This window comes from Leptospira kobayashii (assembly GCF_003114835.2).
GTDB classification, from domain to species: domain Bacteria; phylum Spirochaetota; class Leptospiria; order Leptospirales; family Leptospiraceae; genus Leptospira_A; species Leptospira_A kobayashii.
The window spans coordinates 1-57,671 of sequence record NZ_AP025029.1 but is presented as its reverse complement, the minus strand read 5'-3'; the positions used below and the strand labels follow the sequence as shown (position 1 = coordinate 57,671).

The 57,671-nt window shown below is 41.0% G+C and carries 50 protein-coding genes and 2 pseudogenes (1 of these 52 running past the window's edge); 29 read left to right on the top strand and 23 right to left on the bottom strand.

The genetic code is table 11. The annotated features are described in order from the left end of the window. The 5 genes in view from DI077_RS18525 to omp85 are tightly spaced (at most 37 nt apart) and all read left to right on the top strand, a layout consistent with a single transcriptional unit that may run on beyond the window. Positions 1–1,418: the 3' portion of a hypothetical protein gene (locus tag DI077_RS18525; RefSeq protein WP_174705674.1), read on the top strand. It extends 121 nt beyond the left edge of the window; only the last 1,418 of its 1,539 coding nucleotides appear in the window; its start codon lies off the left edge, out of view; its stop codon occupies positions 1,416–1,418. 37 nt (positions 1,419–1,455) lie between these two features. Next, the gene (gene asd, locus DI077_RS18520; RefSeq protein ID WP_109022453.1) at positions 1,456–2,508 is read left to right on the top strand and encodes an aspartate-semialdehyde dehydrogenase; all 1,053 of its coding nucleotides are present in this window, start codon (positions 1,456–1,458) and stop codon (positions 2,506–2,508) included. 13 nt (positions 2,509–2,521) lie between these two features. Beyond that, complete coding sequence (locus DI077_RS18515) at positions 2,522–4,492, top strand: hypothetical protein (RefSeq protein ID WP_109022454.1); 1,971 nt, start codon at positions 2,522–2,524, stop codon at positions 4,490–4,492. Positions 4,493–4,498: 6 nt separating this feature from the next. Beyond that, positions 4,499–5,932 (top strand): pyruvate kinase, encoded by a 1,434-nt coding sequence (gene pyk / locus DI077_RS18510; RefSeq protein WP_109022455.1) that lies wholly within the window; start codon positions 4,499–4,501, stop codon positions 5,930–5,932. A gap of 20 nt (positions 5,933–5,952) precedes the next feature. Continuing rightward, entirely contained in the window at positions 5,953–7,413 is a 1,461-nt protein-coding gene (omp85, locus tag DI077_RS18505) for an Omp85 family outer membrane protein (protein ID WP_242935461.1), read from the top strand. Between the two features lie 195 nt (positions 7,414–7,608). On the opposite strand, the gene DI077_RS18500 is transcribed toward omp85, so the two are convergent. Next, the gene (locus tag DI077_RS18500) at positions 7,609–8,316 is read right to left on the bottom strand and encodes a pirin family protein (RefSeq protein WP_109022456.1); all 708 of its coding nucleotides are present in this window, start codon (positions 8,314–8,316) and stop codon (positions 7,609–7,611) included. Between the two features lie 208 nt (positions 8,317–8,524). On the opposite strand from DI077_RS18500, the gene DI077_RS18495 reads away from it, so the two are divergent. The 4 genes from DI077_RS18495 to DI077_RS18480 all read left to right on the top strand — a co-directional run bounded on the left by DI077_RS18495 (position 8,525) and on the right by DI077_RS18480 (position 14,126). Further along, positions 8,525–10,093 carry a methyl-accepting chemotaxis protein gene (locus DI077_RS18495; protein WP_109022457.1) on the top strand — a complete coding sequence of 523 codons (1,569 nt, stop codon included), beginning with the start codon at positions 8,525–8,527 and terminating at the stop codon, positions 10,091–10,093. A gap of 9 nt (positions 10,094–10,102) precedes the next feature. Continuing rightward, positions 10,103–10,789, top strand: a complete 687-nt coding sequence (locus tag DI077_RS18490; protein WP_242935460.1) for a hypothetical protein — start codon at positions 10,103–10,105, stop codon at positions 10,787–10,789. Between the two features lie 11 nt (positions 10,790–10,800). Further along, on the top strand, positions 10,801–13,458 hold the full coding sequence (locus DI077_RS18485) for a TonB-dependent receptor (RefSeq protein ID WP_242935459.1): 2,658 nt from the start codon (positions 10,801–10,803) through the stop codon (positions 13,456–13,458). 191 nt (positions 13,459–13,649) lie between these two features. Next, positions 13,650–14,126, top strand: coding sequence for a hypothetical protein (locus DI077_RS18480; RefSeq protein ID WP_167837226.1), 477 nt, complete (start codon positions 13,650–13,652; stop codon positions 14,124–14,126). Positions 14,127–14,289: 163 nt separating this feature from the next. Here the strand turns inward: DI077_RS18480 and DI077_RS18475 are convergent, their stop codons facing one another. Genes DI077_RS18475 through DI077_RS18445 form a run of 7 tightly spaced genes read right to left on the bottom strand, consistent with a single transcriptional unit; the run spans position 14,290 to position 21,561 of the window. Continuing rightward, a complete protein-coding gene (locus DI077_RS18475; protein WP_109022226.1) occupies positions 14,290–14,646 on the bottom strand; it encodes a nucleotide pyrophosphohydrolase in 357 nt (118 codons plus the stop codon). After that, a complete protein-coding gene (locus DI077_RS18470; RefSeq protein ID WP_109022227.1) occupies positions 14,633–15,778 on the bottom strand; it encodes a hypothetical protein in 1,146 nt (381 codons plus the stop codon). The genes DI077_RS18475 and DI077_RS18470 overlap by 14 nt, the downstream gene beginning before the upstream one ends. A gap of 5 nt (positions 15,779–15,783) precedes the next feature. After that, on the bottom strand, positions 15,784–17,280 hold the full coding sequence (locus DI077_RS18465) for an MBOAT family O-acyltransferase (RefSeq protein ID WP_109022228.1): 1,497 nt from the start codon (positions 17,278–17,280) through the stop codon (positions 15,784–15,786). A gap of 6 nt (positions 17,281–17,286) precedes the next feature. Further along, a complete protein-coding gene (locus tag DI077_RS18460; protein WP_109022229.1) occupies positions 17,287–18,573 on the bottom strand; it encodes a hypothetical protein in 1,287 nt (428 codons plus the stop codon). 36 nt (positions 18,574–18,609) lie between these two features. After that, the gene (locus DI077_RS18455) at positions 18,610–19,203 is read right to left on the bottom strand and encodes an LIMLP_18675 family protein (protein WP_109022230.1); all 594 of its coding nucleotides are present in this window, start codon (positions 19,201–19,203) and stop codon (positions 18,610–18,612) included. Continuing rightward, positions 19,200–20,288: a glycosyltransferase family 4 protein gene (locus DI077_RS18450; protein ID WP_109022231.1), complete on the bottom strand. Its 1,089-nt coding sequence runs from the start codon at positions 20,286–20,288 to the stop codon at positions 19,200–19,202. Before DI077_RS18450 ends, DI077_RS18455 begins: the two co-directional genes overlap by 4 nt. Then, on the bottom strand, positions 20,272–21,561 hold the full coding sequence (locus DI077_RS18445) for a glycosyltransferase family 87 protein (protein WP_109022232.1): 1,290 nt from the start codon (positions 21,559–21,561) through the stop codon (positions 20,272–20,274). The genes DI077_RS18450 and DI077_RS18445 overlap by 17 nt, the downstream gene beginning before the upstream one ends. A gap of 61 nt (positions 21,562–21,622) precedes the next feature. Here DI077_RS18445 and queA point away from each other — a divergent pair, with 61 nt between their 5' ends. From queA to DI077_RS18415, 6 genes are all read left to right on the top strand, one after another. Beyond that, the gene (gene queA / locus DI077_RS18440; protein ID WP_109022233.1) at positions 21,623–22,666 is read left to right on the top strand and encodes a tRNA preQ1(34) S-adenosylmethionine ribosyltransferase-isomerase QueA; all 1,044 of its coding nucleotides are present in this window, start codon (positions 21,623–21,625) and stop codon (positions 22,664–22,666) included. A 62-nt stretch (positions 22,667–22,728) separates the two neighbouring features. Next, on the top strand, positions 22,729–24,051 hold the full coding sequence (locus tag DI077_RS18435; protein WP_109022234.1) for a hypothetical protein: 1,323 nt from the start codon (positions 22,729–22,731) through the stop codon (positions 24,049–24,051). After that, complete coding sequence (locus DI077_RS18430; RefSeq protein ID WP_109022235.1) at positions 24,041–24,532, top strand: FlgO family outer membrane protein; 492 nt, start codon at positions 24,041–24,043, stop codon at positions 24,530–24,532. The genes DI077_RS18435 and DI077_RS18430 overlap by 11 nt, the downstream gene beginning before the upstream one ends. Positions 24,533–24,632: 100 nt before the next feature. After that, the gene (locus DI077_RS18425) at positions 24,633–26,888 is read left to right on the top strand and encodes an aconitate hydratase (RefSeq protein WP_109022236.1); all 2,256 of its coding nucleotides are present in this window, start codon (positions 24,633–24,635) and stop codon (positions 26,886–26,888) included. Positions 26,889–27,079: 191 nt separating this feature from the next. Further along, entirely contained in the window at positions 27,080–28,684 is a 1,605-nt protein-coding gene (locus DI077_RS18420) for a lactonase family protein (RefSeq protein WP_109022237.1), read from the top strand. Between the two features lie 46 nt (positions 28,685–28,730). Then, positions 28,731–30,197: a hypothetical protein gene (locus tag DI077_RS18415; protein WP_135354935.1), complete on the top strand. Its 1,467-nt coding sequence runs from the start codon at positions 28,731–28,733 to the stop codon at positions 30,195–30,197. On the opposite strand, the gene DI077_RS18410 is transcribed toward DI077_RS18415, so the two are convergent. Then, on the bottom strand, positions 30,080–32,179 hold the full coding sequence (locus DI077_RS18410) for a hypothetical protein (protein WP_135354936.1): 2,100 nt from the start codon (positions 32,177–32,179) through the stop codon (positions 30,080–30,082). The two genes, DI077_RS18415 and DI077_RS18410, sit on opposite strands and share 118 nt — an antisense overlap. Before the next feature lie 147 nt (positions 32,180–32,326). Between DI077_RS18410 and DI077_RS18405 the strand changes: the two genes are divergently transcribed. The 4 genes from DI077_RS18405 (at position 32,327) to pnuC (ending at position 39,199) form a co-directional block, all read left to right on the top strand. Then, on the top strand, positions 32,327–33,004 hold the full coding sequence (locus DI077_RS18405; RefSeq protein ID WP_109022240.1) for a class I SAM-dependent methyltransferase: 678 nt from the start codon (positions 32,327–32,329) through the stop codon (positions 33,002–33,004). A 217-nt stretch (positions 33,005–33,221) separates the two neighbouring features. Continuing rightward, positions 33,222–36,902 (top strand): LamG-like jellyroll fold domain-containing protein, encoded by a 3,681-nt coding sequence (locus DI077_RS18400; RefSeq protein WP_109022241.1) that lies wholly within the window; start codon positions 33,222–33,224, stop codon positions 36,900–36,902. 413 nt (positions 36,903–37,315) lie between these two features. Beyond that, entirely contained in the window at positions 37,316–38,512 is a 1,197-nt protein-coding gene (locus tag DI077_RS18395; protein WP_109022243.1) for a metallophosphoesterase, read from the top strand. Positions 38,513–38,536: 24 nt separating this feature from the next. Beyond that, on the top strand, positions 38,537–39,199 hold the full coding sequence (gene pnuC / locus DI077_RS18390; protein ID WP_109022244.1) for a nicotinamide riboside transporter PnuC: 663 nt from the start codon (positions 38,537–38,539) through the stop codon (positions 39,197–39,199). A gap of 24 nt (positions 39,200–39,223) precedes the next feature. Here the strand turns inward: pnuC and cutA are convergent, their stop codons facing one another. The 7 genes from cutA to DI077_RS18355 form a co-directional block, all read right to left on the bottom strand. Next, positions 39,224–39,556, bottom strand: coding sequence for a divalent-cation tolerance protein CutA (cutA, locus tag DI077_RS18385; RefSeq protein WP_109022245.1), 333 nt, complete (start codon positions 39,554–39,556; stop codon positions 39,224–39,226). Positions 39,557–39,584: 28 nt separating this feature from the next. Continuing rightward, positions 39,585–42,092 carry a C1 family peptidase gene (locus DI077_RS18380; RefSeq protein ID WP_109022246.1) on the bottom strand — a complete coding sequence of 836 codons (2,508 nt, stop codon included), beginning with the start codon at positions 42,090–42,092 and terminating at the stop codon, positions 39,585–39,587. Beyond that, positions 42,089–42,640: a hypothetical protein gene (locus tag DI077_RS18375; RefSeq protein ID WP_109022247.1), complete on the bottom strand. Its 552-nt coding sequence runs from the start codon at positions 42,638–42,640 to the stop codon at positions 42,089–42,091. Before DI077_RS18375 ends, DI077_RS18380 begins: the two co-directional genes overlap by 4 nt. 96 nt (positions 42,641–42,736) lie before the next feature. Continuing rightward, positions 42,737–42,988 carry a hypothetical protein gene (locus DI077_RS18370; protein ID WP_109022248.1) on the bottom strand — a complete coding sequence of 84 codons (252 nt, stop codon included), beginning with the start codon at positions 42,986–42,988 and terminating at the stop codon, positions 42,737–42,739. A 12-nt stretch (positions 42,989–43,000) separates the two neighbouring features. Then, positions 43,001–43,363: an LBF_4227 family protein gene (locus DI077_RS18365; protein WP_109022249.1), complete on the bottom strand. Its 363-nt coding sequence runs from the start codon at positions 43,361–43,363 to the stop codon at positions 43,001–43,003. Between the two features lie 3 nt (positions 43,364–43,366). After that, entirely contained in the window at positions 43,367–43,651 is a 285-nt protein-coding gene (locus DI077_RS18360; protein ID WP_109022250.1) for a DUF883 domain-containing protein, read from the bottom strand. A gap of 2 nt (positions 43,652–43,653) precedes the next feature. Continuing rightward, positions 43,654–44,379 (bottom strand): response regulator transcription factor, encoded by a 726-nt coding sequence (locus tag DI077_RS18355; RefSeq protein WP_109022251.1) that lies wholly within the window; start codon positions 44,377–44,379, stop codon positions 43,654–43,656. 63 nt (positions 44,380–44,442) lie between these two features. On the opposite strand from DI077_RS18355, the gene DI077_RS18350 reads away from it, so the two are divergent. After that, entirely contained in the window at positions 44,443–44,856 is a 414-nt protein-coding gene (locus tag DI077_RS18350; protein ID WP_109022252.1) for a DUF4279 domain-containing protein, read from the top strand. Here the strand turns inward: DI077_RS18350 and DI077_RS18345 are convergent. Beyond that, a complete protein-coding gene (locus DI077_RS18345; protein ID WP_109022253.1) occupies positions 44,810–45,193 on the bottom strand; it encodes an STAS domain-containing protein in 384 nt (127 codons plus the stop codon). The two genes, DI077_RS18350 and DI077_RS18345, sit on opposite strands and share 47 nt — an antisense overlap. Positions 45,194–45,567: 374 nt before the next feature. On the opposite strand from DI077_RS18345, the gene DI077_RS18340 reads away from it, so the two are divergent. Next, on the top strand, positions 45,568–46,536 hold the full coding sequence (locus tag DI077_RS18340) for an amino acid--tRNA ligase-related protein (RefSeq protein ID WP_109022254.1): 969 nt from the start codon (positions 45,568–45,570) through the stop codon (positions 46,534–46,536). Positions 46,537–46,623: 87 nt separating this feature from the next. Here the strand turns inward: DI077_RS18340 and DI077_RS18335 are convergent, their stop codons facing one another. Continuing rightward, complete coding sequence (locus tag DI077_RS18335; RefSeq protein ID WP_109022255.1) at positions 46,624–47,064, bottom strand: OsmC family protein; 441 nt, start codon at positions 47,062–47,064, stop codon at positions 46,624–46,626. A gap of 313 nt (positions 47,065–47,377) precedes the next feature. Next, positions 47,378–48,019, bottom strand: coding sequence for a hypothetical protein (locus DI077_RS18330; RefSeq protein ID WP_135354937.1), 642 nt, complete (start codon positions 48,017–48,019; stop codon positions 47,378–47,380). Between the two features lie 101 nt (positions 48,020–48,120). Here DI077_RS18330 and DI077_RS18325 point away from each other — a divergent pair, with 101 nt between their 5' ends. The 3 genes from DI077_RS18325 (at position 48,121) to DI077_RS18315 (ending at position 50,089) form a co-directional block, all read left to right on the top strand. After that, on the top strand, positions 48,121–48,708 hold the full coding sequence (locus tag DI077_RS18325; protein WP_109022460.1) for a DUF6935 domain-containing protein: 588 nt from the start codon (positions 48,121–48,123) through the stop codon (positions 48,706–48,708). Between the two features lie 2 nt (positions 48,709–48,710). Beyond that, positions 48,711–49,652: a hypothetical protein gene (locus DI077_RS18320; RefSeq protein WP_109022258.1), complete on the top strand. Its 942-nt coding sequence runs from the start codon at positions 48,711–48,713 to the stop codon at positions 49,650–49,652. Between the two features lie 161 nt (positions 49,653–49,813). Beyond that, positions 49,814–50,089, top strand: a complete 276-nt coding sequence (locus tag DI077_RS18315) for a hypothetical protein (protein ID WP_109022259.1) — start codon at positions 49,814–49,816, stop codon at positions 50,087–50,089. Positions 50,090–50,143: 54 nt separating this feature from the next. Here DI077_RS18315 and DI077_RS18310 read toward each other — a convergent pair whose 3' ends face one another. Next, entirely contained in the window at positions 50,144–51,175 is a 1,032-nt protein-coding gene (locus DI077_RS18310) for a zinc-dependent alcohol dehydrogenase family protein (protein ID WP_109022260.1), read from the bottom strand. A gap of 87 nt (positions 51,176–51,262) precedes the next feature. Here DI077_RS18310 and DI077_RS18305 point away from each other — a divergent pair, with 87 nt between their 5' ends. The 3 genes and pseudogenes from DI077_RS18305 to DI077_RS18295 all read left to right on the top strand — a co-directional run bounded on the left by DI077_RS18305 (position 51,263) and on the right by DI077_RS18295 (position 53,939). Beyond that, positions 51,263–52,063 (top strand): SDR family NAD(P)-dependent oxidoreductase, encoded by an 801-nt coding sequence (locus DI077_RS18305; RefSeq protein WP_109022261.1) that lies wholly within the window; start codon positions 51,263–51,265, stop codon positions 52,061–52,063. A gap of 88 nt (positions 52,064–52,151) precedes the next feature. Beyond that, positions 52,152–52,904, top strand: a pseudogene (locus DI077_RS18300) (DUF1295 domain-containing protein); the annotation flags it as partial. 12 nt (positions 52,905–52,916) lie between these two features. Further along, on the top strand, positions 52,917–53,939 hold the full coding sequence (locus DI077_RS18295) for an SAM-dependent methyltransferase (RefSeq protein WP_242935467.1): 1,023 nt from the start codon (positions 52,917–52,919) through the stop codon (positions 53,937–53,939). On the opposite strand, the gene DI077_RS18290 is transcribed toward DI077_RS18295, so the two are convergent. After that, positions 53,918–55,450, bottom strand: a complete 1,533-nt coding sequence (locus DI077_RS18290) for a DEAD/DEAH box helicase (RefSeq protein WP_109022263.1) — start codon at positions 55,448–55,450, stop codon at positions 53,918–53,920. The two genes, DI077_RS18295 and DI077_RS18290, sit on opposite strands and share 22 nt — an antisense overlap. An 83-nt stretch (positions 55,451–55,533) precedes the next feature. Between DI077_RS18290 and msrA the strand changes: the two are divergent. Together msrA and msrB are read left to right on the top strand one after the other, a co-directional pair. Beyond that, positions 55,534–56,136 (top strand): annotated as a pseudogene (gene msrA / locus DI077_RS19925) (peptide-methionine (S)-S-oxide reductase MsrA); the annotation flags it as partial. A gap of 81 nt (positions 56,137–56,217) precedes the next feature. After that, positions 56,218–56,628: a peptide-methionine (R)-S-oxide reductase MsrB gene (msrB, locus tag DI077_RS19920; RefSeq protein WP_242935466.1), complete on the top strand. Its 411-nt coding sequence runs from the start codon at positions 56,218–56,220 to the stop codon at positions 56,626–56,628. A gap of 44 nt (positions 56,629–56,672) precedes the next feature. Here the strand turns inward: msrB and DI077_RS18275 are convergent, their stop codons facing one another. Then, positions 56,673–57,458: a hypothetical protein gene (locus DI077_RS18275; RefSeq protein ID WP_109022265.1), complete on the bottom strand. Its 786-nt coding sequence runs from the start codon at positions 57,456–57,458 to the stop codon at positions 56,673–56,675. A gap of 6 nt (positions 57,459–57,464) precedes the next feature. Next, entirely contained in the window at positions 57,465–57,671 is a 207-nt protein-coding gene (locus tag DI077_RS18270) for a hypothetical protein (protein ID WP_109022266.1), read from the bottom strand.

Here is a 57,671-nt window from a genome sequence, read left to right as displayed (position 1 = left end):
CGAATCATTTTTTTAATTTTCTATATGAATACAATCGAGTGGCAAACGAGCCGAAGACAAAACCTAGGATTCTTATTTTAGGAAGTTCGATCGCTTATTATTCTTTCGATGCGGAGCTGCTTTCCAAAGAACTTTTGAAAAAAACGGGAAAGGAATATGAGGTGGTCTATCTTGCTTACGCAGGAAACAGCCCGCTTTATGTTTATTTGCTTTTGGATTGGCTTTTTCCTTTGCAGCCGGATTTGGTTGTTTACCCGATCAATTTTATCGACTTGCGCCTTCATCGAACGTATGTTATGTTCCCGGACGGTTCGAATGAGACTGTAGACGAAGGGGAATTGATCCGGGATGCACTTACATTCGAGGAGGCACCTCAATCCTTATGGGTATTTCCCAAAGAAACATTGCGTGAAGTCGGATCATCCATGTCTTATGAAAAGAGGGCGAAATACCTGATCTCCTATGTATTCGGGTTTTATCGTTACCAAGACATTTACCTGAATAATCTGAACAATCTTTACCAACATAGGTTCGGGAGAAATACAAGTTATCATGCTTATGCAGGAGTGCCCATTCCGGAAGGAATTAATACTCTCGGATGGACCAAAGAATCTTTTTCGTTTCTGCCCATAGACAAAATGAAAAAAGAGAAAGACGGATTTTGGATCGAGGTGACCGAATTTTTATTGGAAAACGGTCCTGTTTCCCTACATATCCGAAACTCCCTAGGGAAATCCCAAACGGTGGTTTTGGATCATACAGGTTGGGTGAAGATCGGACTATCTTCGGATTTTTATTCTCCCCTCCTGCCTGTGACTGCAAAACTTTCTCGTGTTTGGTATGCGAACAAGGCAAGAGGCGCCTATCTGGATTATCATTATGATCCCATGGGGGTTCGTCTTCAGCAAACATTCGGTTTGGAATCTCCCCGCCAAGGAATGCAATACAAAAGGGAACCTAGGAGCGAGGATGATCGTTACGTTCACATGGAAGATAAGGAGTACGAATCGTATTTTTATTACCGGCTGCTAGAAGGTTTGGACCAACGTCCGGGGATTGGCTACTTAGTTGCTTTGGAAAGAGCCAAGAAGAGGATTGCGAAGGAGAAATTTAAGCCGATCTTTCATCTGAATTATTTAAAAAAAATTGCAAATCGGTTTCAAGAGAGTGGCATTCCCATCCTAATTATCAATAATCCTGAAAATCCTATCTCCCTGGATTGGTACGAATCCTCAGAATGGTATAACGATTATTTGGCTTACTTGAAATCTCTTTCTTCCCCGAATGTTTTCTTTAGGGATATGAGACGCGAACTTCCCATGCAGGGATTTTCTGACTTTCATCATTTTACTTATTTAGGAATGGAGCAAATGAATCCGATTTATGTGAGAGAGATCGGAAATATCTTTTCTAAATAGGGTCAATCCCAGACCTTACGAATAGGTAAGGAAATTTATGGAAAAAATTAAGGTAGGGGTTCTGGGAGCAACTGGCTCCGTGGGACAAAGATTCATTCAATTATTGGAGAATCACCCTTTTTTCACCGTGACTCATCTTGCAGCTTCAGAGAAGAGCGCAGGAAAGACTTACGGTGAGGTGATGAAGTCGCGTTGGAAAATTTCAAGCGATATACCGGCGTATGCAAAGGACATCGTTATCACCTTACCAAAACCGACGGATACTAAGGGCGTGCAACTCGTGTTTAGCGGTCTTGACTCGTCTATCGCAGGTGAGGTGGAAACCGAATATGCAGAAAGCGGTGTGATCGTAATTTCCAATTCAAAAAACCATAGAATGGATCCCCATGTCCCGCTTATGTCGGCAGAGGTGAATTCGGAACATTTGGAAGTTTTAAAATCACAAAAAACATCCGGCAAGATCATTACAAATTCCAATTGTACGATTATGGGTGTGACCATTTCTCTTAAACCTTTGCATGATAAATACGGAATCGAATCCGTGATGTTATTTTCCATGCAGGCGATTTCCGGTGCAGGTTATCCGGGAGTTCCTACTATGGACATACTTGGAAACGTAGTTCCATACATCAGCGGGGAAGAAGACAAGGCGGAAATAGAACCGCAAAAATGTTTGGGAACCGTAGAGAACGGACAAATCAAATCAGCATCCTTTGCAATTTCGGCTCATTGCAATCGCGTTCCTGTTTTCGACGGGCATACTGTTTGTGTGTCCGTTAAGTTTAAGAAAAAACCATCCAAAGAAGATATATTGAAAACCTGGAAGGAATTTTCAGGAGAACCGCAGAAACTAGATCTTCCTTTGGCACCAAAACAACCGATCGTCTACCGGGAAGAAGCGGATAGGCCGCAACCGAGATTGGATTTGGACACAGGGCGAGGAATGGCAACGGTCGTTGGACGACTTCGGGAAGATAGTATCCTGGATTGGAAATGGGTTGTTCTCTCGCATAACACCATCCGTGGAGCTGCCGGAGCTGCGCTTTTAAATGCGGAACTCCTTTATAAAAAAGGATTAATTTCGTCATAAAGACAAGTAAACTATGTTAGATCCGAATCTCCCCGAACTAAGAGTATTTGATTACACTGCCTGCCTTCAGAAAGTGCAGGCGATGGATTCCCGGGGAGATTTTTCTTTTAAGGGGATTTACAAGGTTCTGCTTGTGATCTTCGAATGGACTGATAAATTTCTTCAAAATAAAGTTTTGCCGAATACCGAACAGATTGAACGGGATAGTTCCGTGGATCGGGACAGGATCGAAGCATATGTAAACGATCTTTGTTTCAAACAAAACCCTCCTATTTTGAAAAAATTGAATGTATTGGAATTTCATCCCAATGAGCCGGGTGATCCTGAAAATGCACGTACATACCTGAAGCATAATACCGTGTTTGCTAGACCTACAACGGCAGACGGGGGAACCGCCTTTCGTTATGCATTAGGTTTGAACGAACATTCCGTAGTAGCGATCAAATCCTGGTTTGAAGAAAAAAGAAAATATTCCGGCAAAGAGAAAATGAAGAAAGTGATCAAGGCGGCAGTGGATGCAAACCGCCTCTTTGATACCTATGCTGCAACCGAAATAGGAAACTTATTTCAGTGTCCTTATGATAAGACAAAGCCTCAAAAAGATGCTACGATTGTGATCCATTTGAAGCCTGTCTTGAAACAATTGGTGGATGATAAGATTCTTTTCTTTTTCAGAAATGATGCGGCAAGCAGACCCGGAAATAAATCCGTTTTCATTTATAATAAACCGAACGAGATTGCCGATAGATATGATGCTTATGTGGATTACGTGAAAAACACGATTTACCCCGCATTGCAGAAGTTAGGCGTCATGGGGAATCTTTCGGAAGAAGTGTGGAATTCGCCGAGAGCCACTCTCACTGAGATTTTGGGTTATATGAATGACTCTTACGGCGACCAAAAAACCCTGATTGAAGAAACTCTTGTTCTAAACGAGATTATAGAGAAAGACAGGGAAAAAGAAGAAAAACAAAAAAGAAAACAGCAAGTGGAAGACTTGATGCTCTTTTTGGAGCAGGCAGGTCGGATTGTGGAGTTGAATCAACTTCGAGTCAGTGGCGAGCCGCTCAGTGATGAGTTTCGCGCTATCCTCATGTCGCAGAATGATTTGTTGTACGCGGAATATGCGGATCGCAAAATTTATAACGAATTTATCTTACATAAAGGTTGCGTACAACAAGCGATCGAATCTGCAAAACGCAGTTTCGCAACCAAACGGAATGATTTGGAAATCAGGGTATTAAACGTGATGAATGTAACCGTTCATTTGATGGAAGAAGGACCTAAGAGAATATTCGAAGAAATCGAAGCACAAAGTCTGTTCCAGTTTTTGCCTTTTTTAACCAAACTCTGGAGAATGATGATCGGCTCCAATACGGTTCATAAACACGAAATCCCCGCGATCAAAGCCAGGCTGCAACAGCAATTGAACAAGGATTTGGTGGCACAAAAGAATATTAAAATCGCGCAGGAAAAAGAAAGGATCGTAAGAGCGAGACTCAAGGAAAAGGAAGTTCAGGAAAAAGAGGGCGAAAAACAAACAAAATCTTCTTCGGATAACGATTCCGATTCGGAACCGGTAAAACAAGGTACACCGGAAGAAGAAAAAAAATGGAAGGAATCCATGGAGTCTATTGTCCGTATTTTGGATGAGGCTTGGGATTTCGGAATCTATCCTGATAGGGAATACGTCTTAACAAAGTTAAGTGGTGCTTATACCGAGGAAAATCTGATTTTTTTCCTTAAAAAGTTCGGAGGGAAGGAAATCTATTCTTTTCCGGTTCGTAACCAAAGGGAAAAATTTCCATGGCCCATCCTGGTATCCGCTTCTTATTTGAAACGCCAGGGGAAACGCCTTTTGGAGAAAGTAAGCGAAGAGAGCAATCGTCAAAGAAATGAAAAATTCCCAAACCAAGAAAAGTTTGACATTGCTGAATCTTTGTTAGAATTTTTAAATAGAATATTACCTCGTCTTAAACCGTAACAAAAAATGCCCGCAATAGAAAATCTCAGAGCTAGAAAAACAAAAATCATATGTACGATCGGTCCCGCTTCTTCTTCAAAAGATGTGATTCGCCAACTTGCCGAAGCAGGAATGAATATCGCAAGAATCAACATGTCTCATGGGGATATTGAAGGTCATAGAAAAGTCATTCGTACCATTAAATCTCTCAATAAAGACGAACTACACAAACATCCTATTTCCATATTATTGGATACGCAAGGGCCTGAGATCCGAACAGGAGATGTAAAAAACGACTTACATTTGAAAGTCGGTGAAACTTTTACATTTCATATCATTCCCGGAATGGAAGCGGAGGCACAAAGTGTATTTGTAAATTACCGGGATATTGTAAAGGATTTGAAGGTAGGGGATAAGGTTACGGTTGATAACGGACTTATCAATTTAGCAGTCCAGGAAATTAGAGAAAACGAACTCGTTTGTACTGTGTTAGATGGCGGGAAGTTGGGTTCCCGTAAACATATCAACCTGCCTGGGATTCGGGTAAACCTACCTTCCATTACTCCGAAGGATTTGAAAGATATTCTATTCGGATTGGAAGAAGATATCGATTTTGTAGCTTTATCTTTCGTACGTTCTCCCGAAGACGTAAGACAACTTCGCGGAATTATCGAAGAAAAAAATCATCACGCGCAGATTATATCCAAGATAGAAGATCAGGAAGGACTTCGTAATTTGGATGAGATCATCCGCGAATCCGACGGGATCATGGTTGCTCGCGGAGATTTGGGTGTTGAAATTGAGATCGAAGAACTACCGATCGTTCAAAGAAGGATCATCAAACGTTGCCAGGAAGAGGGTAAACGAGTGATTGTTGCCACCCACTTACTTGAATCTATGATTCAAAACCCTTCTCCTACCCGGGCGGAAGTGACTGATGTTGCCAATGCAGTTTATGAAGAAGCGGATGCGATTATGTTATCCGGAGAATCTGCAGTCGGAAAATATCCTATTCGCTGTGTCGAGATGATGGATAAGATCGCCCGTAGGATGGAAGCTTCGATTAACTTAGGTATGGCGGCAAACAGAAAGCCTAAAGACAAAAAAGAAGAAATGGCAAAATCAGCATCCAATCTTGCCGATTCTTTACAATCGCCTGCGATTATCGTGATTACTAGAAGAGGGATTACCGCAAATAACGTCGCTTCCTTTCACCCGAAACATTCCATTATTCATGCATTTACCAATATGACATCTGTTCGCCGGAAGCTTTGGATGACTCGTGGAGTAATTCCTTATCGGGTGGATTTTTCATCTGATCCGGAAAAAACGATTAAACTTGCTATCCAAACTTTGGAGAATAACGGTTTTCTAAGACCCGGTGAAAAAGTTGTCATTCTCTCCGATATCATTGCCGGGGAAGATAGGGTAGAAACCATTCAAGTTCGCGAAGCCAAATAAATACGTGAAGGTATAGTCTTTTGCAAAGATTCAAATTGCTTAAGCCTTGCCTGATCTTATCAATATATTATTTCCTCAGTGTCGGCCTTTTTGCTCAAACCCAGGACTTGGATAAACCGCAAGATAAACCTAAAATCCAAGAACCGATCCCATCTTGGATCGGCGACTTTAAGAAACTGGATGCAAAGGAACTTGCAGGTAAAAGAGAAGGCTGGTATGCGACAGGCCTTCCTTTAATTGGAAATGATGCCGTTTCCGGAAAAGGAGGGGGGCTGATCGCCAATCTTTTTTATAACGGCAAAAAGGATTCTCCTTCTTTTCAATACACACCTTACGAGTATTCGATTTCTACCGGTGCTTATAATAGTACGCGAGGCACTCAGAATTACTTTGTATCCTTGGATGCTCCTTATTTTTTAGATTCCCCTTATCGTTTGAAGACTTTTGTCGGTCACGATACCAATTTACACAATCAATACTTCGGCTTGGGTAGTTCTTCTCTTGCACCGTTAAAATATTCCGACAGGAACCAACCGGACGGAGAGATGCATCGGAATGCGAGTTATACAGACTTTGAATCGGCTAATTCTTATTATACGTCCAAAGGAGTAGGTCGGGAAGCTGTTTCTACACAAAGAAAAAATGAGTATCGTTTTGAGACTACGTACGCGCAATTTTTTTTAGATAAGACGATACATAAAATATTCAGGCTTTGGGGCGGGGCTGAATTCTCTAAAAACATAGTTAGGCGTTATGATGGTGAATGGACGAAGGCGAAAGATCCTTATTTTGGGGTGGATGTTCCCGTTCAGGAAGATATTTCCGATATTTCCAGAGATGCCAGTCGAGGGAAATTAATCGGAGAAAAAGGTGGAAATCTAAATTATCTTCGGGGAGGAATTGCGTATGATACTCGTGATTATGAACCGGACCCGGATAGCGGATGGTTGATTGAGTATAATTTTAATCGGGCGGAAAGGATGATAGGTTCCGATTTTTCCTATCTAAGGCATATGGTGCAAGCCAAGAATTTTTGGCAACCTTTCCCACATTACTTTGAAGAGTTGGTGATCGCCCAACGTGTTGCTTTGACAAGAATCGATGGTAATGTACCTTTTTTTGAATATAGATATTTATACTCGATTGACGGTCCTATGGGAGCCTTAGGTGGTCAGAATACTCTTAGAGGTTACAGACAGGAAAGATTTTACGGGCCTGTTATGGGATTTTATAATTTCGAACTTAGGTGGAGATTTGCCAGTTTTGAATTATGGGACCAGAATTTTCAAGTGAGCCTTGTGCCTTTTTATGATATAGGTCAAGTTTGGGATAGAATGCGTGAAATCTCTACGCAAGGTTACAAACATTCACGAGGTATGGGTATGCGCATCATTTGGGACCAAGCAACTGTTATATTGATGGATATGGCTTTTTCAAAGGAAGATTCTCTTTTTTATTTGGATATGGGTCATACGTTTTAAAGGTTCGCCTTTTGTTTTGGCAAAAAGGCGAACTTTTGTTAAGAAAATTTTTTTAAGATGCGAATGAAGATGGAGGGAATGAGCGGGATGCGATAGGGGTTGTTTTGCGAGCCCACGAGCCACACCCCCCAACCCGATTCAGGGTGGGGGCTTTAATGATTCCCGCGCGGTTTAATTATGTATCTTGAGAGTTTCTTAGTTCATGGGAACTTCTATCACTAAGAACTCGCTTTCTTTTTCCGCTTTGAAGTGAACTTGCTCTGTCTCCCAGATTCCCACTGCATCCCTTCTTTCCAAAGGTTGGTCTTCTGCATTGAGTTTTCCGTTGATCAGAAAAACATAAAGTCCGTGATTCGGATTTTTCAATTTGTAATCCAACTCTTTGCCTTCTTCCAGAAGCGAGAGTGAGAAATACGCATCTTGGTTGATCCAAACAGCATTAGGCTCATTCGGGGAAACAACCGTTTGAAAGGAGTTTAATTTTCCTTCTTTGGCAAATGCCTTTTGTTCATAACGGGGAGAAATGTTTCTTTCTTTCGGAAGAATCCATATTTGTAAAAAATTTACCTTATCCTTCAGACTATGATTGAACTCTGAATGTCGGATCCCGCTTCCTGCGGACATGATTTGAACTTCACCTGTTTGGATGACTCCGTTTGTCCCCGTACTATCCTTATGGGCCAATTCCCCGGAAAGAGGGATAGAGATAATCTCCATATTGTCATGAGGGTGGGTTCCGAACCCCATGCCGGCCTCTACGGAATCGTCATTTAGGACACGCAAAGCTCCGAATTGGATTTTTTCCGGGTGGAAGTAGTTTCCAAAGCTGAAGGAATGATGGCTGTCCAGCCAGCCAAAGTTAGCATGCCCCCTTTCTTTTCCTAAATGTAATACTTTTTTCATATTTTTTGTCCTCAAATAGTTAGACATTAAATAATTTAATATTTAACTAAATTTTGTCAAGTAATTCATTAAAATTTATTTCGGAAATTCTGCATTTGATTCGAATTAAGGTTAGCGGATGTTAAGTTTTGATTTGAATTTGAACAATTAATAAATTGACTTCTTACTGTGATACGATGGATTACTCTTAGAGACAGCTTTGCCAATAATGAAAGAAAAACAAAAACAGAAGATAAAAGATTGGTCGTTACTCGGCCCGGTTTATGTAAATCGCGTACGGTTTTCACTTGCATCTTTCTATATAATTGCAGTGATCGGATCTTATCAGACGGCTACCGCCTTACAAAATATCAGTTATTCGGTTGGAATTACTGCCATGTTTATTTACGGATCCATTCAGGCTTCCTTGTTCAATAAAGGAAAACTGAATAAAATTTTTCCTCGTATATTTTTGTTTTTAGATATCTCCGTTTTATTTGCGGTGACAGCTTCCGGACTCTACAGTGGGAGAGATAGTGCTGCGGATTTGATCAAGTCTCCTACTTTGTACGCTCTTTATTATTTCTATATAACTTACTCCGCTTTTTTATTCTCCAGAAAAACTCTACTAGCTTGTACATATTATTCCGCGCTTTGCCTGGTTGCTTTACTTTCGATTAGTTTTTCTTTAGGCGTTGAATTTAAGGAAGCGATCGGAGTACAAAGTATGAAGGGAACAGTTGCTATTTCGAACGAAATATTCAAAATTCTATTTCTAATCGCATTTGGTTATTTGGCAGGCACTGTTCTGGATTTATTAAATCGTATGAGGGAAGAAGCTGATGTAAAAACCCATGAATCGAATCGCCAAAGAGTGACGATGGAAAATAAAAATACCATTCTGAAATCCGTCGGCGAGATGCTTGCAGGATCGGTTTCCGTTATCAATAATGTCGTTCAGAATTTTAACACTCAAATTTCAAATCAGGCATTGAGTATCAAGGAAATGTCCGAGCTTATGTTGTCTTTTTCCGATAGCATTCAAACCTCCGTTGGAAATATAAACAACCAAGACGACCAGATTAAAACTGCAAATGCAAATTCGGATTCCTTAAAAGCAAATTTAATCTCTGTTAGTGATTCTTGTTCCACTTTATTTAATAAGATGAGTGATTTCAGAATCTTAGGTGACTCCTTGTCGGAATCCGTAAGGGATTTGGACCAAAGGTTGGTGTCCGTCAGCGAATCTCAAAAGCAAGTCAGTGAAGTGAATCAAATCATGGCTGAAATCGCCGATCGTACGAATTTGCTTGCATTGAACGCTTCCATTGAAGCCGCAAGAGCCGGGGAACATGGTCGCGGGTTTGCGGTTGTTGCACAAGAGGTTGCCAAACTTGCGGACAATTCCAATGAGAACGCCACAAAAATCAAAAACATCATTCAGAAATCCAACAAATTCATCCAAGAAGGCGTTGAACTAGCATTAAAGTCCAGAAATCAATCCAGTGAGCTCCAAAAAGGATACCATGAATTATCATCCGTTCTTTCCAACCTAAAGGATAAGATTGAGATTCAGAAAAATACCAATTTGGAAATGTTAAGTTCTCTCACAAACATCAGTGAACTTTCGAAAAGAATCGCGGAAGAGGCCAAATTGCTTTCCAACGACAAAGATGAAATGTTAGGTGTTGTTGCAAATATGGAAGCGAGTGTCGCTGAAGTTGTTAAAAATGCCGATATCATCCGTGAAAATATTCATAAATTGGAAAAACAGGCAAATAACCTAGCAGAGGATTGAGTTTGCCGAATGCCTGTTCGTGATGGAAAACCTTATGGAAGTTTTCGTAAGATGCTTGTTCCCAGAGAGGACTTGCCGAAGGAAGCTTTCCGTTTAAAAGAGAAATTAGAAAGTCTTCGTGCTGCATTTGAAAATCGTACGTCTCCTCATTCGGAGCTCTTGATACGGTTTGTTCTGATGTACATGGAAGAACGAAAAGGAAGACTTTCTTTTTTAAAAACAGGAAGACCGCTGCCTGATAGATCGGACTTGAATTCTTTTCTTACCGAGGTTCGGTTTTACGGCATGCCGGATACGGTCAGACAAACTTTACTAAATTGGAATCTGGGGAATTGGGACTTACGTTTGATAGATAGACTTCCTTCTTCTTATGAGATGCTGACTTCTCAAGCGGAGGGTTACCGGTTTGTTACTATCGATTGGGATAGAGCCATGCAAGGGGAGATGATAGAAGACGTTCGGGATGCCTGGGAACATGTTTTGCATGATTTAGCTCACGCTTTTATGTTTTTTCGCGAAGAGTATGAACATGAAGGTCAGGTTGTTTTTTTCAAGGAAGTGTTATCCGATTATTCCATTTACGAAGAGAGAACTAAACGAGACGAAGTTTTTCGTTCTAAATTCGAATATTGTATTTCCGATATGAATTCCCATCCGGCACATTTGCGCTTGTATCTGAGAGCTATCTTGCGTTAGTAATATACAGCATGAAAAAGAGCGAACTCATTCTTACTTTGTTGTTTGTCTTTTTCGGCTTTAAAGAAATTCATGCGGAAAAACAGATAGATGTAAAATTTCATCTGGTTCGATCTTCTTCTGGACGTCCGGTTGCAAATGCAACGGTAGTCGCAAAATATGCAAAAGCCAGCGGGATCACGGATGCGGAAGGAACTGCGGTACTTTTATTTCCCGGTCCGGGTTATTATGAAATTAAAATTGTTGCAGGTGATCGGATTGAGACTTCTACAAAGGAAATCAGATATTCGGGCCAGGTTATTCTAGTTTCCATTCGGGATCAGGAATCTGGTGGAATCATTGTTAGTGGGGAAAGGGACAAAACTCCTCTTTCCAGATACGGTTTGCAACAGGACGAGATCAAACGGATTCCGGGAGTTGCAGGAGATTCCCTAAAAGCACTCCAAACTATCCCGGGTGTCGTAATCGGAGTTCCGGTAGGAGTACTTCCTACCGCTTTTACCAATGTGGGTGCGAATGCAGTATCAGGGGTTCCTTATTCGAATAGTGAAAGAGGAGATCTTTCTTTAAGAGGCGGTGGCACAAGACAGAATCAGTATTTTTTCGACGGATTTCCGTTGTCGTATCCTTTTCATTTAGGCAATCAGTCTTCCGTATTGAATAATAATTTAATCCGGTCTTTTGATGTTTATACGGGGGCATTTCCATCTAAATACGGTTTTGCGACTGGCGGTATCATCTCGGTTGAAGGGACCGATCGGGTAGAGCAGAATAAAACGGTTGTTAATATGAATTTTTTTCTTACAGATGCTTATAATCAGACAAAGTTATCTCCCTCTTTATCCATGATTACTTCCGGTAGAAAAAATTATCCGAATTTTGTTTTATTGAGAACTTATCCCGACGCGATCCCTCAAGATGCTAAGTTTGCAGAATATCATGATTTTCAATGGAAAATGATTTGGGATATCAGTAACGAACAAAGATTGTCAATCCAAACCTTCGGAGGACGGGATAGACAGGCATATACAAAACAGCAGGCAAGTTATGAAAGAGATGGCGCCGATCCGAGGCCACCGACGGGACTTGATCGATTGTTTCGAACGGACGGGATTCGCCATATTTGGAAGGGAAAAAGTTTCAGAAATACATTGTCCTATTCGAGAACCGAGTTTCGCGAATTCTTTGAGTTAAGAATAACGAATCCGGCTACAGCGGAAAATATTTTCGGACTCCAAAATAGAACCAGTGATTATCTTACTTTTGCGGAAGAACGTTTGGAATTGGATGTTCTTGAAGATTATGTGAAGTTTGAAGGAGGATTGCAATTTCGCTCCAAAGAAACAAACCTGAAAGGCGAAAATATAACATCGACTAATCGATTGTTCAGTCAAATTTTTGACAATCTAATCAATTCAAGTCCGCAGTTCCGATCCATTATAGACGGAGATAGGATTCGTTACCATGAAGTTGCAGGGTTTGCCGAATTCCAGGGGAAATGGCATGGCTTTCGATTGACACCTGGAGGAAGAGTTGATTCCTATAGTGGCAGCGGAGAGGTAAATCTTTCACCAAGGATTAGCGGTGGTTATGTGTTTGAGTCGACAAAAACTTCGATTTTGGCCGGACATGGTATTCATTATAATTCGCCCGTTTCCGTAGAACAACTTTCCAAACGTGCAGGCAATCCGAATTTATTTATGGAGAGATCAGAGCATAACTCCATAGGGATTACCCAAGAGCTGCCAAAAGGGTGGAGCTTAAAACTAGAAGCATTTCATAATATATTTCAGAATATAATTGTCGCGGATTCTTATGCGACCGATCCTTATTCTCTCAATAATGATCTACGTCTTTTTGTGCGCGACCCTTCGAACGCGATCAATTCTCCTTTAACACCGCGTAATTTAAATTACTCAAATTCGGGTTACGGATTCTCCGAGGGAGTGGAGTTTTTTGTGAAAAAGACAAAAGATCCTAGAGAAGAATCGGGAGCTTTCGGTTGGGTCTCTTATACGAACTCACTTACTAAGCGGAACAATAACCAAGCTCGTTTATCATCCGATGAACAAAGAGATAGGACGCTCGAAAATAGTCAAAGGACGATTCTTGCTCAAACAAAGATCGGAACAAATTATCTTAACTACTATGATAATAATACAACCGAATTTATTTTCAATAACGATAGGATGGAACTCTATGATTTGCATAGATCTCATATTCTGAACATTGTGTTCGGGTATAAGTTCAATCCGGAATGGCAGATTGGAGGAAGGTATCGTTATTTTTCCGGTTCTCCTTTTACTCCTATTACAGGTGCAAATCGATTGAACCAAGCGGCCACTTTCGGGGCGAATTTGTACATTCCGGAATATTCAAAAGCATACAATAGTGACGCGTATGCTCCTTTTCATCAATTTGATTTAAGAATCGATAAATTCGACAATTACAGTTGGGGTTATATCAATGTTTATCTTGAATTTGTGAATTTCTACGGAAGGAGAAATCAATCAGGGCAGAATTTTGATAACCTAAAGGCCTATGAAAGAGGAGTGAATCCTGCGCCTGTTTATGACACGGTAAACTCTCCTTATGTGCAATCGGAAGATCCCAGGGGGCGCATTGTATATCTGCCGATTATAAACCTCGGAATGGAAGTTAGGTTCTAAATCGAATGCCACAAAGTTGCCGTTTTTATTTTTTAATTTTTGTTTTATCCGTTTCTTTATTCCATTGCGGTGAGGAGGGGAAAGCTAAACAAAAAGAGAGAAATCAAAACCAGACTCAATTTCTAATTCTTATATCCGCTTTTCGCTCGGAAGGGAACTGCGTTAAAGTAACTAAACAATCGTCAGTTGATGTGTCTACTTGCAGTAGAAAGCCGAGAGGTATTTGCAATATCAATCAGTCTCTGGTGACTCAATCAGAAGTGACATTCCAATTAAATGAAACGAAAAAAATTTCAGATCGTACTCCCGACTGCCAAGAAAGTATTTTGCAATCGGGTTTGATGTTTTTGAAACCGACTACACAAGCGGAAGAGACTAATATAAAAAATATAACTAATTATCAAACGGTTGATTCTTGTGAAGCATCAGGATTTTCCCTTTCTCAAGCTTCGCAGAGATTGGCCACTTACGATGAGTTGGTTTTTATGGACTCCCCAGGAGGCAAAATCGGTTTTGCGGCAATAAAAATTTCCGCTAGCATATTTTTACCAAAAGTAAACAGAGATTTTGCGACTAGCTGTTTGGAAAAAGAATTCACTGCAACAGAACGCGAGTTACTTGGTCTTGTAAAAAGCGGTACGGTGGTTTTGGAAATGGAAAAAAGATGAAGATGAGAGGCAAAAAGGCGAACTTTTTCTAAGAAATTTTTTTGAGGATGGAAATGAGAGTGGAGGGAATGGACGGATTGTGATAGGGGTTGTTTTGCGAGCCCACGAGCCACACCCCCCAACCCGACTCAGGGCGGGGGCTTTTACCACCCGCGCGACTTAATTATGTCTTATCCTTAGATTGAAGCTTTTCATTTTCTTTATGTCTGTTTGCATCCCGAAGAGTATTTTTCTCCAACGTTTTTTCGATGCAGTCTTGCAAAGAGAGCCCCATCTGGTTGGCAAGACAGGTAAGGACAAATAAAATATCGCCCATTTCGGAAGGGATCTGATCTTTAGATTCTCCTTTTTTAAAAGACTGGTCTCCGTAAGTGCGAGCCATGAGTCTTGAAAACTCTCCGACCTCTTCGACTAATACTGCTAAGTTGGTGAGTTCGGAAAAATAACGAACTCCTATGGATTGAATCCAGACATCAACTGTCTTTTGCATTTCGTTTAATGTTAGTTCATTTTTTTCCAAGACGGCCCGCCAATTTTTTGCTAAGCGCAATAGAAAAACTTTCCATTCCCAAGCGGTTCAAATGAATCAAATCAAAACAATATTTCCCATTATCTCCGGTTCCCAAACTGTCTTGCATATCGATTTGATCCAATTTTTGATAAGGGGAAAGTGCAGAATTAAGTCCATTCTCCCAAACAGTCATCCTTCCTGTTTCATTGAGAGCTCGGATTGCGTTGGAATAGGGAGCAAAGATGTCGATGATATGGATATTTTTTTTGGCGATTAATTCATACATTTTTTGCAATCTTCGAAAGTAACGTTTTGTGCTTTCTGTTTCTTCAGAAGATTTCGGAACTGAATTTGCAACGGTACACGTTTCAAAGATCATTCTTTTGTGATCCGGATTGGATTCTTTGGGAAGAGGAAAAGAGGAATCCGGTTTTGTCTTTGCAAGGCAGTCTTCTATACTGTTGATTTGATAAGGTCCGAGAGATTCGGCGGTTACATTTTCGTAATCCCAAGGATTTAGATTCGGATTTTTATTTCTACGAGAGATGGCTTTGATTCTTTCATTGAAATTAATAAATAGATCTCCCAGATCTTTTCTATAAGCAACAGACTTGAATGCCAAATAAACATAACTGGATCTATCGGGAGTATATTCAAATTCTTTGATCAAAGATATGGCTCGAAAATTTCCGAGCTCGGATAACATCGCGAGAGTCGGATCGATCGTTTCCGTTCTATCCACCCATGCCATACCCGGTTCCAAAATATGAAGCACGTATTTTACGTTTTTAAATTCATCCAGATATTTTTCCAAGATACGGTGTTGGACAACAAGTTCAGAGCCACGGATGGCAATGGATTGAACCTTCCAACCGTTTTCTTTCAGTTGTTCGTTTAAAATTCGTACACTTAAACCTTCGAATGCAACCGATGTGCCTACGATCAGAATATCCGGATCCAAAACTTCTTTATTATTTAATACGTGTTCTGTGACACGATTGATATTTGCGGCGTAGGAGTTTTTTTTCAACAAAGGTTTATAAACACCGATTTGGAACAGAATCTCAATAAATAGGAGGATTCCTAGAGCCAGAAGAAGTCGTTTATCAATGAGAAATGCTTTTAGTTCTTTTAGATTCATAAGTTTTAAAATTGAAAGTACAAGAAATTTTGACTCTCGGTGACTCCGAATAATAAGAGTAGATATATATTAACGACTACGAATGCGGTGAATTTAAACGGATTGCCTTTTAAGATAGATGGAATCTGTCTTTTGGAGAATACGTAACTTGCAATGAAACATATCAAAAGTAAAATACCATAATGGTAATTGTCCCAACGCCATAGCGGTTGTCCTGAGTTTTGAAGGAACACTAAGCTCTTCATCATACTTACTGCTTTTTCCATGGATTCGGCGCGGAACATGATAAATCCGAACGCCAAACAGAACATAGTAAATACTCGTGCGAATATGTCGTAAGTTCTTCCTCCCTTTTCATTTAAGGTAAGAGCAACACCGGTTCCGCTGTAAAACTTATGTCCGAGTAACATTACACCTTGCCAGACTCCCCATGCCACATAGTGATAAGCTGCTCCGTGCCAAAGTCCCGCAAATAACCATGTAATCATAATGTTGCGAATGTAAGTATATACGGAGCCTCTTGATCCTCCCAAAGGTATATAGATATAATCCCGAATCCAAGTGGAAAAGGAGATATGCCATTTCGACCAATGATCCGCAATATTCCTGCAAGACATGGGAAAGTTGAAATTGGGATTGAATTGGAATCCGAATAATCTTGCCACACCGATTGCAATATCCGTGTAACCTGCAAAATCAAAATAGATCTGCCAACCGAAAGCAAGTGCTCCCGTCCAAATTTCGATCGGATTCAAATTCGCGTAGTTACTGAAAGTGGAATCCACCACCTTAGCCAAGTTATCTGCAAATACGATCTTGCGGGTGAGCCCGATCAGAATCAGACAAAATGCTTCTTCGATATTGGCTTTATAAACCGTAAGTCTGTGATCCAAATCCCGGAAAAATGTTTCCGCACGAACGATGGGACCTGCAACCAATTGAGGAAAAAAAGCAACATAAAGTGAAAAATCCAAAAAGGATTTTCTCGCTTCCGTTTTTCCATTGAATACATCTATGGTATAGCTCATGGATTGGAATGTATAAAAGGAAATCCCAACGGGCAGAATGATGTCTTGATTTTCAAATCGAAAATCATTCCAAACATTGATATCATTCAGTAGGCCGAGTAAGAAGTTTGTGTATTTGAAAAAACCCAAAGTTCCCAGGTTTACCAAAAGAGAGATGATCAGATAGATCTTTCTTTTAAAATTTCCGGCTTCTGATCGTTCAATCAATCTCGCGGCAAAGTAATCCACTACGGTCGAAAAAAGCAAAATGGATACATAGGCGTTGATCTTGTAATCGCAGAAAAGGGTATCAACCCAGTATCCAATGCCTGTAGTTTCGCGGGCATCGCATTTGATGGAGCTTGGTTGCCAAGCCATATAGAAATAATAGCTCGCAAGTAGAAAAAACAACCTTTGCCATCGGTTTTTCAACAGATTTCCTATAATGATTGTTATTGGGAAAAAAATTAAAAATTCAAAAGAATTAAATAACATTGATGTTTACCTATTATAGATCTTTTCTTCTGCTAATTTCAAAACGGGTCCCTGGATTCCTTCCACATAGCCGAATTTGGGACCGATGGAACGGGGGAGAGTCGAATAAGTAAAGTTCGTCAAAAAATAGAATCCACCTAATAATGCATAGGTGCAGTGTAGTAAGGAACGGGAAAAATAGGGCAGTCGGGAAAAACTTAAGGATTTCAGAATATAATAATTGAATATCCATAATCCTATGGTAGTGCCTACCCAGAATTCGAAAAAATAACCTTCCCACCAAGTATAAAATCCGATCGAAGGTATTAACCAAAATATCATAATCAAAATTTCAGTTCGAAACTGGCTCCACAAATTACGGAAATTCAAAAATCCAATACCCAAGCTAAAAATCCAGAACAAAAGATGAAAGTTGAAAGCTGCGGATTGTTTGGCCCATAGATTGGAAAAATCCACTCGAAACTTAGGGATTACCGTTTGAAAGACCAAAAACGCATCTCCGATACCTCGATAGAAATAATGGATATAATTTTTTTCACCCACGGATGTTCCCCATCGATCGATCGCCGCATACAAGAACATCCAAAAGGAAAAATGGGATTCGTCGGGATTTCCCAATCCCTTTTTTAGGATGATAAATCCCACAAAGAGATATGAAAGAATCGTCGCAACACCTAACGTAAGTAAGTAGATAAAGATGGTCCGCATTTTTTTACCGAAATACCGGTTTCCCGAGATCAATATCGCCATAGGTACCATTCCGAAATGGATCACGTTGGATTGGTGAAAATAGATGGAGGAAAGTTGTAAAAACCAGAGAAAGAACAAATGCCTGGTTTTCAAACCTTCCCTTATAAAATAAATTGTGAATAAAAACAGAAGAGCCATCAGACAGGAATGGATTAGCGGAGTGTCATTATGAAGACTGTAAAACCAGAAGGCCTGGCTGAACTGGATGACCAAAGCCAAAATAACCGCCAAAATGAAATCATTATATAGTTTGTAAAACAACCAGATAAAAGCACCTAAGAAGAATAAGGCGAAACTTAAAATACGAAGTCTGAGAAAAAACATAATATCCGTCGTAGGATAAATGTATTGAAGCAGTTTCCAATAGAGAAGCCCTGAAGATTCGAAACCCAGATGGTGCGGATTATAAAAGGCCGATTCAAGCCGATTTCGCTGGATATTCAAAGCGTAAACGCAAGAGTCCCAATCAAAAAATTGAGATAAATATCTCAGATGAAAGAGTGCGAGCAGAATCAGGATAAGTATAACGGATATTTTACGCAAAATGTTCTGTTCCGGTTTTAAAATTCAAATTCGGGTCTAGGCTCTTTTCAAAATTTGATCCAGGATTTGTTTGTTTTTCCCGTAAGGAAAGAAATAAGGAGAATATCCTAAAGTCTGTCCGTCTTTTTTCCAAACGATTCGATTGAGCCCTAGAATGTTAAGAAGCCCCGAGTGATTCCATTCCAAGCTCAGATTCTCCGACTTGGTAGTGAATTTGATCAGTTTTTTTCCGAATCCTGAATTTTGAATCATCCATACTTCGTCTTTCACAAGCACCAAACGTACGTTCCAGCGGGAAAGTAGAACACCCAAATCCCAAAGAAGGGAAAGAGAAAGATAGAAAAAAACAAAAACGGATAAGTATTGATAATATTTCACATTATCTAAAAACCCGATCTTCAAAATTTTTGTAATCTCCAGAAGTCCTACGAACCAATACAAAAAATCATTCAGATAGTGTACATTCTTTGCGAAAAAATACAGAAAGATGCCTGCGCAGGCTAAGATCAGAATGTTAGGAGCCGGATTTGAATTTATTTCTTCATATATTGCGGTTCCGAAATAACGATTTTGTTTTCGGATCAAATATTCGCTGATTTTGAATTTCAGTCTTTTCAATTTATATTTCATTTTAATAAAACCTCTTCTAGTAATTTGGCGGTATGATCCCAAGACCATTTTGTTTTGGAAAATTTTGGTGATCTGGTTTTTGTTTTAAGATGGGAAAACAATTGAAATGCATTTGTCCAACCTTCCAAGGAAGAGGACGGCACATATAAGTCGGAGGAGTCGGAAAGAATCTCGCGAAAAACAGGGATATCCGATGCAGCGCAACGTTTGTCTTCAATCATCGCTTCCAAAAGAGGCAGTCCGAAGCCCTCATGGTGGGAAGGGAAAAAGAACGCCTCACATTCGTTTATTGCTTGTCCAAGCACGTCATCATTCGGATTTTCCATAAATTGAATTCTGTATTTTTCCAAAGAGCCGTCGGTGAGTGTTTGAAAGAGTTTGTCTCCTTCCTCTCCCCAACCTTTTCTGCCGAGAACCAATAAAGAATGTCCGTCCTTCGGGTTTGTTTCTTTGAACTTTCGGAAAGCGTCTATCAGTCGTTTTATGTTTTTCCGCGGTTCGAGAGTCCCCACCGTTAGAAAAAAGGATTTCGGGAAAATCCCCTTTGTCTTTTTGAAATTCCGTTTGGAAACTCCGGGATATACCACCAAACACTTGTTAGTAGCCTCTGGCATATAAGCTGAGATTTCGTTTTTCGTATTTTTCGACAAACAAAAGATTTTGTCGGCATTCTTTAAAGTATATTGGGAAAGCAGTTTGTGTTGCCAGAAATTCCACTTTGCCATCGTTTCCGGTGCGGAAATAAAATTCAAATCGTGATAATTTACAAAGCTGGGGATGGGAAGCTTGCGTATAGGCAACATTTGCAATGTTCCCCAAAACCGATTGATATTTTGTTCCGCTATTCGCTTCGGTAATATAAAATTCAGGTAAATCGGCCCTGGATACGACTTGGATTCATAGATGGTTTTTACGTTCGGCAAATCTAAAATATCATTGAAAACAGGATGGATCGGTTTATTGGAAAAAAGATAAAAATGGACTTTGGAATTTCTTTTTATAATGATCCGCAAAACTTCCGCTAAATAGCGGGAGTTGCCGGTGATTCCGTAAGCAAGAGGCCTTGCATCAATTCCTAGATTCATAATTCCTTAATGATACGGATATGATAAAGAGATAAAGGCTTGCGCCTAAGTAGAATAGAATGGAATACATCAGAAATATATTTTCCACGAGTCCTCCCACAAAGGATCTGTGAGTGAGAAGTACAAGCGCAATTGTAATCAAAAACCAATTTTTTTCCGCTCTAGTCCACTTATGATTCTCTTTATGCAAAATCAAAAAATAAATGGGAAAGATACAAATCACGAAACTATGAACCCAACTGATTCCGCTGAACAAACAGGATGCTAAAAACAAAAGCGAAGTTAAGTGCCACTTTAAGTTCGGTTTTTTCAATAAGTACAATATTGGTAATCCGAATAGGACAATGATTCCGTTTTGTATCCATTTGATCGTATTTAAAGATAGATCCACAAAGGGGAGTCTATAGAGAGGTTGGTTGACAAAATCGGCACCGTGATAAAAATATTTTGCCAAAGTGGAAGACAGACTTTGGTTGTTTTTCCAAGATCTTGCCAGAGGATTTGAGAGTGCTTGGCCCAAAACTTGTGTGAACCATTCCTTTGTCATTACGATCGTATAATCGAAACGGTAGAGAAGGGGAATCGCATTCCAGAAAATAAGTCCCGCTAAAAAATACAGAACGGCTTTGAATCTTTTTTCATAGATAAAGATCACTATAAAAACGATGGGAGTTACCTTGATCACTGTTGCAAGTGCAAGTAATACCCCTGACAACAGATCGTTTTTACTTACCAGTGCCGATAAAACCAGGAAAATAAGTAGTAATCCCACCTGGTTGTTTTGAACATGACTCTCCAGATAACGAAAGTTAGCTAAAATTGTCAGAACATATATCCATGGACTGATTTTCGATTGATTTTCAAAAAATCGAATTTTGGAGAGAATGTAAAATATCCCTACGAGACAGAACCAATTCAGAATGGAATGAAGCCCGGAAGCAAACGATGGATCCAATTTTCCGAAAGGGATCAGTAGAAAGGAAAAAAGAGGAGGGTAGATATAAGTCCCCGTTTGGTTTTGCAGCGAATCCAAAAGTGCCGCGTTCTCCGGCAAAAAAATTTCCTGCCAATCTTTTAATTTTTCCGTCAGTTTGGTAATGGTATCGAATTTATATAGGTTTTCGCCAGTTCCCCATCTTTGGCTTGCGTGGTAATAATCCAGAAAATCCGATTTTTGTTTGTTACGGGTAACACCGCTGATTAGGAAAAATAATAGAAAACTTATAAAAACAAATTTCCCAATGGCTTCGGAGTTCCAGACTGTCTTCAACATGGTTTTCCAACCAAGTTTAAGCAAATCTTTATTCTAGCAAGGTTTTCCTTTCCCTATATTTATGGATGAATTTCTCAAAGACTATGACTTCCTTTTGCCTGAATCGCAGATTGCGAAGTACCCCGCAGAGAATAGGGATGAGTCCCGGCTTCTCGTTTTGAACAGGGAAAAGGATACGATTACAGAACATTCCCGATTTAAAGAAATCGCGGATTATTTTATAGAAGGAGATGTTTTGGTTTATAACGAAACCAAAGTTTCCAAAAGAAGAGTTTATCTTTCTGCCCGATCCGGCCGTATACATGAGTCCGTCTTTTTGGAAACCAGAGATCCTGACTCCAAAGAATGGATTTGCATTTTAAAAAATAGAAAGAAATTAAAGTTAGGTGATGCCCTTCACCCCGAAGGTTATGAGGATATCCGATTCCGATACCAGGGCGATTCCGCAGATCTTTCCATTTTAGTTGCGGACAAATCCCTGGATGACTCCGATTTTTCCCAGTGGGGAAATATTCCTATTCCTCCATATTTGAAAAGAAAAGCGGAGAAATCGGATGAGGATCGTTATCAAACCATTTTTGCAACTAATCCCGGTTCAGTTGCGGCACCTACTGCGGGTTTGCATTTCTCGGAAAAACTTCGTCAGATGTTGGAAGTGAAAGGAATTATTTTTGTCCCCATAATTTTACAAATCGGTTACGGAACCTTTCAACCTTTGCAGGAAGAACAATTGCTTAAAAAAAAATTACACACGGAATCGTACGAATTGTCCGAAGCGACAGCAAAAATTTTGAATGAAGCTCGAGCAGAAAAAAGAAGAGTGATCTCTATTGGAACTACCACACTTAGGGTATTGGAATCTGTTTTTGATTTTAAGTCTCAAATATATAAGGCAGGAAAAGGAGAAACTGACATATTTTTGTCACCGGGAGATCAAATCCATTCTTCCCAAGGACTTGTCACAAATTTTCATCTTCCGAAATCCAGCTTGCTCTTACTTGTTAATTGTTTTGGAGGAAACAATTTAGTTATGCGATCTTATCGTTATGCTTTGGAAAGAAATTTCCGATTTTATTCTTATGGAGACGCAATGTTCCTGTTTTGAAAAATGAATTTACAATCGGTACAATTTGTAAAAACTAAGATGGCAATCACAATCATTTGATCATGTTTTCCCCCCAATCTTCAGTAATCGTGTCTCTCCTTTCCGGAGCAGGGCTTGTGGCAATCGTGTCCCTTGCCCCTGTGAGACAATTCGATGGGGTTGATGCGCCTTCTCCCTGGATTCGTTCTAGCCAACCTAAGTCCGATACTCCCTTGTTCCATGATTCTTTGGATTCCGATAATCCCCGCCAATACGGAAATACCGATTCCGTCCATCCGAACCCCAATGAGTTCAGTTTGCGCGCTCCCATCTCCGAAGAATTATTGGATAAAAATAACAAATGGGAAAATTCGGGTCTCGTCGCTGAGTCGGAAAGTCTGTCTTCTTCGATTCGCAATCGTACGGATTGGGACTTGTATTCCAACCGGGTAGGGGAAAGAAAAGTTTTCTTCCAAAAAGACGGACTTGTTATGCGGGGTTTCAGTTCTTCTTCCGCACAAAATTGGACTCCGTTCCGAAGGGATTCTTATTTGGCTGATCGTTACGGATTCAGAAGAAATGATTCGTATGAAATCCAGTATTCAATTACATCTAACATCGGTGCTGTGGTTCAAGGTGGTGCCTATGATCACTTCGATGACAGATCACGTGAGCAGAGAAATGTGGCGATGGCGGGAGTCTCCGTAAAAACCGGTGATTTCTTTAGCGCGCGTATGTTGACAGGCGATTCCAACTATGCAGTCAATACTCCTGTTTCCAGTTTCAATTACAATCCTCTCAGCCCGAATCGTCCGAATGATATTTCCCGCAGAGAAAGAGACGATATCAAACAAGTATACGAATGGCAGGCGAATTTTACTCCTTCCGATTATTTCAAATTGCAGACCTCGGTTTACAACCAAAGGGCGGAAAATTCAGTCAACCTATCTTCACCTGACGGAGGTAAGGTTTCTCTTTTCGCGGGTAACCAGAGAATTCAGATGAATGTGCGTTACAATTATCTGAATAGCCGAAATAATTCCAACGGGATACTTACCGGTCAGTCTTTCAGTCCTTCCCAGGATCTTGCTTCCTTGGGAGTGATTTTATTTCTTGATCCGTCTCAAAGATATTCTATCTATTTGGGTAATAATTTTTACAATGTCTTAAACGATCCTTTGAATCAAGTGAAAGACGCTAGCGGAAAATCGCCGACTACGTTTACCGCTTCTTTCCGCGGGAAGAATCCGAATGCAAGCAGATCCAGTTTCTTTTTTAATGTTCAAAACCAATTTTACAAAGACGGAACGATGCTCGGAGCTCCCGGTATGATGCAACTCGGCGGCTTACAAGGGAAATCGTTCTACGAATATGCCACCTCATTGGGGTTAGAAGTTGCCTTTTAAATTTTTTATTTTTTGCCTACTCGCTTTTGTTCTTTCCTGTAGTTTTGATGACCGAGAGTCCCGTCCTCAGAAACTCACACCCCCCTTGGAACAACTTGCCAATTCCCTTTCCGAAAAAGGGCTGACGTTTAACAAACAAAGACTGATCGTTCTTACCTTTACCGGGACGGACGGCGGAAAAAACCAATACGGTCCTCTTCTTTCGGAAAAACTGACCACCGAACTGGTAAAAAAGGATAGATTCCATATCTTGGACAGGATGGTTCACGAAAGGGCTCTCAAGGAAAAGGGTCTTAGTCTGGAAACCAACGGAGATATGGCCACCTTGCGGAAGATAGGTGAAGAATTGAAGGTGGATATTCTGGTAACCGGGATTGTCAGTGCTTACCAAGACGGGCTTTTTGTGAATACCCGGTTGATTGAGATCAAATCCGGACTGATCCTGAAAGCAGAGGAAGTTTTTGTTCCGATAGACCTCTGATCCTTTTCTTTCAGATTACTAAATTCCATTTACCATTCGAATTTCAATTTTTCGATTGATTCCATCATTTCCCAAGTCATAAAGGTAACAAGAGGACAAGATGGCATTCGATATAGAAATGATCCAGGCTCGCTACTCCAAAATGGACGCGGCAATTTCCGCGGCTAGAAAGATAGTAGGCCGACCACTTACACTGACTGAGAAAATTCTTTATTCCCACCTTTGGGATGGTAATCCAAAACAAGCATTCGAACGAGGCAAAGATTATGTCGACTTCGCACCAGATCGTGTTGCAATGCAAGATGCTACGGCACAGATGGCTTTATTGCAATTTATGCAAGCCGGTCGTAAAAAAGTAGCCGTTCCTTCGACGGTTCACTGTGACCATTTAATCACTGCTAAAGAAGAGTCCGGAGTGGACTTGAAATTTGCTGTGAATGAAAACAAAGAAGTTTATGATTTTTTATCTTCCGTAACGAATAAATACGGCATCGGTTTCTGGAAACCGGGCGCAGGTATCATCCACCAAGTAGTATTGGAAAATTACGCATTCCCGGGCGGAATGATGATCGGAACCGACTCGCACACAGTGAACGCAGGTGGACTCGGGATGGTTGCCATCGGAGTCGGAGGAGCTGACGCTTGTGATGTGATGGCCGGACTTGCTTGGGAATTGAAATGGCCTAAAGCGATCGGTATCAAACTTACGGGCAAATTGAACGGTTGGACTTCCGCTAAAGACGTAATTTTAAAAGTGGCCGGTATCTTGACCGTAAAAGGCGGAACAGGTGCCATCGTCGAATATTTCGGTCCTGGTGCCGAGTCCCTTTCTTGTACCGGAAAAGGTACGATTTGTAACATGGGTGCGGAGATCGGAGCAACTACTTCCACTTTTGCTTATGACGCTTCCATGGAACGTTATCTTCGTTCAACTAACAGAGCGGATGTTGCCGACCTCGCCAACAAATACAAAGAACATCTGACTGCCGACAAGGAAGTGTATGCTGATCCGAGCAAGTATTTCGACCAAGTGATCGAAATCGATCTGAACACTCTAGAGCCTTATGTGAATGGTCCGTTCACTCCGGATCTTGCGACTCCTATTTCCAAATTGAAAGAAGAAGCGGAAAAGAACGGCTGGCCTCTGAAAGTGGAAGTAGGTCTCATCGGTTCTTGTACAAATTCATCTTACGAAGACATTTCCCGTGCTGCATCCCTTGCGAAACAAGTAGCGGCAAAAGGTTTGAAAACAAAGGCTGAATTTACTATCACTCCGGGATCGGAACTTGTAAGGTTTACGATTGAAAGGGACGGTTTTATCGATACCTTCCATAAAATCGGAGCGAAGGTTTTCTCCAATGCATGCGGGCCTTGTATCGGTATGTGGTCTCGTGTAGGTGCGGAAAAAAAAGAAAAGAACACTATTGTTCACTCTTTCAACCGTAACTTTCAATCCCGACAGGACGGAAACCCGAATACATACGCATTTGTAGCTTCTCCGGAACTTACGACGGCACTTGCCATTGCGGGGACCTTGGCATTCAATCCTTTGACTGATACCCTTGTGAATGAAAAAGGGGAAACTGTAAAACTGGATGCTCCTACCGGCGAAGAACTACCTAGCAAAGGTTTTGCGGTAGAGGACGCGGGATTTGTCGCTCCTGCTGCAGACGGATCTGGAGTACAAGTGATCGTTGATCCGGCTTCCACCAGATTGCAATTGCTCGCACCTTTTCTTGCTTGGGATGGAAAAGATCTCAAAGGTCTGAAATTACTCATCAAAGCCAAAGGAAAATGTACAACGGATCATATCTCAATGGCGGGTCCTTGGCTTAAGTTCAGAGGGCATTTGGATAATATCTCCAACAACCTGCTTATCGGAGCGACCAACTTCTTCAACGGTAAAATCAACGAAGTCAAAAACCAACTAACAGGAAATTTCGAACCGGTGCCTCAAACTCAAAGAGCTTATAAGGCGGCTGGAGTAGGTTCCATTGTTGTAGGGGATGAAAATTACGGAGAAGGTTCTTCGAGAGAACATGCCGCAATGGAGCCCAGACATCTTGGTGTAAGAGCGGTTCTTGTAAAATCGTTTGCCCGGATTCACGAGACAAACCTGAAAAAACAAGGGATGCTTGCGCTTACTTTTGCAAATAAAGAGGACTACGATAAGATCCAGGAAGATGATTCGATTGACATCAACGGACTTACTTCGTTCGCAGAAGGCAAACCGCTCACACTTTCCTTGAACCACAAAGACGGTTCCAAGGAAGAGATCACAGTGAACCATACTTACAATTCGCAACAGATTGATTGGTTCAAAGCCGGAGCTGCCCTCAATTTGATGAAAGCTTAAGACATAATCGGAAAGAAGTCCGCCTTGTAGCGGATTCTCTCTCTGAACTTGGTTCATTGACCCCTTTGGTACAGTTGTGCGAAAGGGGTTTTTATTTCCCCTTTTCCTTTTCATGGTAAAAAAATTGCAAATTATCTCGTATTTTGCTACGATAGGAGTTCCTAGATGTTATTCCAAAAGGAGGGGAACGAATGAAATCAAAAGTAATTTATCTTCTACTCGTCATTTTCTCTTCTTGTAAGTTTCCTCAATTAGCCTCCCCGGAAACAATGGATTTGTTATTCTTATTACGTCTTCGGGACCAAACACCTGATACACGACTTACGATTATTTACAACGGCAAAAGTTACGAATCGGGAACAGTAATCGATTTTGGAATTAAAAACGCATTCTCATTGAATTCTTTTCCTGTTATTTTGAAGAACACAGGAAAATTACCATTCACTCTCTATCAAACGGACGGTCCTCCCTATACTTTGGAAACTACTTCGATGGGTACTTTTACCATTAAAGCGGATGAAACAGTGCCGGCTACATGGCCTGCGGGTTATGAGCAAAAAGTGACTCTTACCATCATTCCGGATGCGGAGCCGAAAAATCTATGGAATCTAAATTTGAAGATCTCATCTCCAACAGCGGTGACATTTCCATTTGGGTTTTCCTTATTCTCAAAAGGTGGCACTACTGGTAAGATTATGTTTGTAAGCGGAGCAAGTTCGATTGCCGCAGATGACGGAGTTTTAAGTTATATTGTAAATACGACGAGCGGAACATTGTCCGGGAAACAGCAGATTCAAGTCGGTAACGGATGTACGCCGGCAAGGCTTGCTGCTTCGTATGGAAATAAATTTATATACTTCACTAGAAGTGATGCCGCTCCCGCATATCTAAAAGGAGTCAGTGTCAATAGCGATGGAGCTTCGTTTACTACTTTGACCAATTCTCCATTTACTTCTTTGGTCAATATTTCTTTCTTAAAAGGAATACCCAATACGGAACGACTTTTTTATCGAATTGGGGATTTATATACAACTCAGACAAATTCAACCACAGGGGATCTGTCCAGTTTCGCGGGACCTTTTGGTTTCAGCTGCGGTGGAAGTATTCGTTTTGCTTTAAGTCCCAAGGGAGATTATGTTTTTTCACTCCCTGCGGTCCCCACCACCAATGATACACAAGTTTTTCGAATCGGTACGGACGGTAGTCTTACCAGCACCTATCTGGGAGGCGATTCGAATCCTTCCAACCGTTTGACGTTGCATGCAAAATCATTGACCAATGACTATTTGTTTTCGGCACCTCATACTTCACTTCCGGGAGTGAATAATTTAAAGGTGACCAGCTTACTCCGAAGAAAAGTGAAATCCGACGGGACTTTGGATTCGGTGGACAAAGATTTCCCCCTCACTACGGAAGGTGCCCAGTATTTCCATTTTGAAGGCCATCCCAATGATAAGTTCTTTTATTTAGGCGGGGTGATATCGGGGACACCGGATCAGGGCGTGATCCAAATCGTAAAACATGATTTGGAGAGTGGGGAACTAACACCTGTTTATCCTAGTATCAAACCTACGGGTGCATTGGCTGTAGATAGTATCAGAATATCACCGGATGGAAAAATACTAGCGGCTGCAACCACGGTGAGTATAGGTCTTTGTTCCTCCTCATTATGCATTAAGAACATACATATGTATAAGATAGGAGCTGACGGAGGTTTGACTGAACTTGGAGTTACATCCATTCCTTCCTCGGGAGGCAGTAATTTCGGAATAGAGTGGGGAGCCGCTTCCAATTAATCATTTCAAAAGATTTCCTTGGGTATTTCTTTCTTCGTTTCTATCTTTGATTTATATATACTATCTGCTTCATATCGATACCGGTCTTTTGGATTCGGATATCCTATTTCATCTCGGAGTAGCTGGAGATTATCATCGTAAAGGAATGGTTCTCACAATTCCTTCGGCTGTAGAATCGATTTGGTCGGAAGGATACGGAGACACCCATTTTCTATACCATCAAGTATTAAGATTTGTCCCTGTTATCAGAATCAAACTTTGGATTGCTCTCCTTACATCCGTTTGTTTATTTAGCTATCTGGTTTACGTAGAAGTAAAAAACAAGCGGGAAATTTTATTTTATTCCGGGCTCTTTCTTTTCGGGTCTTATGTATTTACCGGTAGGTTGTTGTTCGGTAAGGGTTTACTCGTTTTTCTTCCTTTATTTATCATATATCTGATTGTTTGGAATCGAAAGAACAAATGGGCGGTTTTTTCTTTGGCTTGGGTTCTAGTTTGGACATATCCTCTTTCTCCTTTGATTCTTTTGTATTCATTTGTTTCGAACAGTCTGTCTTTTATGGAAAGTTATCGGATTCGCAAAAAAACAAACGATTCGTTCTTTTCCTTACTTTGGTTTTTTAAAGAATATTCTTTGTTCTATTATGCGTTTATCGGATTTTGTTTAGGGCTTATCATTCATCCTTCTTTTCCCAATCAGTTCCATGCATTTTATTTGGAATGGTGGGGACAGATTTTCCAGCCGAACGATGTTGAAAAAATCGCAGAATGGTTAGCTCCCGGCAATCTATTGTTTTTTCAGACCTACTTCGTACTGATTTTGATTTCCTTTTTCGCAAGAAAAGACGGAGATAGGGCACTTTTTACTCTTTTTGCGATCGGTCTCGTCTCTTCCTATTTTACGACGAAAAGTATAGAGTGGACGGTTCCGATCGGCTTTCTTTGGTTAGGTTCTTCATCGCATCTTAGGGCAAAAGTGCAAGGTGATCTATTTTCAGTAGTATTCGGATCCTTGTTTTTTTTGTATGCAGGACAATTGGCGCAAGGAGTGGATTATCAAATCAAAAAAAATAGAGAAAGTGGCAGTCTCACATCTGTTTTCCTGGCTTGCGAAAAATTGGAAACCGGAACCAAACTTTGGATTCGATGGGATGATTTTCCTTCGTTTTATTTCAAATGTCCCAAACTCATTTATCCCTTCGGTTTGAATCCTTTGTATTCCTTTGCAAAGGATCCTACTCGGTACCAAATGATTTTCTCTTTTTGGAAGAACGAAGAGGCGGATTTATCCGAACTTCCTTATTACTTGGGTTACGAATATGTAATGATTGATTCCCAAAAGCACGGTAATTTTCTTCTATCGATGATGCAGAACCAACCGAATTGGAAGGTGATTTATTCCTTAAATACATCCTTTCTGTTTAAGAGAGAGAAGATAAATGCAAGCGCCCATCCTGAAAAAATCAAGACGAGGCCGATAAACTTAGAGATCCCCAAAGCTTGGGGAAGATAAACTGTTTGTGATTTTTCATTCTGCAGGCAAACAAAGATTTGGTTAAACTGTGTCCTGTACAATATTCGATCCGATTCCGATTTTAATGAATCGAAGTATGATTTGGGAATGATTTTAGGATTGCACGTATCCGTTTCTTTCTGTTTTTCCAAGGTTTCCACGACTGTATGTTTTTTCGGATCGTAAATTTGAATGATCGAAATCTCTTTCTGCATTTCAGAAACGGGAATTTGGTTCCAAAGAGGGTTTATATCCAAATAAAGGATCGATTTGTTTGCAGGGTTTTGCGCGAGTAAAAACGATTCTATAAAAAACTCTTTGGGTGAATTGACTTTCCCTTCTCCCAAGGTAGTCGCTAACGAAACCAAACCTATCGTCTTTTTTTCTCTTTCGTCATTTTGAGCTTTAGGAACTTTTAATATGTTTAAGTGGCTGGAGAACGAGATCTCTTCTTTTAAAAAAGAAAAATTGTTTTTGAAGCTACCGGTTTTTGTAATCAAAAAATCGATATTTCTCGCTTGTAAAAACCGCATGGACAATTCAGGGCTTGGATAGTTCAAAGAGTAGTCCGCCCTAGGATCGGAGAACCCCCAGTTAAAATCGTTTTCATTTTGAACCGGAAGATACAGTCTTTGCACGAAAGGAGCCCAACTTGATTCCACCATAAGTCCGTTATCCGATCTGAAATCAGACTCATAAATCCATGAAAGCGAAAGATGGGGAGAGCGATTCCAGGGGAAGGAAACTGTAGTTTCCACATATACATTCGACCGGGCAGGTATGTTTTTTCGTAAGAAAGAAACGGAATCGTCTATTGCCAGGGAAGATAAAGGAGAACCAAAGGATCTTGGTCCAAGCAAAACCAAGGCAATGATTCCTATGCCGTATAATATGTATTTGGTCGATGTCGTCGATCTGTAATCCCAAAGCCCTTTGATTGCCAATAGATAAAAAATACCCAGAAAAAGATCCCAGGAACGGTAAAAATGGATTTTGGTAAAAGAGAAAAATTTAACAAAAGATACGTCTTGAGTCATTAAAAGAAAAACAAATAGAACAATGATATACGGGCCGTTTTCCTTTAAGTTTCGAAGGGATAAAAATATTCCTATTAAAGATAGAAACGGAATGACCCTGGCCGGAGTCAGTAGAAATTGTTTTAGAACCGAATCTCCTTCCGTCTCACCAAACATCGTTTGTAGGAAAGGGTAGTAGGCGAACAAAGTTTCCCCCAGATTTTCACTCCCTTGAAACATAGGCCCGTACAGAGAGGGCAGAGCGAACACAATCGGTAAAAAAACAAAGATCCAACTTTCCTTTTTCTTTAAAGAATCAGTTTGCATCAAAAACAAGACTGCAAGTATGAAATAACAAAACAAAAAACTAAGATAATGGGTGTAACCCAGAAGACTTAGGCTCAATAGGGCAAAAATAAGATGTTTCCAATCGCGTCCTTTTGAATAACGAATCCAACTTCCTAAAACAAAGTAGGTAAGTCCTGAACCGAGTAAGGAAGGAAAATTTCCTCCCCAAATGCCAGCGAAGGAGGCTCCCAGCACAGGTGATCCTGAAAAACTTGCATATAAAAATAGGGAAATAAAAGAGAGATCCGTCGGAAGAAAAGCAGATACGAAATAAATGTAACCTAACGAAAGTATAACGACAGTCGAGATAACGGCAAACCGCAAAGAAAGATCCAAATCCCATCCTATCCAATGAGGGATAGAACCGATAAAGGAAAAAGCCGGGGGATAAAACCGAAAAGCGGGAAATCCGCCAAACCAATCTTCAACGTATCCTTCGGCTAAGAACTCTCTTCCCAGTTTTGAAAAAATACCTATGAGAACTTTGTGCCCAGGTCCATCCCAACTGACCGAGTCATCCAGATAAAAGAGGGAACGGAATCTGTAGACAATCAGTAGGATAAAGAAGAAGTAGATTGTGATTCTTTTTGTTTTCTCCCTGTCGAAGAGTATTCCCATGGCAAAAGTCTCCGAGGAGGTCGTAATCTTAACAAGTGAAAAACGAATCCTTCCCGTCTTATTTCCCGGAATGACCCGTATAAATTTGCGATTTTCAAAAACAATAACCCGAAAACACATATACAATTAGCAAATAAAATTCCAGATATGAAATCCTTTTTAAAAAAAACAAAATCGGGCCTTGGAAAGAACGGAAAAGAATTCGATGAAACCTATTGGTCCGAGATATACGGGAACGGACTGGATGTAGACGGATCGTATAACGCCAAACAACATGCTCAGTATTTACATACTTTATTTCAATTGATGGAAATACCCGTTTATAAAATCGCAGACTTCGGGTTTGGTAAGGCGATTTTGTTGCGGGAATTCGTTCGTAGTTTTGCGCCTGTTAAAGTATTTGCGGTGGATGCATCAAAGGATGCTTATGAGGATCTTTTGAAAAAAGACTGGGTGAAAAAATCGGACAAATTTCATATATATCATTCTCCTTTGGAATCTTTCCATTTGGCAAAATTGGAAAGAGAACCCGTAGAGCTTGGGATTTGCAATTCGGTGATTCAGTATCTTCCCGATTCCGTATTGGATCAGTTGTTGGAAAAGCTGGCTAAGTATTGCAATTATCTTTATTTTACGGTTCCTACAAAAGAAGATTATGCTGTGATGAAAAAAGAAATGAACTTTGTTGATCCTTACGCTTATCAGAGATCCGCAAAACAATATCGCAAACTATTATCCCGTGATTTCGAAATCGTTAGCTATAATCTTTTACAAAGCAAATGGTTGGGTGAAAAAGGTTTCAAAGAAGAAGTATTTCGGATTTGAATTTTCCACGTATCCTAGTTGATTCGAAAAGGTTGTTCTCGGTCGGACTAAAATATTGGAATTGATTCAAAAATAAAATACTTCCCCGGTTTAAGTATTTTGTCTCTTAAAACAACTTCTCTTCGGCAGACGTCCGCTCCTTAGACGGAAGGGTCCATTTTAATTTATTTACTCAAAGCCGATCTTTAAACAGTGTTACTATATATAGGAATTTAGTATGAAATCCAAAGCCTCTTCCTATCTGGTTTTCATTGGTTTTTTTTACTCCTGTATTCCTGTACTCGATCGCAGCCCTTTGGAAGTTTTAAGTTACCTGCGCCTCGGTCCGAAAGAATCCACAGCAACTTCCGTTTATTCGATCGGTGGGGTTGTTTCCGGATTGGACTCCGATACAAGCATTACTTTAACAAATGCAGGTGAAACCGTTACGGTTCACTCCGATCAAAATTTTTCTTTTACTACAAAATTAAAAACTGCCGCGAATTATTCCGTGGATATGACAGTGAATTCCACATCCGGACTTAATTGTTCCATTGCCGGCAATACAGGAACAGTACAAACTTCCGATATCACAAATATCAGCGTCACTTGCGGCTGGGGTCCCGATTATTATGAAGTGGGTGTGAATATTACCGGTTTAGCCGGAACCTTGCAAGTCCGAAATAATGCTACTAATACGAAGACAATTACCGCTGCAGGGCTTAATAAATTCACTGCCAGAATCAAAACAGGGAATGCATATAATGTTTCGATTCTAACTCAACCAGTGGGACAACATTGTTCCTTTGAAGATTATACCCTTACCATCGGAACCATGCCAAGTGCCAATGTTACTATCTTTATCAACTGTCAGACGGGTTACTTGTTGGCAGGAGCCTTGCACAGCGTTGCCAGTTCGGACTTGGGAACTTTGTTTCAAGGAAGACTCGCTTTCGTTCGCACTGTGGCCGGTTCTTTTCCTACAAATGTGGGTGGCCCGGGACCTGCTTCCACTGCCAGATTCTCCGATCCCACAGGAATCACGACGGACGGAAGTTATATCTATGTCGCGGATTATTCCAATCATCTCATTCGCAAAATCAGTATTTCAACGGGAGCGGTTTCCACTGTAGCAGGGGGAAATACGGGAGGAGGCGTCACTTGTCCCGGAGTTACCACCACCAATTGTTTGGACGGTGTAGGAACTGCTGCCAGATTTTATAATCCGATCGGACTTACGACCGACGGTACAAATCTTTATGTGAATGATTATTTGGGACATCGCGTTCGTAAGATTTTACTTTCGACCGGCAGCGTGAGCACAATCGCAGGAACAGGAAATGTCGGATCCGCCGACGGATCGGGCACTGCCGCTAGTTTTAATTTTCCTACTGCTCTCGCCATCTATAACAATAGTTTGTATATTATAGACAGAACGAATTTCATCATTCGAAGAATGGATCTTGCTACAACGATTGTAACTACAATTGCAGGTTCTGCAGGAATCTCCAGTCACCAAGATGATGTGATCGGGACAAATGCAAGATTTATAAGTCCTACAAGTGTTGCTGCATTCAACGGATATTTGTATGTTTCGGATATAGGCGGACATAGAATCCGACGGGTGGAACTTTCTTCGGGCAATTATGGCGTCACAACCATTGCCGGGAGCGGAGTAGGTGCCACTAAAGACGGAATAGGAACCGCCGCACAATTTTTCGATCCGACAGGGATCGTTACGGACGGAACCAATTTATTCATCGCTGAGTTTTCCGGTCGTACGATCAGGCATTTACGTTTATCGGATAATAAAGTGACTACAGTGGCAGGAAACATAGCTGGTGGTTATGCGGACAATACCGGCACAAACGGACTCATGAACGAGATCGGTTATATAACAACCGACGGTGTGAATGTTTATATTACCGATCAAACGAACGGATCCATCCGTCGTTTGGAACCTTCATTACTTTCCAGATATACTTTTGACGGAAATGCAAATGATAGCATCGGTACAAATCACGGAACACTTGTTAATGCCCCTCCTCTTGTTTCCGATGAAAATGGAAATACTGCTGGTGCTTATGATTTGAACGGAACTTCGCAATATGTCAATACATCTTCGCTAGCAACAACAGACACAACCAATCTTACGATTTCGGCTTGGGTATTTCATAGAGGTTCTCCATCCGTTCAATTTGTATTTTACAATGGAACGGGAAATACGAACGGCTACGGACTTACCATCAATCCGACAACTAATACTGTTTCCGTTTCGTTAGGTGCGGTCGGGTCAAGCTCCGGTACGGCGCAAGGAGTTCCTTTGCACACCTGGACTCATTTGGCTTTGGTTCGTAGTGGCGTTAACTGGGAAATTTATATCAACGGTAAAGCACAAGGAATCGTTTATTCCGCGAATCCCATTGCGCTTACGGGAAGTTTCAAAGTCGGGGATAGTGGTGGCGGATATTACTTCAACGGTAGAGTTTCAGATGTTCGATTTTTCAAAGGAGCTTTGGATCTTTCTTCCATTCAAAAACTAGCGACCCAGGTGCCTTCGGGACTAGTTGCCTACTATCCGTTTACATCTACACTAAACGACTTGAGCGGAAATGAAAATCATCTGAGTCTAAGTGCAGGTGCTACTGCATATGTGAATGATCGTTTTGGTCAAACCAATTCGGCGCTCAGTTTGAATGGCGCTTCCCATTTTGAAAAGACAACCCCCGTGGGAATTCCTGCGGGTAGTTCGTCCAGAACCAATTGTGCCTGGACAAAAACAAATTCCACTGCGGCGCAGAACATACTAAGTTACGGAGCCGCCACTACGGACAATGCAAACGGTATTTTCGTAAATGGGACAAATATATTAAACTACGGTTTGGCGGACGATTTGTTCGGGGAACACAATAATATCTTGAATAGATGGGTTCATATTTGCGGGACCTATGACGGAACAACCGCTTCCATCTATTCCAATGGGATGTTAATTGCTTCTTCGGCCAAACCATTATGGTCTACCAGCGTTTCCACAGTTTTACGAATTGGGACCAGAGTAGATATATTGGAACACTTCTCAGGGTTCCTTGACGATATTCGAATTTACAATCGGGTTTTATCCTCAAATGAAATCCGGGCGATGAGCGGATATTATCCGGGGCAAGTTTCGGGGCTTCAGCTCCACTTGCAGGCGGATTCTTTCAGTGCAGGGCCTGTCACTTCCTGGGTGGATACCAGTCCGAATAATATTTCCGGGAACGGGGGAAATGCGCTTACTTCCTTTGTGGGAACATTCAACTGGATTGCAAATGGAATCAATTCCAAACCGGCAGTTCAATTTACGGGAACTCCCGGAGAATATCTTTCCAAAACAACAGCGCCTTATTACGGTTTAAATACGGATGATTTTTCTTTTTTCATCGTTCAAACGAGAGCGGCAACTACAGGAACACAAACAGCCGTTAACTTGGGGCCAGCGATCGGAGGAAAACAATTTTACTTCGATGACCCGACCGGGGTCAGTTGTAACACAGGCGTTCCCGTCGGCTCTACTTTTGCACTTCATAATGCAGGAACCGCTTGTCTTGCAAGAAGTAATACCGGCTTTAGCGCTCTGGGACAAGGCAGAATTTTTTCCATGCATTACGACTCGGTCTCCGCTATTGCCGGTCCGTTTTATTGGGACACTACAGGCGCAGAAGGACTTACGATTCCGCCACTTGCGACTTTTACTCCTCCGAGCGCGGGAGCATTGAATGGAATTTATGTGGGAAGTTTGCCTGCAGGAGTTCAGCCATATAACGGAAATATTGCGGAAGTTTTATATTTTAATCGTGTGTTGACCGCCACCGAGAGAAACCAAGTCCAATGTTATCTGAGTGCAAAGTATAACATACGTGTGGCGAATAATTGCCCGTAAACGCAAACCTAATACCAATCGATCTCCAAATCAATGTTTGGCGCCCTCCCTTCGGGACCGGGCTACTCCGGGCTCCGCTGACGCTCCGGTCGCTTCCGCGACCAAGCCCTGCGTATCCCTGGGCGGGAACATCGATTGAAGATTCAGAACAAAACCGAAGCAGATTGTTATTTCCGTGGCAAAAAGGCGAACTTATTTGGATAAAAATTTTATAAATCGGAAGATCGCTTTACGAAGTGAAGGCGATATGGTAGGAGGAAGACATTGGGTGGCGGGTCTAGTTCCCCACCCTGAATCGGGCGGGGAGTACTGTACGATCAAAATCCCTCTCTTCCCCCCGCGCCAGGAACAGTTCTCGATTGTTTTTCAAAATTTTCGTCTTCTCATATAGTCTAAACACAAAAGGAAGTCTCATGTCCCGTTTTCTTATCTTTATTTCGATTTTTACATTCATTTTGGGAATTGGTTACTCTTATACGGGAGTACGTTTGGTTCAGGGTTTGGGCATAACAGGCTGGAATCTCGCTTTGTTTTGGATACTTATTGTGTCACTTGTAGCGATCATTCCTATTTCTTATTTTTTCAGCCAGACGGTAAATCGGGAAAAATACCAATCCATTTTATCCTACATCGCATTTACCAGTTTGGGATTTTTTACCATTCTCTTTTCATTGGTTCTTTTAAAAGATATCACTACTTTCGGTATTTATATTCTAAATCCGATTGTCGGTTTCATATCCCCCGATTTTTCCTTTACGGATACTTTCTCATTTTTGCCTAAGTGGAGTTATACGAACTATGCGTTTGCATTGGGAACTATTGGTGCGGCCGGAACATTGACAGGTGTAGGTTTTTTTCAGGCACATCACAGACTAAAAACGATCCAAGTAGACATTCCCGTATCAGATCTTCATCCTGACTTGGACGGATTTACCATTGTACAAATCTCCGATATCCATATCGGACCTACGATCAAAGGAAAATTTCTCACGCATGTAGTGGAGAGAGTCAATCGTTTGAATCCTGATTTTGTCGCGATCACGGGAGATTTGGTAGACGGAAGTGTTGCGAGCTTAAAAGGTCATATTCTTCCTCTTAAGGATTTAAAATCAACTTACGGTAGTTACTTTATCACAGGTAATCATGAATACTATTCCGGAGTTCTTGCTTGGATCAAGGAAGTGGAAAAGTTGGGAATCAATGTTTTGCTCAATGAAAACCAGGTGATCAAACATAAAACCGCAACTCTTACGATCGCAGGTGTTACGGATCTGAAAGCGGGTAGTATTTTACCAGAACACAAGACAGATCCCGGCAAAGCCATCAAAGGAGGCGAAGGTTCCGATTTCAAAGTTTTATTGGCTCATCAACCGGATAGTATAAAAGAAGCTTCCGGTTATGAATATGATCTCCAGTTGTCAGGTCATACACACGGAGGACAGTATTTCCCCGGAAATATAGTAATCTATCTGGCTCAGAAATTTGTGGCGGGGCTTCATCGTTATAAAGAGATGTGGTTATATGTTAGTCGGGGAACCGGTTATTGGGGTCCACCGCTTCGTTTGGGAGCACCTTCTGAGATTACAAAATTGACTTTGCGCAAAGTATAGCAGGATTAATTTCGTAAATTCCGTATGGAATTTTTGTCTTTAGACTATGTTTTGTTTTCCGTTTTGGATTATCCGATCAGCCTCTTGGAATGTTTGGGGATCGTCTCAGGTCTTTTCTGCGTATATTATGCTTCCGTTGATAGGATTATCACTTGGCCTATAGGGATTTTCAATTCGATCTGTTTTTTCTTTTTGTTCTACCAGATCCACCTTTACTCGGATATGCTGCTTCAGATTTATTTTTTTGCTTCCAGTATCTACGGTTGGATCTATTGGCAAAAGAGAAAAGGAATTAAGCCTCCTATAACGACTCTAAGGTGGAAAGTGAGATATTCTCTGGTTTTTTCCATTTTGATTTTCAGTTTTTTTCTGGGTGAATTGACAAAAAAACTTCCGGTTCTCCTTCCCGTTTATTTTACGGAACAGCCATCCTTTCCTTACTGGGACGCTTTCACTACTGTTGCAAGCATTGTTGCTAATTTTCTCCTGGCAAGGCGGATCGCAGAGTCTTGGTTCATCTGGATCAGTGTGGATGTGGTTTGTATTGTTTTATATTACCTTAAAGACATTCGTTTGGTCACGATAGAGTATTTTGTTTTTCTAGTGATTGCAGTGTACGGATCTTATATTTGGTACAAAGAATCACGAGATAAAATTCGTACTAGTCTGAAAAGCGTTAGAGAGTGAACTTCAAATTTTTAAAGTTCACTCTTAACCTGCGTTACGTTTGATTTTATCCGCCACAAAGGCTTTGTAAGCGGGAGAACCGAAACTTACATCCATCCTTATGATTTCAGGAGCTATATAAGGGTGGTGTTTCATAATGTATTCTTCAATCGCAGTATAATGTTCGGCTTTCGCTTTGATTAGGATTTTGTTTTCCGTATCTACCGTTATTTTTCCTTCCCACATATAGAGTAGTTCCACTTCCGGAAAAATAGTCGCGGATGTAATAATCCCTAATTCCAACATCACTGTTAGATGTTCTTCCGCCATATCACGATCCCCGATTGTGGTAAATACTAAGATGTCTTCTGTTGCCATAAATCCTCTTTTCCAATCATAACAGAAATCAATCTTTTGAAAAGCCGTATTCCGTTTCTTCCGATGGATCTCCCACGGAATTCAATCGAACGACGGAACTTCCTTCTATACCTCTGGCTAAGTCGAACTGAAAACCGTTTGTTTTCAAACCTGTACTGCCGGGAGTCCATTTCCCTCCGTACTGTTTTACGACTTTATCATTCACTTTTAAAATCGCAGTGAAATCCTGGTTCGCACCTGTGATCGCAAGTGATAGGTTTTGCGGTCCTAACTTGGGATCCCAATACAGTCCGGACCAATTTCCCAGGAATGTTTTCGGAATCTCGTCCAGGCTAAGGGCCCTTTTTTTTACCAAACTCGGTTCCTTGTTGAGAAATACGGATACGATATTGGAATCTTTGGATTCCGATCCGAATTCCGATTTGGATCTTACGGAATACAAAAACAAATCGCCGGGACTTCCCGGAAAGTTCTCGGAAAATTTGGTCAGTTTTCCAGGCACCTGAATCAGAAATTGAAACTCAGAGTTTTTACCTTTGGAGTTGGAATTTACATTTACCTGTTTTCTGTAAATATAATACTCATTAGAATCTTTTACCGGATTCCATTTCAAATTGACTTTTTTGTCTTTTGGATTGATTTCGGCAGTTACATTTTCGGGAGGAGCTAGTACCGCTCCTGCAGATCTTTTGGAAAGTTCCGGATCAATATTTCCGTAAGCAAATTCACTCGGTTCCGCATAACCTGTATTATTTGCAGAAATAATCGTATAGGCAAAGGAAGCTCCGTCTCGGATCTGAGGATCTTCGTCTTCATATGCTGTAGATTCCGTGTCGAAAGGTCCGGAAGGATCTCCCGCTTCATTGAATCGGTAAATAAAATAGGTGGTTGCACCCGGTGCAGGATTCCAACTCAATTTGATTCGATCGGAATATTCTCCTTGGGAAGCGGTCAGATCGGTAACCTGACTTGGGGTTACTTCCGTATTTGCCACATTCACTCCCAAACTATCACTCCAATCTCCCACCTTAGTGCCGTTCAATGTAGCACTGACCCGGTAGGAATTTGTTTTCTCCACAACCGGGGAAGGATCTATGAAACTAGTGGATTTCACTTTTCCAATCGTTTTCCATTTTCTAGTATTTTCGATTCTGGACACCCAGTATCCGTTGGCACCTTCGATCGCAGACCAACTGAGAGAAACTTTCGGAGAACCGTTGCTTACATATGTTTTAGCAGTCAGTCCGACTACTTTTCCCAATTTTCCCTGGTTGTTCGGTACTGCTGCGGTAAATCCTTCCACATCTTGGGAAGGAGAAGATCTTTCTTCGCTTGAGATCGATAAGATCCGATAGATATAAGTTGAGTCCGGGCTGACATTGGAATCCGCAAATGTAGGTAAATTCGAATATGCTAAATCACTGTATTTATTTTCTCCGCTGTCTTTTCTTTGGATGAGATAAGATACCGCTCCATCACTTGCAAGCCAAGTCAGAACGACCATGGAATCGAATTCTCCCCGGGATGCTTTGATATCCATAGGAGGACTCAACGGTTTTAGTACGGGAGAAACTACGGTAGGCTGCTGTTGGATTGTTGTTTTCGGGTTATCTATCAGTGCATAAGTTTCCTGTCCTACTTTGGCAAGCATTGCATACGAGATCCATCCGAATCCTTTGTCTCCCCAATCTTCTCCCCATGAGTTTTGTATTTTGAATGCACCCTTTTTCCCTGACTTGGAAGTTTTGGAATCATCATAACCGACTATGGTCATCGCATGACCGCCGTAACTCTGTCCGCTGTTGGAATCGTAAACTTCAGAGCCTTTCAATTTGTAAAAACCATCATCAATGATAATTCCGAATAACACTACATTCCCACCGGCAATTACCCGTTTGAGCTCGTCAGGATTTTTGAAATTCAATCGGGAAAAGGATCTGATTTTATAATTCAGCGCTTCCTTTTTTGCGGACTCTTTCGGTTGGGTTCTGTAATCTTTGTCGGAATAAGGCATGCTACTCCAGGGAACTACGCCGTTCGCTTGTAAAAATTCCAAAGTCTTATAATAATAAAGTCCCGCATCCTTTCCTCCGTTCTGTTGGTTGTAAATAAAGGCGGGAGAAAAAACATTATTACCCTTTCCTCCTTTGAAAGGAGGATCGTAATTGGGAGATTTTCCGGAATCCGCCGCCAGATAGGATTTGATCGCATAACCGGTAGCCCACGCAACACAACTGTTTTGTTGTCCTTGGCTTCCCACGGGAGGCATTTTGGAAGACAGATCCACTTTGGATGGAAGTTCGTCAAAATTATTAAAATCTCTTTTTAAAGGAATGGAATCTTGAATTTCTTTCGGAGTCGGTAAATACCCGCAATTGAAAACTCCTGGTTTGCAATCGGAAGACCGGACGGAGCTAGGATCAAATACTCCCTCGGAAAAAAGAGGAGTAAAAGAAAAAATTATATAAACAAAACTTAAAGCGAACGATCGCAGGAATGCTGATTCTAAAGGGTTTGTTTTTTGCGTTTGTTTCATAATCTGATCCTCTCCATGGCTTGAATGATTTCTTTTTTCTTTTTAAATTCTTTCTTTTCTAAATCTTTTAATACGTAAAAAAAACGGGACTTCTTCGTTCCGATTCGAATGGAAAAAAAATTGTAGCTAACCCCTGTTATTTTTTTCGGGGGAGTGTTTTCGTAAGTAAAACTGAGTGCGCCTTTTCGAATCAGATCATTTAATAATTTTACGTATGTGTTCTGATCGATTCTTTTTGTCTTTTGCGTAGGTTCTGATTTTTGATTTGTTTCCCTTCTTGAAAAAAAGAAACCCTTGGCATTTGCTTCGATTTTGATTTGTTTTGCATAATGAAATTCAGGAGCCACAGGACCTGAGGTTTCATCCCAAAGGACTTCCGCCGTTTTCCAATGACCTTGTTTTGTTTTCAGTTCGGTAGGAATCACCGAAGTTTTGGGAGATGCATAGAGACGGGAGATAGAAATAGATAGGATAAATAAAATAAAACCGAATCTATAAATAGAATGATTGAGTTTTGAAATTTCTTTACTGAATATTAAGTGTTTCATTGGGAGAAAGAAAACGAGCCCAATCGTACATGGTATTTCAGTATTTGCAATATTTTTCCGGTAAGATTAATAATTTCTTAACTAAGAAAAATAAAATTAAGTGGATGTACTATCTTCTTCTTTTTTAGTAAAATAGGATTGGATTCCTTCCTGGAATTTATCTAGAATCCCCGATTGTTTCACGGTTCTTCCCACTCGTTGCCAGAAATGAATTTTTCCTTGGAATTCTTTCCATTCCAATTCCAAATCCAAACGACGGATCTTAAGCAACATCCGAAGCTCTTCCATACTCATATCTTTCGGATCTTTTTCGGAATAACGTTCGTGGTCTTTGAGTGGGTTGAACATGGATGGACCGATTTACTTTTTTTGTTTTAAAACCAATTCAACAAGTGCAAATGCGATGATAAAAAACAGAACCCCTGTGCCTAAGCTTGCCAAAATGGGATCACCATTTGACAGAAACTTTTGCAGACTCAGGAAAATCGCATAAGAAAAATAGAGTAGTGCGATAAATATGAAAAATAAAGCGGAGAAAATCCAGATGGAGGAAAAGATCAGATTACGAAGGAATACGCTTACATTCTTTTGGATGTAAATTGCCATAACCTCCCAATAAGCAGTAAGCTTATCCAAGAGGTCGTAAAAAGCACCTTTGAGCCCTCCTTTTTTACGAGGACCCTTACCGGTGTTAGATTCTTGTGATTGTGAGTGATTTGCCAAAACTTACTTTTTTTTGAAAAACCAACCCAAGGCGAGCCCAAGGCCAAGTCCTACACTAAAACCGATTACTGCCGCTTTCTGAGGATTTTCTTTTACATAAGTTCCTACATTGTCTATGACTTCTTTGGCACGAATGCTAGCTTCTTCACTTGCTTTGCCCAATTTTTGTTTGATGTCTGATACTTGTTCCATGTACTTCTCCTTGGCTCTGCGCTCAATTTCCTTGGCTTTTTTCTCGTATAACTTAATTTCGTCGATTAAGGTTTTCTGTGATTTTGACTCTTCCATACTCAATCAGGAACAACAATATTTTCATAATTATCGGTAAAACGATAACCGATTCCCCAAATAGTTTCAATCCATTCCGGTTGTGCGGAATTTTTTTCCAGTTTGGAACGAATTCGTTTGATATGACTGTCGATCATCCTTTCAAAACCATCCCATTCCACGCCCCAAACGGACTCCAGTATCATCTCACGGGAAAACACTTTCCCTGGCGAACCAGCTAATAGTTGTAAGATGTCAAATTCTTTGCGGGAAATATTGATGATATTTTCATTTAGCGTAACACGGCGTCGGATGGAATCAATTTTGAGTGCGCCTCTCATGATTTCTCCCGCCTGACCTACGTTAGGTTTGATCCCTATCTTTTTATCCCATCGGCGGAAGAATACATCGACTCTGGTTTTCAATTCTCTTACAGAGAAAGGTTTGGTGATATAATCATCCGCGCCAAGTTCCAGTCCCATAATCCGATCAATCTCCTCTGTTCGAGCAGAAAGAATAAAGATAGGAGTGCTTTCGTCCGACTTTCGAATGGTACGACATATATCCATTCCATCAATGTCCGGTAAGGATAAATCCAAAATCACCAAATCAGGGTGACTTGATTTATAAAATTTTAATCCTTCTTCACCATTTTCATACACGGCGGTGGTATAATGCGCCGAATCGAGAGATTTACGGATCAAATTGCCAATGTCCGGATCATCCTCAATTACCAAGATATTTTTCATATTTTTCCCTTGAGTTCTATCTCAATTTGGTTCTTCTGGGAGAAAAAAAAAGTAAAAAATTCAATGGAAACGCAAAGAGAACCAAAATCATGGGCAATGCTCGCTATCTTCGGGCCGAAGCTTCGTCCGGAAGAGATTTCAGAGCGATTGGCCATAGATCCGGATTACTTTCATAGTCGTGACACAAAAGACATACAAAATGAACCTTTGGAGCCCCATTGGCAACTCAACTCAAAACTTGGTCCTGAGTCTCCTCTGAACGATCATATTTGGGAATTGCTTAAAAGAGTGGCATCTGTCCGACGGGAATTGAAAGAAATCACTTCCAAACATGATGCATGTTTTTATGCTTCCGTGGAATTCGCAAGTCCCGATACGAAAGGGATTCGATTGGAGAAAAGAGTCATGCTCTTGTTAGGTGAACTCGGAATCAACCTCGAGATTCTTCCCTGGGAAGGAGAGGATTTTCGAACTTAGTCCGAAGCATCCCGTCTCTCGTTTGGAAAAATAGCCGGGTCATTCCGAATCTTTGTAAAAAATGGAAAGAGGAGAAGGGAAGTCCCTGCAATACCAATACTCTTTTTTTTGCGCGAAGGTCTTTCGCGAGTCTCAGTATCTGCGTTAGAAACGATAAAGGGATATAATCTAAACTTGAAACATCCAATTGAATGTGGGAACGGGTTTGAAAAAATAGCATAGCGATGATGGAGGAAGTTTCTTCTTCAACGGCAGTATTGAAATCTTTGGATTGAATCTGAATTTCGTATGCGTTTTCAATTTCCCGAACAGACAAATATTTCGTGTTCTTGGCCATGGTTAAGGATGTACTGAACACTTCGGTTTATGGAAATCAAAAAAATATTTTTTATTCTTTTGATAGATAAAAAGTGAAAGTCTGGCTGTTTATAAGAATAGACATTCGGGGATTTAAAAAAACCCCTGGATGGAAGAGAATCCAAACTAACAAATTTTATCTTGTATGCGTTTATTTATTTTTTTCCTCTCTGTTTCCATGTTATCCTCTTGCTATCATATCAATTTTGGAAACACAGGGGACTTCGATTCTGTCGAGTTTTATAAATCCCGCTTATTGCATTTATTATTGGGGCTACGGGATTCGCAAAACGTACCGAACCGGTCCTTAATTGTTTTGCCAAATTTCTTCTTATTTGAATCAGTAATGTTTGTATGAAATCTCTTTCTTACAACACTCAGATTTTACGATCCCGTTTTTTAAAGTCCACCAGATCCTTTTTGGAAGAATCCGGATTTTTGGAAGTGGACACTCCTTGTTTCAAACCGGTAGTGGGGATGGAACCGTATTTGGATCCTTTTTTTGTTTCTTCTCCCGGTGGAAAAGAAACAGGGTATTTGATCACTTCTCCCGAATATTCTCTCAAACAATCGTTAGCAAATGGGTTGGAGCGGATTTATGAGATAACTCATACATTCCGTTCGGGAGAAGAGGGAAGTCCTTATCATAGTGCGGAATTTTTGATGTTGGAATTATACGCTAAGAACTGGAATGATAAGGACCTCAGGGATTTCTGCAAAGGCTATTTCAAAAGATTGGGTTTTGATTTTTCGGAATTGCAAGCTGCGGATTTTTTGACGAGAGATTCTTCCTATGAAGAGATTTCAGTGGAAGATATGATAAAGGCTCATACAAAAAGAGGATTGTCTCGAAAGGAATTGATTGAAACGATATTCGATCATAAATTGACTTCGGCAAAGGAAGATGAACTTGTTACTTGGCAGTATGAAGATCTTTTCTTCCTGGTTTTTTTAAATTTAGTAGAACCAAGATTAGGTGATAAGATCGTTTTTCTTTATGATTATCCTCCTGAATGTGCTGCATTGGCCAAAATCGAAAACGGGAAAGCAAAACGATTTGAAATCTATTGGTCCGGTTTGGAATTGGCAAATGCATTTTGGGAATTGACCGATCCGAAAGAACAAAGACGCCGATTTACCGAAGAACAAATGTTAAGAGAAAGACTAGGCAAGGAAAAATTTCCTATAGACGAAGATTTCCTATCTTCATTGGAATCTGGAAATTTTCCCGATTCTTCCGGAATCTCTTTCGGACTGGATCGGATTTTTATGAGACTGATCGGTGGGAACGGTCTAAAGGGAATGAGTCCTTATTACGGATGATTTCTTTTTCCACAAAAACTGATAACGGGAAAACAAAATTCTAAGGAGTTTGAATCATTTCCCGTTATCAGTCTAAGCTTTCATTTTTCACTTGGCTGCAAGACTCGTCTCTGCAAGAACTTGAACTCCGGATAACGTATCTTTTACGGGACAGATCCGATCTATGTGTTGCAAAAGAGCATCCACATGAGAAGAGGGTGAATCCGATTGGATATCTATCTTGTAGCGAATTTGAGAAAAGCCCGGTCGAACAGGAGCCTTTTCCTGGAATCCGTCCAAATCCAAATCGCCTTCCACAAAAACCTTAAAATCCTTGAGAAGAACTTCGTGAGCGGGGGCGTATAAGGAAACCAAAACTCCCAGACAACTCGCAAGTCCACCTAGCACTAGTTCCACTGGATTCGGTCCTTGGTCTGTTCCGCCTAAGATCTCAGGTTCGTCCACTACCCATTTGTGGTGACGGGATTGAAGGTCTAATTTTAATCCGCCTGCCCAGGATGCAGTGCTTTCAAATACTGTATTTGCCATGATTGGTCCTCCGGTATTTCAGCTAATACAAGAGGAAGGATGAAGGATTTCTATAATTAATTCATTATAACGGATTAATTGTACGTTATAATGAGCAAAATATTCCCGGAAGTGGGAATCAATTGTGGAATTCGTTTCGCAAGAGGGATGCGAAGGGCGCGGAAGCGGTCGCCTTTGGCGACCGAAGCGAACGCGAAAGCCCGGAGCAAGCCCGACCCCAAACGAAAGTTTGGGGACTTGCCCATTGGCATTGGTTCATAAGTGAGTTTAGAATTCGGTCGGATAAAATCCGGTTTTGCGATTTACGATTATATTAGTAACATCGTCCGCCGGAAGTGATGTCAACCGACCAGGAGCCGCTTGCATCTTTTACGAGCATAAAGTCGATGTCTTTGCATTGAACCGTTCCTTCCTCATTTGTGCGGTCAACGTCTCCTTCGTAACGGTAAAATCCTCCATTTGAACCTTTGTTAAACGTTCCATCATCAATCAGGATTTTTGACCATGTGTATTCAGGATATTTGGAAGCGAATGCTTTGAGTGCGAGTTCTTTCACCTTTGGTTTGCTAGGTGCTTGATCTTCCGCCCCGGCCAATGTTTTTACATTTCCTACACCGATTTCGGAGAAGACCCAAGACTTTCCTTTTTGGGTATAATTGGCTCCCGCTTCGTATTCGCGGCTTGTACCTTTTTTGGAAGCAACCACTTGGAAAGGGACTTTCAATTTTCTTTCTATGAGTTTTCCCTTTTTATCCGTTTTTTCCAGAATGACCGGATCTCCCGCAGATTGCAGGGATTCGATGGTTTCTCCCGGATAGGTTTTCGCCCATTTGGCACGCAGATCTTTTTCGGCTTGTTCCGCTTCGATGAAATCGGGTGTCCCCGGATTCACTTGGGCCAGAAGGGAAAGAGAAACAAGAAGGATGGGGATGGAAATTTTTAGATGGGTTTTCATAGTGTAATCCGAAATACTACAACTTCGGAAAGCGGTATGCAAGAAATAAATTTCCATCTTTGTTCTGGACAAGGGGGGAATTTATGATAGGTTTTCTTTCCATGAAAAAACCAGTTTATCTTGCAATTGCCGTTTTCTTTTCCTTCGGGTTGTCCGCACAGAATTTGACCCCCAGACCGGAAGTAGTCATTCCTTCCGTACCTGTATCCATTGCAGAATTCGAATCTTTGCAAACAAGTCTTGCCAAAACTCCGGAAGGTGCCGCATCGCTTATGGTACTTGCCGTCCATCTTTACGGAAAAGATCAGACTCTTGGCAACCAAACACTCATCAGTTCCGTTTTGATCAAGAACAGACAAAAATCAAACAAACCTACCGCTTACAAAGGAGAAGATTTGGGAAACGGAGACAGATACCTGATCGGCCAATTGGATAAGTACAAGATGTTGGCAAATGCATACTTCAAAGGTTCCGAACCGGCTAATGGATATTCTCCGAGTAACCCTTTGACTGTGGAAACGTTTACGAATCCTTATTCCGGCGAAGAATCTTCCGGAAGGATCAAACTTTTTGTCGCTACAAGAGGTGCCGCAAGCTTTCGTCCGATCACTGTTGAAAAAGATAGTGATGGACTTTGGAGGGCGAAGGAATTCAGTTCTCTTTGTGTAGGTATGATGCCCGCCAAATAGGAATGAATTCAAAAAAAAATTGGTTCAAGAGTCATCTCAAAACTACAATCACCATCTTCATTGCAATCATTTCCCTGATTACTCTCGGGGTGGTGGAGCTTGCTTTAAGTAAATTATTCGGATTGGGAAATCCGGTTCTATATGATAATAGTCCGATATACGGATTTCGTCCCATGCCCAACCAAAAATTGCAAAGATTTTTGGGAGCGGAACTTACATTCAATAATTTGGGCTTACGTTCTACCGGGGACTGGGACAAAGAGAAAAAAAATAAAATCTTATTTTTAGGGGATTCCGTCACTTATGGAGGATCTTATATCTCCAACGAAGAATTGTTCAGTCATCTGGTATTTCAAGATCGTAAGGACTATTTGTCCGGAAACGCAGCTGTCAATACCTGGGGAGTGGAGAACATCCATGCGCTCGTTGCGGAAGAGGAATTTTTGCCCGCAGGTTATTATATCACTTCGCTCATTGAAGATGATTTTTACAGAGGGCTTGTCCGTTTGCAAGGGCTTCCTTATTATAATGTAGAGCCTGGTTCCGCCTGGGCGGAGTTGTTCCACTATTTCGTTTATACTCAAAATAACAAACGTTATGTTCCTTGGCAAAGTATTGCAACTGAGGAACATATAACGAAAGTTTTATCGAAGTCGGTTTTGAAATTGAAATCCATGGATGCCTTTTTAAAAGCAAAAGGATATAAGCATAAGATTTTTATCCTTCCCACTCGTACTCAGGTTGTAAAAAAATCTCCCAAAGATCCGAAGATTTGGAATTTGATTTCTGAAAATAAACTGGAAGTGGTGTATTTGCTGGACGAACTACAGGAAGAGGAAGGTCAAAATCTCTTTCATGACGAAGTTCACGTCACAAAAGAAGGGCATAAAGTTTACGCAGAGATCCTTTCCAAGAAATTAACCGGGTTTTTGCCTGAGAAATAGACGTTATGTCAACTACACAAATGAGTGAAGAAATTGTTTTTTTAGCAAAGCATTTGCCCGGATCTTCAAAAATAAATTTAAGAATCTCTTGTTGTCCTAAAAAAAGAGAGGAGAAATTATCAATAAATTGTGATCTTAGCGGAATCTAGGAGATTTTCTCAATGAAGAAATCAATTTCACTTATTCTCTCTATTGCCGCTCTTGCGGCATTTGTAGCATGTAGCTCAGGCCCTAAAAAAGATGCGCCTGTAGCAGTTACCGGCAAAGGAACTGTTTCCGTTCTTAAAGAAGGCGGAATCGTTATCGAGTCAGAAGGTAAAAAATATGCTGTGTCCAACCCTGACAAATTGGACAAAAAATTCAAAAAAGACAAAGCTAAAATCGAGTTCGCAGGAAATGCAACTGGTGAAGCTTTAGAAATCACTACTGCAAAGTAAGGTTTCGGAAAACCCCGGGTTCGCTCGGGGTTTTTTTGTTTTTACATTTCTTTTTTAACCTTGCCACTCAATCACTACTTTGCCGAAATGTTGTCCGCTTCGTAAATAGGCAAAAGCATCCGGAACTTCATCCCAGCCGAAGGATCTATCGACAACCGGTTTCATCTTGTTTTGAGAAATAGCGGAATTCATCCTTTCAAAATCCGCTTTACTTCCCACAATCACTCCCTGGACTTTTACACCTTGCATCAGTATGGGATATAGTGATAAATTCGATTCACCACCGGCTAACACTCCAATCAGTGCGATTGTTCCGTAAGGACGGACTGCCATCATGGACTTTGGCAAAGTTCCCGCCCCTCCCACTTCAATGATCAGGTCGGCACCTTTCATATCCGTATACTTACGGACATCTCTTTCCCAATTGGAACGGGTGGAATAATTGATTCCTTCGTCGGCACCTAATTTTTTTGCGCGGGCCAATTTTTCATCACTGGAAGATGTCACTATGACTTTTGCACCTAACATCTTTGCAAATTGTAGTGCAAATAAGGAAACTCCTCCCGTGCCTAGGGTAAGAACCGTACTTCCAGGCTCGATCCCTCCGAATGTAACGACTGCATTGTAAGCAGTAAGGCCTGCGCATCCTAATGTTGCCGCTTCCGCATCGGTCAGATGATCGGGAGTTCTTACCAGGCCTTGCGCATCGAATACTCCGTATTCCATTAAACAACCGTCATTCGGTCCACCTAATGTGCTTCGAAGACTATCCACATTGGGAGTTCCGTCTTGCCAGCTTTGTGCGAAAATAGGAATGACTCTATCTCCTGTTTTCCATTTTTTTACATTGCTCCCGACGGATTCCACAACCCCGGCTCCGTCCGAACAAGGAACAAGAGGGAGTTTTTGTCTGGGGTTGTATTGTCCGATGGCCATAAGGTAATCACGATAATTGAGTGAAGTTGCTGTTAGTCGGACTAAAACTTCGTTCGGACCGATGTTTTCAGGTACGACTCTGTCTTTGATCCTAAGATTTTCCAAACCAAAACTGTTTGCGATTTCCCAAACTCTGTTTCTGATAGCCATTATGATTCCTTGCAAAAATTCACTGGTCAAATTTTAGATTCACTGATAGTCTTTGTCCAGATAGTTTTATTTGAATCAGAGGGTGGGATGAAAGATTTTTGGAACGATAAGGTGGTAGTGATCACCGGTGCATCGAGCGGGATAGGACTTGCTCTACTTGAAAATTTAAGTCATTATCCTTGTAAAATTTTTGCACTTGCCAGAAGGGCAAATGATATCAAAGACCCGGCTTTAAAACATGCTGCCTGCGAAGTCATTCGGATCGGTTTGGATTTACAAGACGGATCTTCTATTTCTGATGCACTTGCTATTTTGCAATCACATACATCCGATGTTGATGTTCTTTTTAATAATGCAGGAATCACTGCTCACGGACGTTTTGATGAATTGTCAATGGATGTGTATCGCAAAACATTCGCCACGAATTTTTTCGGTCCCATCCAACTCATCCAAGGTCTTCTGGGAGGATTGAAAAAAACGAAGGGAGTGGTAGTTACTACTTCAACCGTGTCCGCATTGTACGGAGTACCGGGTAGAGCGGCTTATTCCTCTTCCAAATCCGCTTTGCATGCAGCAATGGAATCGATGCGGATCGAACTAAGGGAAGAAGGGGTTCGTTCTTCTTTGGTATGCGTTCCTTATACGGAAACCAATCTGCGCAAATCAGGATTGGATGTAAAAGGAAACGTATTGGATGAAGGGCAGGCAAAGGCTAAATTGAAAACTCCTACGGAAGTCGCTTTTTTACTAATGAAAGTGGCAAAAGACAAAGAGGCAAGGCTTGTCACTTTTGATTTTTCCGGATCTTTTATGAAATGGATGCGAAATCTCGCTCCTGGCATTTTGGAAAAAATTTTATATAAAAAACTTTATCACGACTTTCATTAAACCGGAACTCGTCTAAGTCCACAAGAGGTTTGAATTGAATCCTTTTGTGAACTCATATATAACGGCCGTTTTATTTACTTTTTTCTTCATGACTTTGATGTGGTTTTGGGGTAAGTCCCGGAACAATTATGCAGTCATAGATGTGGGTTGGGGACTGGTGATCGCCGGGATCGGTTCCGTGTTTGCCGCTTTGGGAAGCGGGAATGTTTATGCTAAACTTGCGATCCTGATTCCTGTGTGGATTTGGGCGATTCGACTTTCCGGATTTTTATACTGGACCCGTATTCGCACGGGGGATGCGGAAGACAAAAGGTATTCTGATTTTCGAAAAGATTATGGGGTTCATGTACATAGAAAGTTTTTTACCAATGTATTTTTACTCCAAGGATTTCTGGCACTCCTACTTTCCGGCCCTTTTGTCATCGCATCCGAATGGGAATGGAATCCGTCTTCTCCTTCCGAATTTTTATTCCCTGTTTTAGGTTGGATTTTGTTTTTGATCGGAGTATCCGGAGAAGGTTTGGCAGACAAACAATTGCATTCGTTTCTTAGTATTCCGGCTAACAAGGGAAAATTATGTAATGTCGGGCTTTGGAAATACACTCGTCATCCTAATTATTTTTTCGAATGGGTGATTTGGCTTGGAATCGGAATCATCCCTCTTTCCAGCGGTGTGAATTATGCTTTGGTCTCTTTATTTTCTCCTCTGATCATGTTTGTTTTGCTTCGATTTGTATCGGGAGTTCCTTTTGCGGAAAAATATTCTTTATTATCCAAGGGAGATGTTTTTCGAGAATACCAACAAGCTACGAATGCTTTTTTCCCTTGGTTCCCGAAGGAAAATTTTTTGAATATCAATTCACTTCTCGAAAAAGATCTATTCCCCGATTGGCTGATCCGAATTCGCATCCGTCAGTTGCTTGCTATGCGATTGAAACAGGAAACGAAAGCCGGTGCGGAAAAACAATTGGCACATAAATTGAATTATGTAAAGGAACTGAAAAATTCACCGATTGCGGTTCATACTCGTGATGCGAACGAACAACATTACGAAGTGCCTAGTGAATTTTTCACTTATGTGATGGGACCTCGTATGAAATATTCTTCGGGGTATTGGCCGACTGCTGAGACTAGTTTTTCCGAGTCGGAAGAGGCGATGCTCGCTTTGACTATGGAGCGAGCTGAGTTAAAGGATGGAATGAAGGTTTTGGATCTGGGTTGTGGCTGGGGATCTGTTTCCCTTTATATAGCTGAAAAATTTCCAAAATGCAAAGTAACGGGTGTTTCCAATTCCCGAACCCAGAAGGAATTCATTGAAGCCCGTGCCAAGGAAAGCGGTTTGAAAAATATAACCATTCTCACTCAAGATATGAATGTTTTTACGACAAAGGAAAAATTCGATCGGATCATTTCCGTAGAAATGCTTGAGCATATGAAAAACTATGAACTGTTATTCGAAAGATTGTCCAAGTTTCTTGTGAATGACGGCAAGTTCTTTGTGCATATATTCACTCATAAGACTTTTGCTTATCCGTTTGAAGTGGTGGATGAAACGGATTGGATGGCGAAATATTTTTTCACCGGCGGGCAGATGCCTTCGGATGATTTGTTTTTGTATTTTCAGAAAGATTTTGTAATCGAAAACCATTGGGTAGTGAACGGAAGCAATTACGCTAAGACAAGCGAAGCTTGGTATGAGAATCTATTGAAGAATAAAGAGAAAGTGATTAAGATACTGGGGAACACATACGGCGAGAAGAACAAAACCAAATGGTTTGTTTATTGGAAAGTATTCTTTCTCGCCTGTGCCGAACTATGGGCTTATCGAAATGGAGAAGAGTGGCTGGTTAGCCACTACTTATTTCGAAAACGCTGAGGTTTTCCTCCGCGATCCCCACCGGATTTAGAAGCAGGAGTTGATCTGGACGATCCGCCACCGCTTCTTCCACCGTATGAAGAACCACCGGAACTGTTGGATCTGCCACCTCGGCTTCCCCCTCCGGTCCCTCCTCTTCGTTTTGCACCACCACCGCCGGAAGGAGCGGACTCATTCCACTCGGAAGGGTGTTTACCGATTTTTTCAGGCCCTGAAATTTTTACTTTATCAAGGATTTGAGAAAGGATTTTCAGAGAGACTTCTTTCGAGTCTTGGGATTCGGAAAGTTTTGCGAAAAGAGCTTCCGCTTCTTCGTTGATTTCCGTTTCCAAAAGCTTAGTGATGAAATCTTCACTTCTTTTTGCTTGGACTTCCTTTTTGGTAGGAAGAGCGGCAATCGTAAGTCCTGTTCCGGAGGTGCCTTTCAGCCTATGAAGTGCTCTTGATTCTCTTGTGGTTACCAGAGTGATGGCTTTACCGGTTTTTCCTGCACGTCCTGTTCTTCCGATTCTATGCGTATAACTTTCGCTATCGAAAGGAAGATGGAAGTTGATTACGAGAGATAGATCTTTTACATCTAGTCCGCGTGCTGCAACATCGGTCGCTACAAGGATTCTGATTCTGCCGTCATGAAGACTTTTCAAAACCAACTCCCGTTGTTTTTGGCTCAAGTCACCATGGAGTGCTTCCACAGGATACCCTTTGAATCCAAGATTCGCTTTCAGATCGTCGGCTTCTTTTTTAGTTTTCGTAAAAATGATCGCCTTATACGTGTTTTCGTAATCTAAAATACGAACTACTGCGTTGTCTCTTTCTTGTTCATCGATGATGTAATACACCTGTTCGATGTTTTTCGAAGATTTTTCGGTCGCTGCAATTTTTACATGCGCGGGTTGGTTGAGGTAACGTCCTGCTAATTTTTTGATAGCATCTGGCATCGTTGCCGAAAACAGGAGAGTTTGTCTTTCTGCAGGAAGGAATCCGAAAATGGATTCGATGTCTTCCAAAAATCCCATATCCAACATTTCATCCGCTTCATCTAGGATGACCATATTAGGTTTGAAATTTTTTAACTCTTTGCCCTTGAGTAGATCCAATAATCTACCAGGAGTTGCCACGGCAACTTGTGCACCTTTGGTGACTTGGGAGATTTGTTTGGAATAAGATGCACCACCATAGATAGTAGTGGTTTTGATCCCGACGTTTTTACCTAAGCGGTAAAGCTCGTCTGATACTTGGAGGGCAAGTTCTCTTGTTGGTGTTAAAACGAGAACTTGCATACCGCTTTTCACATCTATGCGATTTAAGCATGGAAGTCCATAAGCTGCGGTTTTACCGGTTCCTGTTTGTGCCTGTGCTATCAGGTCTTTTCCTTCGAGAACGAGAGGCATGGCCTGCCGTTGTATGGGGCTTGGCGTCTGGAAACCAGCTTCTTCAATCCCCGAAAGGAGCTCTGGGCGAAATCCAAAGGATTGGAAGTCGTTACCGGGCTCGGTTTGATTCGTTGTCATGAAAATAGGATACGATAAAAAAACGCCTTTAAAAAGAAAGGTAAAAATGGGAAAAAGGGCGAATGGGCTGTCTAAGCTTCAGTATGAACCCATTAGGCTTATTTCCTTCAAAATTGAGGATCTTTTTATTTCTTTTGATCGGCTATTTCACCTCCTGTGGGATCATCGCAGGGCCTAAAACGGAGAAAGCAACATTTGCAGGAGGATGCTTTTGGTGTATGGAGCCTCCTTTCGAGACTTTGCCGGGGGTAGACAGCGTAATATCAGGTTATACAGGCGGGAAGGAAAAAGATCCTAGTTATGAGGAAGTTTCCAGCGGATACACTGGTCATAGGGAAGCGATTCAAATCACCTACGATCCGAAACAAATTTCATACGAAACTCTTTTGGAAGTTTTTTGGAAAAATATTGATCCAACTGACCCGGACGGCCAATTCGTAGATCGGGGAAGCCAATACAAGACAGGAATTTTTTATCATAATGCGGATCAGAAAAGGTTGGCGGAAAAATCGGTTGCTGACCTAACAAAGCGTAAATTGTTTAAGAAAAAAATTGTAACGGAAATAATTGGTTTCGATGAATTTTATCCTGCAGAAGGGTATCATCAGGATTTTTACAAAAAAGATCCGTTGCAATACAAGAGTTATCGTTCCGGATCGGGGAGAGATCAATTTATCGATTCTGTTTGGGGGAAGGAAAAGGCGGTTCGTTTTTTGAAACCATCTCTTGATGAAATTCGGAAAAAACTTTCTAGCCTACAGTTTGAAGTGACCCAAGAAAGCGGAACCGAACCACCTTTTGAGAATGAATACTGGGACAATCATAAAGACGGAATCTATGTGGATCGTGTTACCGGTGAACCGTTGTTTAGTTCTGTAGATAAATTCGAGTCAGGAACCGGCTGGCCTAGTTTCAGTAGGCCTTTGGTGGCCGAACATGTGGTAATGAAAACGGATTCTTCTTATGGAATGGTTCGTTCCGAAGTGAGAAGCAAGTATGGTGATTCTCATTTGGGTCATGTGTTTGATGACGGGCCGAAGCCCACAGGGCTTCGTTATTGTATCAATTCTGCTTCTCTGAGATTTATTCCGAAAGAGGATTTGGAAAAGTCGGGCTATCCTGAATTTCGGAAACAATTCAGTAATTCATTTGAATCATCCGGATCAAAAGCCAATTAAGAAAGAAAGTCGGCTAGGACCTGAATTAAGAGCTAAACGTCAATTTAAGCCCAAAGGTTCAGTAAAAACTCTTCATCTTTTCTGAGGGAGATGAGTTTATACTTCAGTTCGTAAATTTCTTCCCGGCTGATCTCTTTTTTCCAACGAAGTTCTCTTTTTAACGTTTGTAATCTTTGTTGGAGATTCAGAAGTTCGAGAATAGTATCGTCTAACTCGAATTTGTATAAGTTTGTAAAGAGAGAATGGATCTGACTGGGAATGTCCATCATCAAAAGCTCCGAAACGGATAGATCATCAATATTTTTGATGGCCCACACATGCAATGTAAGTGTGCAAATTCTCTCCAATTGAGAAACTTCTTCTTTCACGTTGCGCGAAACTTGTTGTTTGAAAAAGCGGATCCTTTTTTCGAGATAACTGCTTAATTCTTTTTTGGGGATGGATTTATCTTTGTATCTTTTCCATTCCGATTGGAGAGAATCCCAAATTCCTTCTCCATAGAATACGGATGCATTTTCCAATAACTGGATAGATCCTGGTTCGTGAATTTTAAATCTGTGACGCAGAGAATCCGCATCTCCGGCAATCATATTAACAGGTGCTACTACTTCAAGCCGGTTCAATGTTTTGCTTACACTGTCTACAAAACTTGCCTTCATTTGATCGGTCGAGTGAGCTAATAGGTAGAAATTGAGATCGGAGGATTCGTTGAAATCACCTCTTTCTCTGGATCCATAAAATAGAATATGAAATGGTTTGTGAGATGTAATTAGTTCCAGATCATCCAGAACATGTGCATATAAATTGGGATTAAGTGCTTCGTATTCCATGTAGGTTCACTCAAAGAACAATTTCATTCTAGAAAGATTTTCCAGAATGGCTTTAAAGGCCCGATCACGTTCTTCTGTGCCAGGAAAGGGAAGGGATTTGACATTATTTAGATCTTGGTAAATAATTTCTATAGTGGGCTGCCCACTGTTTTTCTTGATGGAAGCGATAAAATCGAGATTAATGACTTCGGATTCTCCTAATTTCAACCACAT

Coding starts and splice junctions, on each gene's coding strand:
- asd (WP_109022453.1), top strand. CDS start 1,456: ATGGAAAAAATTAAGGTAGGGGTTCTGGGAGCAACTGGCTCCGTGGGA.
- DI077_RS18515 (WP_109022454.1), top strand. CDS start 2,522: ATGTTAGATCCGAATCTCCCCGAACTAAGAGTATTTGATTACACTGCC.
- pyk (WP_109022455.1), top strand. CDS start 4,499: ATGCCCGCAATAGAAAATCTCAGAGCTAGAAAAACAAAAATCATATGT.
- DI077_RS18500 (WP_109022456.1), bottom strand. CDS start 8,316: ATGAAAAAAGTATTACATTTAGGAAAAGAAAGGGGGCATGCTAACTTT.
- DI077_RS18495 (WP_109022457.1), top strand. CDS start 8,525: ATGAAAGAAAAACAAAAACAGAAGATAAAAGATTGGTCGTTACTCGGC.
- DI077_RS18490 (WP_242935460.1), top strand. CDS start 10,103: ATGCCTGTTCGTGATGGAAAACCTTATGGAAGTTTTCGTAAGATGCTT.
- DI077_RS18485 (WP_242935459.1), top strand. CDS start 10,801: ATGAAAAAGAGCGAACTCATTCTTACTTTGTTGTTTGTCTTTTTCGGC.
- DI077_RS18470 (WP_109022227.1), bottom strand. CDS start 15,778: ATGAATCTAAAAGAACTAAAAGCATTTCTCATTGATAAACGACTTCTT.
- DI077_RS18465 (WP_109022228.1), bottom strand. CDS start 17,280: ATGTTATTTAATTCTTTTGAATTTTTAATTTTTTTCCCAATAACAATC.
- DI077_RS18455 (WP_109022230.1), bottom strand. CDS start 19,203: ATGAAATATAAATTGAAAAGACTGAAATTCAAAATCAGCGAATATTTG.
- DI077_RS18450 (WP_109022231.1), bottom strand. CDS start 20,288: ATGAATCTAGGAATTGATGCAAGGCCTCTTGCTTACGGAATCACCGGC.
- DI077_RS18445 (WP_109022232.1), bottom strand. CDS start 21,561: ATGTTGAAGACAGTCTGGAACTCCGAAGCCATTGGGAAATTTGTTTTT.
- queA (WP_109022233.1), top strand. CDS start 21,623: ATGGATGAATTTCTCAAAGACTATGACTTCCTTTTGCCTGAATCGCAG.
- DI077_RS18435 (WP_109022234.1), top strand. CDS start 22,729: ATGTTTTCCCCCCAATCTTCAGTAATCGTGTCTCTCCTTTCCGGAGCA.
- DI077_RS18425 (WP_109022236.1), top strand. CDS start 24,633: ATGGCATTCGATATAGAAATGATCCAGGCTCGCTACTCCAAAATGGAC.
- DI077_RS18420 (WP_109022237.1), top strand. CDS start 27,080: ATGAAATCAAAAGTAATTTATCTTCTACTCGTCATTTTCTCTTCTTGT.
- DI077_RS18410 (WP_135354936.1), bottom strand. CDS start 32,179: ATGGGAATACTCTTCGACAGGGAGAAAACAAAAAGAATCACAATCTAC.
- DI077_RS18405 (WP_109022240.1), top strand. CDS start 32,327: ATGAAATCCTTTTTAAAAAAAACAAAATCGGGCCTTGGAAAGAACGGA.
- DI077_RS18400 (WP_109022241.1), top strand. CDS start 33,222: ATGAAATCCAAAGCCTCTTCCTATCTGGTTTTCATTGGTTTTTTTTAC.
- DI077_RS18395 (WP_109022243.1), top strand. CDS start 37,316: ATGTCCCGTTTTCTTATCTTTATTTCGATTTTTACATTCATTTTGGGA.
- pnuC (WP_109022244.1), top strand. CDS start 38,537: ATGGAATTTTTGTCTTTAGACTATGTTTTGTTTTCCGTTTTGGATTAT.
- cutA (WP_109022245.1), bottom strand. CDS start 39,556: ATGGCAACAGAAGACATCTTAGTATTTACCACAATCGGGGATCGTGAT.
- DI077_RS18380 (WP_109022246.1), bottom strand. CDS start 42,092: ATGAAACAAACGCAAAAAACAAACCCTTTAGAATCAGCATTCCTGCGA.
- DI077_RS18375 (WP_109022247.1), bottom strand. CDS start 42,640: ATGAAACACTTAATATTCAGTAAAGAAATTTCAAAACTCAATCATTCT.
- DI077_RS18370 (WP_109022248.1), bottom strand. CDS start 42,988: ATGTTCAACCCACTCAAAGACCACGAACGTTATTCCGAAAAAGATCCG.
- DI077_RS18360 (WP_109022250.1), bottom strand. CDS start 43,651: ATGGAAGAGTCAAAATCACAGAAAACCTTAATCGACGAAATTAAGTTA.
- DI077_RS18355 (WP_109022251.1), bottom strand. CDS start 44,379: ATGAAAAATATCTTGGTAATTGAGGATGATCCGGACATTGGCAATTTG.
- DI077_RS18350 (WP_109022252.1), top strand. CDS start 44,443: ATGGAAACGCAAAGAGAACCAAAATCATGGGCAATGCTCGCTATCTTC.
- DI077_RS18345 (WP_109022253.1), bottom strand. CDS start 45,193: ATGGCCAAGAACACGAAATATTTGTCTGTTCGGGAAATTGAAAACGCA.
- DI077_RS18340 (WP_109022254.1), top strand. CDS start 45,568: ATGAAATCTCTTTCTTACAACACTCAGATTTTACGATCCCGTTTTTTA.
- DI077_RS18335 (WP_109022255.1), bottom strand. CDS start 47,064: ATGGCAAATACAGTATTTGAAAGCACTGCATCCTGGGCAGGCGGATTA.
- DI077_RS18330 (WP_135354937.1), bottom strand. CDS start 48,019: ATGAAAACCCATCTAAAAATTTCCATCCCCATCCTTCTTGTTTCTCTT.
- DI077_RS18325 (WP_109022460.1), top strand. CDS start 48,121: ATGAAAAAACCAGTTTATCTTGCAATTGCCGTTTTCTTTTCCTTCGGG.
- DI077_RS18320 (WP_109022258.1), top strand. CDS start 48,711: ATGAATTCAAAAAAAAATTGGTTCAAGAGTCATCTCAAAACTACAATC.
- DI077_RS18315 (WP_109022259.1), top strand. CDS start 49,814: ATGAAGAAATCAATTTCACTTATTCTCTCTATTGCCGCTCTTGCGGCA.
- DI077_RS18310 (WP_109022260.1), bottom strand. CDS start 51,175: ATGGCTATCAGAAACAGAGTTTGGGAAATCGCAAACAGTTTTGGTTTG.
- DI077_RS18305 (WP_109022261.1), top strand. CDS start 51,263: ATGAAAGATTTTTGGAACGATAAGGTGGTAGTGATCACCGGTGCATCG.
- DI077_RS18290 (WP_109022263.1), bottom strand. CDS start 55,450: ATGACAACGAATCAAACCGAGCCCGGTAACGACTTCCAATCCTTTGGA.
- DI077_RS18275 (WP_109022265.1), bottom strand. CDS start 57,458: ATGGAATACGAAGCACTTAATCCCAATTTATATGCACATGTTCTGGAT.
- DI077_RS18270 (WP_109022266.1), bottom strand. CDS start 57,671: ATGTGGTTGAAATTAGGAGAATCCGAAGTCATTAATCTCGATTTTATC.